Origin of the sequence: Pseudomonas sp. C1C7, assembly GCF_013359595.1 — a bacterium.
GTDB lineage: Bacteria > Pseudomonadota > Gammaproteobacteria > Pseudomonadales > Pseudomonadaceae > Aquipseudomonas.
On the sequence record NZ_JABFMP010000040.1, the window covers coordinates 1 to 49947 of the forward strand.

The 49947-nt window shown below is 61.0% G+C and carries 44 protein-coding genes and 3 pseudogenes; 25 read left to right on the top strand and 22 right to left on the bottom strand.

What is annotated here, in order from left to right; genetic code table 11:
* Positions 1-138 precede the first annotated feature (138 nt).
* The gene (locus HNO86_RS25185; RefSeq protein ID WP_175379628.1) at positions 139-1002 is read left to right on the top strand and encodes a DNA-3-methyladenine glycosylase; all 864 of its coding nucleotides are present in this window, start codon (positions 139-141) and stop codon (positions 1000-1002) included.
* 108 nt (positions 1003-1110) lie between these two features.
* Here HNO86_RS25185 and HNO86_RS25190 read toward each other — a convergent pair whose 3' ends face one another.
* The 10 genes and pseudogenes from HNO86_RS25190 to gap all read right to left on the bottom strand — a co-directional run bounded on the left by HNO86_RS25190 (position 1111) and on the right by gap (position 12169).
* Positions 1111-2460 carry a CoA transferase gene (locus HNO86_RS25190; RefSeq protein ID WP_175379629.1) on the bottom strand — a complete coding sequence of 450 codons (1350 nt, stop codon included), beginning with the start codon at positions 2458-2460 and terminating at the stop codon, positions 1111-1113.
* A 155-nt stretch (positions 2461-2615) separates the two neighbouring features.
* Positions 2616-3371 carry a methyl-accepting chemotaxis protein gene (locus HNO86_RS30715; protein WP_372242559.1) on the bottom strand — a complete coding sequence of 252 codons (756 nt, stop codon included), beginning with the start codon at positions 3369-3371 and terminating at the stop codon, positions 2616-2618.
* A 150-nt stretch (positions 3372-3521) separates the two neighbouring features.
* Positions 3522-4820 (bottom strand): annotated as a pseudogene (locus tag HNO86_RS30720) (chemotaxis protein); the annotation flags it as partial.
* A 134-nt stretch (positions 4821-4954) separates the two neighbouring features.
* Positions 4955-5344, bottom strand: coding sequence for a YbaN family protein (locus HNO86_RS25200; RefSeq protein WP_175379631.1), 390 nt, complete (start codon positions 5342-5344; stop codon positions 4955-4957).
* Between the two features lie 116 nt (positions 5345-5460).
* Positions 5461-6063, bottom strand: coding sequence for a biliverdin-producing heme oxygenase (locus tag HNO86_RS25205; RefSeq protein ID WP_175379632.1), 603 nt, complete (start codon positions 6061-6063; stop codon positions 5461-5463).
* 114 nt (positions 6064-6177) lie between these two features.
* Complete coding sequence (locus tag HNO86_RS25210; protein WP_175379633.1) at positions 6178-8766, bottom strand: TonB-dependent receptor; 2589 nt, start codon at positions 8764-8766, stop codon at positions 6178-6180.
* A gap of 122 nt (positions 8767-8888) precedes the next feature.
* Entirely contained in the window at positions 8889-9854 is a 966-nt protein-coding gene (locus HNO86_RS25215; RefSeq protein WP_175379634.1) for a FecR domain-containing protein, read from the bottom strand.
* 102 nt (positions 9855-9956) lie between these two features.
* Positions 9957-10475, bottom strand: coding sequence for a sigma-70 family RNA polymerase sigma factor (locus tag HNO86_RS25220; RefSeq protein ID WP_175379635.1), 519 nt, complete (start codon positions 10473-10475; stop codon positions 9957-9959).
* A 90-nt stretch (positions 10476-10565) separates the two neighbouring features.
* Positions 10566-11030 (bottom strand): methylglyoxal synthase, encoded by a 465-nt coding sequence (locus HNO86_RS25225; protein ID WP_175379636.1) that lies wholly within the window; start codon positions 11028-11030, stop codon positions 10566-10568.
* A 137-nt stretch (positions 11031-11167) separates the two neighbouring features.
* The gene (gap, locus tag HNO86_RS25230; protein ID WP_175379637.1) at positions 11168-12169 is read right to left on the bottom strand and encodes a type I glyceraldehyde-3-phosphate dehydrogenase; all 1002 of its coding nucleotides are present in this window, start codon (positions 12167-12169) and stop codon (positions 11168-11170) included.
* Positions 12170-12390: 221 nt separating this feature from the next.
* Between gap and edd the strand changes: the two genes are divergently transcribed.
* The 11 genes from edd to HNO86_RS25285 all read left to right on the top strand — a co-directional run bounded on the left by edd (position 12391) and on the right by HNO86_RS25285 (position 26107).
* Positions 12391-14217, top strand: a complete 1827-nt coding sequence (edd, locus tag HNO86_RS25235; protein WP_175379638.1) for a phosphogluconate dehydratase — start codon at positions 12391-12393, stop codon at positions 14215-14217.
* A complete protein-coding gene (locus tag HNO86_RS25240; protein ID WP_175379639.1) occupies positions 14214-15170 on the top strand; it encodes a glucokinase in 957 nt (318 codons plus the stop codon). Before edd ends, HNO86_RS25240 begins: the two co-directional genes overlap by 4 nt.
* A gap of 97 nt (positions 15171-15267) precedes the next feature.
* Positions 15268-15999, top strand: a complete 732-nt coding sequence (locus HNO86_RS25245) for a response regulator (protein ID WP_175379640.1) — start codon at positions 15268-15270, stop codon at positions 15997-15999.
* Positions 15989-17458, top strand: a complete 1470-nt coding sequence (locus HNO86_RS25250) for an ATP-binding protein (RefSeq protein ID WP_175379641.1) — start codon at positions 15989-15991, stop codon at positions 17456-17458. The genes HNO86_RS25245 and HNO86_RS25250 overlap by 11 nt, the downstream gene beginning before the upstream one ends.
* Positions 17459-17639: 181 nt before the next feature.
* Entirely contained in the window at positions 17640-18899 is a 1260-nt protein-coding gene (locus HNO86_RS25255) for an AGE family epimerase/isomerase (protein ID WP_175379642.1), read from the top strand.
* A 142-nt stretch (positions 18900-19041) separates the two neighbouring features.
* Positions 19042-20349: an ABC transporter substrate-binding protein gene (locus HNO86_RS25260; RefSeq protein WP_175379643.1), complete on the top strand. Its 1308-nt coding sequence runs from the start codon at positions 19042-19044 to the stop codon at positions 20347-20349.
* Between the two features lie 185 nt (positions 20350-20534).
* Complete coding sequence (locus HNO86_RS25265; RefSeq protein WP_175379644.1) at positions 20535-21443, top strand: carbohydrate ABC transporter permease; 909 nt, start codon at positions 20535-20537, stop codon at positions 21441-21443.
* The gene (locus HNO86_RS25270; protein WP_175379645.1) at positions 21436-22281 is read left to right on the top strand and encodes a carbohydrate ABC transporter permease; all 846 of its coding nucleotides are present in this window, start codon (positions 21436-21438) and stop codon (positions 22279-22281) included. The genes HNO86_RS25265 and HNO86_RS25270 overlap by 8 nt, the downstream gene beginning before the upstream one ends.
* 4 nt (positions 22282-22285) lie before the next feature.
* On the top strand, positions 22286-23446 hold the full coding sequence (locus HNO86_RS25275) for an ABC transporter ATP-binding protein (protein ID WP_175379646.1): 1161 nt from the start codon (positions 22286-22288) through the stop codon (positions 23444-23446).
* 223 nt (positions 23447-23669) lie between these two features.
* The gene (locus HNO86_RS25280; RefSeq protein WP_175379647.1) at positions 23670-25016 is read left to right on the top strand and encodes a carbohydrate porin; all 1347 of its coding nucleotides are present in this window, start codon (positions 23670-23672) and stop codon (positions 25014-25016) included.
* A gap of 236 nt (positions 25017-25252) precedes the next feature.
* Entirely contained in the window at positions 25253-26107 is an 855-nt protein-coding gene (locus tag HNO86_RS25285) for a D-hexose-6-phosphate mutarotase (protein ID WP_175379648.1), read from the top strand.
* A 143-nt stretch (positions 26108-26250) separates the two neighbouring features.
* Here the strand turns inward: HNO86_RS25285 and HNO86_RS25290 are convergent, their stop codons facing one another.
* Positions 26251-27111 carry a MurR/RpiR family transcriptional regulator gene (locus HNO86_RS25290; protein WP_175379671.1) on the bottom strand — a complete coding sequence of 287 codons (861 nt, stop codon included), beginning with the start codon at positions 27109-27111 and terminating at the stop codon, positions 26251-26253.
* Between the two features lie 226 nt (positions 27112-27337).
* Here HNO86_RS25290 and zwf point away from each other — a divergent pair, with 226 nt between their 5' ends.
* Genes zwf through HNO86_RS25305 form a run of 3 tightly spaced genes read left to right on the top strand, consistent with a single transcriptional unit; the run spans position 27338 to position 30190 of the window.
* Complete coding sequence (gene zwf, locus HNO86_RS25295; RefSeq protein WP_175379649.1) at positions 27338-28807, top strand: glucose-6-phosphate dehydrogenase; 1470 nt, start codon at positions 27338-27340, stop codon at positions 28805-28807.
* Entirely contained in the window at positions 28794-29507 is a 714-nt protein-coding gene (gene pgl, locus HNO86_RS25300; RefSeq protein ID WP_175379650.1) for a 6-phosphogluconolactonase, read from the top strand. The genes zwf and pgl overlap by 14 nt, the downstream gene beginning before the upstream one ends.
* Positions 29508-29524: 17 nt before the next feature.
* Entirely contained in the window at positions 29525-30190 is a 666-nt protein-coding gene (locus HNO86_RS25305; RefSeq protein WP_175379651.1) for a bifunctional 4-hydroxy-2-oxoglutarate aldolase/2-dehydro-3-deoxy-phosphogluconate aldolase, read from the top strand.
* 231 nt (positions 30191-30421) lie between these two features.
* On the opposite strand, the gene HNO86_RS25310 is transcribed toward HNO86_RS25305, so the two are convergent.
* Both HNO86_RS25310 and HNO86_RS25315 read right to left on the bottom strand, forming a co-directional pair.
* Entirely contained in the window at positions 30422-31603 is a 1182-nt protein-coding gene (locus HNO86_RS25310; protein ID WP_175379652.1) for an aminotransferase class V-fold PLP-dependent enzyme, read from the bottom strand.
* A gap of 38 nt (positions 31604-31641) precedes the next feature.
* On the bottom strand, positions 31642-31878 hold the full coding sequence (locus tag HNO86_RS25315; RefSeq protein WP_110964572.1) for a DUF3820 family protein: 237 nt from the start codon (positions 31876-31878) through the stop codon (positions 31642-31644).
* 203 nt (positions 31879-32081) lie between these two features.
* On the opposite strand from HNO86_RS25315, the gene HNO86_RS25320 reads away from it, so the two are divergent.
* Positions 32082-32549 carry a PA2169 family four-helix-bundle protein gene (locus tag HNO86_RS25320; protein ID WP_175379653.1) on the top strand — a complete coding sequence of 156 codons (468 nt, stop codon included), beginning with the start codon at positions 32082-32084 and terminating at the stop codon, positions 32547-32549.
* An 85-nt stretch (positions 32550-32634) separates the two neighbouring features.
* Here HNO86_RS25320 and HNO86_RS25325 read toward each other — a convergent pair whose 3' ends face one another.
* On the bottom strand, positions 32635-33105 hold the full coding sequence (locus HNO86_RS25325) for a MaoC family dehydratase (RefSeq protein WP_175379654.1): 471 nt from the start codon (positions 33103-33105) through the stop codon (positions 32635-32637).
* 40 nt (positions 33106-33145) lie between these two features.
* Positions 33146-34090 (bottom strand): alpha/beta hydrolase, encoded by a 945-nt coding sequence (locus HNO86_RS25330; protein ID WP_175379655.1) that lies wholly within the window; start codon positions 34088-34090, stop codon positions 33146-33148.
* 253 nt (positions 34091-34343) lie between these two features.
* Here HNO86_RS25330 and fadD2 point away from each other — a divergent pair, with 253 nt between their 5' ends.
* Together fadD2 and fadD1 are read left to right on the top strand one after the other, a co-directional pair.
* The gene (fadD2, locus tag HNO86_RS25335) at positions 34344-36032 is read left to right on the top strand and encodes a long-chain-fatty-acid--CoA ligase FadD2 (protein ID WP_175379656.1); all 1689 of its coding nucleotides are present in this window, start codon (positions 34344-34346) and stop codon (positions 36030-36032) included.
* 342 nt (positions 36033-36374) lie between these two features.
* Positions 36375-38075 (top strand): long-chain-fatty-acid--CoA ligase FadD1, encoded by a 1701-nt coding sequence (fadD1, locus tag HNO86_RS25340; RefSeq protein WP_175379657.1) that lies wholly within the window; start codon positions 36375-36377, stop codon positions 38073-38075.
* Between the two features lie 85 nt (positions 38076-38160).
* On the opposite strand, the gene HNO86_RS25345 is transcribed toward fadD1, so the two are convergent.
* Complete coding sequence (locus HNO86_RS25345; protein WP_175379658.1) at positions 38161-38538, bottom strand: hypothetical protein; 378 nt, start codon at positions 38536-38538, stop codon at positions 38161-38163.
* 202 nt (positions 38539-38740) lie between these two features.
* Here HNO86_RS25345 and HNO86_RS25350 point away from each other — a divergent pair, with 202 nt between their 5' ends.
* The 3 genes from HNO86_RS25350 to def all read left to right on the top strand — a co-directional run bounded on the left by HNO86_RS25350 (position 38741) and on the right by def (position 40604).
* Entirely contained in the window at positions 38741-38932 is a 192-nt protein-coding gene (locus tag HNO86_RS25350; protein WP_175379659.1) for a CsbD family protein, read from the top strand.
* Between the two features lie 173 nt (positions 38933-39105).
* A complete protein-coding gene (locus tag HNO86_RS25355; RefSeq protein WP_175379660.1) occupies positions 39106-40068 on the top strand; it encodes a YihY/virulence factor BrkB family protein in 963 nt (320 codons plus the stop codon).
* The gene (gene def / locus HNO86_RS25360; RefSeq protein ID WP_175379661.1) at positions 40065-40604 is read left to right on the top strand and encodes a peptide deformylase; all 540 of its coding nucleotides are present in this window, start codon (positions 40065-40067) and stop codon (positions 40602-40604) included. Before HNO86_RS25355 ends, def begins: the two co-directional genes overlap by 4 nt.
* Before the next feature lie 60 nt (positions 40605-40664).
* Here the strand turns inward: def and HNO86_RS25365 are convergent, their stop codons facing one another.
* On the bottom strand, positions 40665-41483 hold the full coding sequence (locus tag HNO86_RS25365) for a class I SAM-dependent methyltransferase (RefSeq protein WP_175379662.1): 819 nt from the start codon (positions 41481-41483) through the stop codon (positions 40665-40667).
* A 61-nt stretch (positions 41484-41544) separates the two neighbouring features.
* Positions 41545-41982: a GNAT family N-acetyltransferase gene (locus HNO86_RS25370; protein WP_175379663.1), complete on the bottom strand. Its 438-nt coding sequence runs from the start codon at positions 41980-41982 to the stop codon at positions 41545-41547.
* A 796-nt stretch (positions 41983-42778) separates the two neighbouring features.
* Here HNO86_RS25370 and HNO86_RS30725 point away from each other — a divergent pair.
* Positions 42779-43540 (top strand): annotated as a pseudogene (locus HNO86_RS30725) (PAS domain-containing protein); the annotation flags it as partial.
* Positions 43541-43672: 132 nt separating this feature from the next.
* A pseudogene (locus HNO86_RS30730) lies at positions 43673-44089 on the top strand (methyl-accepting chemotaxis protein); the annotation flags it as partial.
* Positions 44090-44205: 116 nt separating this feature from the next.
* On the opposite strand, the gene HNO86_RS25380 reads toward HNO86_RS30730, so the two are convergent.
* From HNO86_RS25380 to HNO86_RS25390, 3 genes are all read right to left on the bottom strand, one after another.
* Positions 44206-44766 carry a hypothetical protein gene (locus HNO86_RS25380; protein ID WP_175379665.1) on the bottom strand — a complete coding sequence of 187 codons (561 nt, stop codon included), beginning with the start codon at positions 44764-44766 and terminating at the stop codon, positions 44206-44208.
* A 158-nt stretch (positions 44767-44924) separates the two neighbouring features.
* On the bottom strand, positions 44925-45563 hold the full coding sequence (locus HNO86_RS25385) for a glutathione S-transferase family protein (RefSeq protein WP_175379666.1): 639 nt from the start codon (positions 45561-45563) through the stop codon (positions 44925-44927).
* Positions 45564-45695: 132 nt separating this feature from the next.
* A complete protein-coding gene (locus HNO86_RS25390; protein WP_175379667.1) occupies positions 45696-46727 on the bottom strand; it encodes a LacI family DNA-binding transcriptional regulator in 1032 nt (343 codons plus the stop codon).
* A 215-nt stretch (positions 46728-46942) separates the two neighbouring features.
* Between HNO86_RS25390 and HNO86_RS25395 the strand changes: the two genes are divergently transcribed.
* Positions 46943-47476, top strand: coding sequence for a gluconokinase (locus HNO86_RS25395; RefSeq protein ID WP_175379668.1), 534 nt, complete (start codon positions 46943-46945; stop codon positions 47474-47476).
* Between the two features lie 82 nt (positions 47477-47558).
* On the top strand, positions 47559-48911 hold the full coding sequence (locus HNO86_RS25400; RefSeq protein WP_175379669.1) for a GntP family permease: 1353 nt from the start codon (positions 47559-47561) through the stop codon (positions 48909-48911).
* 76 nt (positions 48912-48987) lie between these two features.
* Here the strand turns inward: HNO86_RS25400 and HNO86_RS25405 are convergent, their stop codons facing one another.
* Positions 48988-49794, bottom strand: a complete 807-nt coding sequence (locus HNO86_RS25405) for an RHS repeat-associated core domain-containing protein (RefSeq protein ID WP_175379670.1) — start codon at positions 49792-49794, stop codon at positions 48988-48990.
* Positions 49795-49947 lie beyond the last annotated feature (153 nt).

Genomic DNA, 49947 nt, shown 5'->3' on the forward strand with positions numbered 1-49947 from the left:
GGCTTGCTCGCGAATGCGTCGTGTCAGGCAACATGATGTTGTCTGATCCACCGCTTTCGCGAGCAAGCCCGCTCCCACAGGGTTCAGTGGTTTTGGGTTACCTTGCGCAACACACCGCCACTGCAAGGCTGCTGCGCCATGAAGCTATCGCTCAAATTTCAACCACCCTACGATTGGCCCGCCATGCTCGGCTTCCTGTCGGCGCGGGCGATAGTCGGGATGGAAGAGGTGGTGGACGGTGTCTACTCGCGCAGCATTGGCTTGAATGGCGTTCACGGGACGCTGTCGATCCGGCCTGAGTCGGAGGACTCACTGGAGCTGTCGCTGGATTTCCCCGACCCGAGCGCAGTACCCGAGATCGTTACCCGGGTGCGGCGAATGTTCGATCTGGATGCGGATCTGGTCACGATTCATCGGCAGTTGGCGGGGGATCCGCTGCTGGCGCGGTTGATCGCCGAGCGCCCGGGGCTGCGGGTGCCGGGGGCGTGGGATGGGTTGGAGTTGGCGATTCGTGCGGTGTTGGGCCAGCAGATCACGGTGGTGGCGGCGATCAAGCTGGCGGGGAAACTGGTGGCGAACTATGGGGTGCCGCTGGTTTCGCCGCGAGGTGGTTTGAGTCATGTGTTTCCCGAAGCTGCGGTGTTGGCGGCGGCGGATCTGGCGATGCTGGGCATGCCGAAGAGCCGTGGGCGGACCTTGTCCGGTGTGGCCCAGGCGTTGCTCGATGACCCGTTGCTGTTCGAGCCGGGCCGGGCCGGAGGTGTGGCGCGGTTGCTGGCGTTGTACGGCATCGGCGACTGGACGGCGCAGTACGTGGCCCTGCGGCAGTTGCGCGAGCTGGATGGTTTTCCGTCGGGGGATGTGGGGTTGATCAATGCCCTGGCGGCGCTTGAGGGGGAGGCGGTGACGGCGCGTCAGCTGCAGGTGCGGGCCGAAGCGTGGCGGCCGTATCGGGGGTATGCGGCGCAGTTGCTTTGGACTTCGTTGAGTCGGGTGGATTAAGTCGGTCTGCTGCTCTTTTGTAGGAGCTGCCGAAGGCTGCGATCTTTTGATTTTGATGTTTACAAGCAAGATCAAATGATCGCAGCCTTCGGCAGCTCCTACAGGGGGTTACCACCACTGTGGGCGGTGGGAGCCGAGTTCGGAGGCGGGGATGGTCCACTGCAAAGGTGTGCCGGTGATTTTCAGTGGCACATGCAGCCGATGCGCCGGCCCCCATGGCGTCTGTTCGACCAGCAATCCCTGATCCGCTGCATCCTCGGCCCGCAATGGGTCATCGCTACCGGGGCCCTTCTCGATCAGCAACTTCGCCGTGCGCGCCAACGACAATCGCGCCGAGCCACTGCGCCCGCTGCTCAGGCGCTCGGCCAACAACTTGATCGCACTGGCCGCCATCAGATACCCGGTGGCGTGATCCAGAGCTTGCACGGGCAAGGGCGTCGGCTTGTCCGCGTGTTTCCATTGCATGCCCGCTTCGGCAATGCCGCTGCTCATCTGCACCAGGCTGTCGAAGCCGCGACGGTTCTGCCATGGGCCGCTCCAACCGTAGGCGTTGAGGCTGACGTCGATCAGGCCGGGGGTGAGTTTCTGTCGTTCACTGATCCCGTAGCCCAAGCGTTCCAGCGCGTCGGCGCGGTAGCCGTGAAGGACAATGTCGGCTTCCTTGAGCAAGGCTTCGAACACGCTGCGATCGGTTTTGTCCTGCAGGTCCAGACGTGCGCAGCGTTTACCCAGGGTCATTTCCGGGATCACGCCCGGCTCGTTCCAGGACGGTGGATCGATGCGCAGAACCTCGGCGCCGAGGCCGGCGAGAAAACGGCTGGCGACGGGACCGGCGAGCACGCGGGTCAGGTCCAGCACCTTGATTCCGGCCAGGGGTTGCGCCACCGAGCCCTGCCAGGGTTTGGCGCTTTGGCTGTTGTGAGCGGCGAATTGAACCAGTGGTTCGGCGTTCACGGCCTGGCCTTGAGGGTGGGTCTGCCACTGGGCCCAGGCGCGCATTTCGGCGGCGCAGCCACCGGCCTCGACCACGGCTTGCTCCAGATCGCTTTTAAGCCATTGCGCGACTTTGCCCGACATCGCGGTGCGGTCGGCGCAGGCGCCCAACACCGATTCGGCAGCGGCGCGGTGATGAGGGGCGTTGGTGTGCAGGCGGATCCAGCCGTCCTTGGCGGCGTAGTCGCCAGCGATCGGGTCCCACAACGGTGGCACGCTCCAGCCCAGAGGGCGGATCGAACTCGAGAACCAGAATGAAGCCAGGCGCCGGTCGACTTCGAGGCCGGGCAGGCGTCCGGTTTGTTGCTGCAGCAGTTCGCTGATGGCTTGGCCCGCCGCCGCGATGCTGGCGCAGGCGAGATCAGTGACGGCGAACGCCGAGGGCAGGGCGCCGCTGGCGGTGAGCGGGATGGGGGTGGCTGGCAAGCCGAGTGCGGCTTGAATGGACGTGAGCAGATCAGTCATCGAAGGCCCTCCGGAACGAGAGCCTCATGATAGATCGTTCCCACGCGGAGCGTGGGATCAAAGCCGCCGCGGATCCTGTAGCCGCAGGCTTCGCCAGCGGCTACATGGATCGCGGTTTGCCTTGGCTGACTGGCATACAGGGATTGTGTTGTCTGCTAAACGCGGAACTGATCCATCAATTTCATCTGCTGGGTCGTCAGCTGGTTGAGCTGGCTGCTGATCTGCGCCGACTCCGTGGCCTGGCCGGTGAGGGTTTCGGTGACGGTGCGGATCGCCGAGACGTTGCGGTTGACCTCTTCGGCCACGGCGCTCTGCTGTTCGGCGGCGCTGGCGATTTGCAGGTTCATGTCGCTGATTACCGTGACCGCGTCGCTGATCTTGCTCAAGGCCTGCACCGCCTGCTGGATCTGCCCGGCGTTGCTGTGGGCCTGGGTCTGGCTCGAGTGCATGGTGGCGACCACGCCGCGGGTGCCGCTCTGGATGCGTTCGATTACCAGGCGGATTTCCTCCACCGAGTCCTGGGTGCGTTTGGCCAGGTTGCGCACTTCATCGGCCACCACCGCGAAACCGCGACCGCTTTCACCGGCACGGGCCGCCTCGATGGCCGCGTTGAGTGCCAGCAGGTTGGTCTGTTCGGCGATGCTGCGGATCACTTCCAGCACCGAGCCGATCTGCTCGCTGTTCTCGGCCAGCGCTTCCACTTCGCTCACGGCTTTGCTGACTTCTTCAGCCAGTTCGTTGATGTCGCGGGTGCTGCGCTCGATGATCTGCATGCCGTCGCGGGCCGACTGATCGGCGCCCTTGGCGGCACTGGCGGCGTTCGACGCACTGTTGGCGACATCGTGGGCGGTGGCGCTCATTTCGTTCGACGCGGTGGCGACCTGGTCGATTTCACGGAACTGCAGCTGCATGCCTTCGCTGGTCTGGCGGGCGATTTCCGAAGACTGGTCGGCGGTGCCGCGGGCGTCGGTGATGCTCTGCTTGATCTGCGCGATGGTCGGCTGCAGCTTGTCGAGGAAGCGGTTGAACCAGCTGACCAGTTCGCCCAGTTCATCTTTCTTGCTGTAGCGCAGGCGCTGGGTCAGGTCACCGTCGCCGCTGGCGATCGCCTTGAGCATCTCGGCCACGCTGTTGATCGGCCGGGTGACGCCCGAAGCGGTGAGCCAGATCAGCAGCAAGCCGATCAGGCCGGCCACGATCGCCACCACCACCGCCTTGATCGTGCCGCTCTGCCGAGCGTCTTCGAGCACCGTTTGCAGTTTCACCGAGTCGGCCAGCATCACCTGCTTGGGCAGGTCGATCACCACGCCCCAGGGCTTGGCGTCGGCAATCGGGCTGACCGGGTAGACCGCGCGGATCAGGTCGCCCTGGTCGAGAATCTTCGGTGCGCCCGCGCCGAGCATTTGCACGATGTTCTTGCCGTCTTCACCGAGGGTGTCACCGATTTTTTTGCCGACCTTGCCGGCGTCGACACTGTAGGCCGCCAGCACGCCGGTGCCGGAGACGATCAGCATGTGCCCGGCGCTGTCGAACAGTTCGCTCTGGGACGCGACAGAGGCGGCTTGCAGGGTATCGAGGGCGATGTCGATGCCGACCACACCGATGGACTTGCCCTCCACCAGCAGCGGCACGGAAATGGTGGTCATCAACATTTCCTTGCCGCCGACGGTATCGGCATAAGGGTCGAGCAGGCAGGTGCGTTTGGTGTCGCGCGGGCAGGTATACCAGACGTTGTAGGGCGTGCCGCTGAGGTTGAGATCGGTCTTGGTCATGTCTTCCTCGACCATGATCGTGTTCAGCGCGGTGCCGCCGGCACGGCTCCAGTAGGTGGCGAAACGACCGATTTCGTTGGACTGGCGCGCCGCATCGTTGACGAATTCGCTGTCCTTGCCGTCCAGGCCATTGGGCTCGAACGCCAGCCAGATGCCCAGCACCTTGCTGTTGCGCTCGAAGGCTGTTTTCAGGCTCTGGTTCAACTCCTCGCGCACAACGCCAGGCTCAATCGAACGCTTGGCGGCCATGGTTCGCATGTCCTTGATCTGGTCGGCCAGGGCGGTGACCACCAGCAGGCTTTCGCCGAAGGTCTTCTGCACCCGCACTGCCTGTTCGGCGGCCTTGGCCTGCAGCAGGTCCTGCACACTGTCGGTGAGCATCTTGCTGCTGGAAGTGCTGACCAGTTCGTCGTTCTGGTGGGACTGGTAGAAGTTCATGCCCATGATCAGGGCGACCACGCCAAGCAGGCACAGGGCAGACAGCAGGACAGTTTTCAGGCGGATGGACAGTGAGTCGAACATGGGGCGAACTCGCAAATGGATGAGAGGTTGGCTGCGAGCCCTTGCGGCTCGGCGCGCCAAATCCATTCAGCGCCGTTCAATCCCCATCGGCGTAAACGTAAGGCACATGAATCGCAACCCGACGAACGGTCATGGTTGACCGTTTGCGCGGAAAAATGTGCCGAAAACAGGCTGAAAAACAGGGAAAGTCGCCGGATGAATCAGAAGGTTTTCGGCAGGGATTCCGGCCTCGACCAGATCCACAGGTTGCCCAGCGTCATGCCGGCAATCGCCAGGTAGATCGGCCAGCCATGGTCGAGCATCACCAGCATCAGGGTGGCGCACAGCAGCATGCTGACAGTGGCGCTGACCTTTGCCCGGCGCGCGACGATCTTGCCGTTGCGCCAGTTGCTCAGGATCGGCCCGAACAGCCGATGGTTTTCCAGCCAGGCGCTCAGGCGCGGGGAGCTGCGGGTGGCGGCCCAGGCGGCGAGGAGGATGAATTCAGTGGTCGGCAGGCCGGGGATGACGATGGCGATCAGGCCGATGGCGAGGCTGGTGTAGGCCAGCAGGCCGAAGAGGAGGCGGGCGAGTTTGGAGGTTGTACGCATAGTGTCTACGAATGACCTGTAGGATCGAGGCTTGCCCGCGAAGAATCCACCGCGATATTTCTGATGGACCGTGTCATCGTTCTTCGCGGGCAAGCCTCGCTCCTACGCAACACAAATCAGGCTATTTCCGGGGTGTAGGCCTGTTCGAGCAATACGGTGAAGCGGTTGAACGCGTCGATGGCGCCCTTGTCCAGTTGCGCTTCTTCCTCGGCGCTGAACTCCAGTTCATCGAGGGTTTTGACGAAGTTCTTCCAGCCCTGCGCACGACCGCCGGCCGGTTCGCCCAGGTGACGGGCACCGAAGGTTTCGCTCAGGCCCAGGCCCACCGCACGCTTGATCAGGAACGCCGCGCCCAGCTTCGAACCTTCGGAGACGAACAGCCAGCCCAACGCTTCAGCCTTGGTCGGGTTGTTCACCGCACCGGCAACGGGTGCGGGCACGTCGGTGTCCAGGTCTGCAAGGTCGGCCTTGGCCGCCTCGGCGCGGCAGCGGGCCGGGAGGTCAGGGACGATGGCGGTCAGTTCGGCATCGTTGTACAGCGCCACCAGCTCCGACTGGAACAGGTACTGCGCCACCACGAAACGGGCGAAGCTGGCCTGGGTCTCGAACGGTGCGTGGGCTTTGACCAGCGCATCGAGTTTGCTGTGGGGTTCGTGGGTGATCTGGTTCAGGCGTTGCGAGCGCAAGGCCGGGCGTGCAGCCGTGTCCTGAGTGGTCATGGGAAATCCTTGAGAAAGAGAAGTGCCTGGTAACGAGACGAATGAGCAGGTGCCGGACAGTAAAAAATCCTCGCTGCGCAACTGTCATCCAGTCGCGCAGCGAGGTGGCCGGGGTCAGATATCCCAGATCAGATTGACCGCGAAGTTGCGACCCGGCTGGGTCAGGCGATCGAGGTTGGCCGGTTGCGTCACCGAGGCTTCGCCGACGCTGTCATAGCCGCGCACGTCATCCCACAGCCAGTACTTCTTGTCGGTCAGGTTGTAGATGCCACCGCTGACGGTCACGTCGTCGGTCACCTTGTAATAAGCACTCATGTCCAGCACGCCGAAGCCCGGGGTCTTGAACTGGCTGCTGACGCCGTCCGGCGACTTGAAGTTGCTGTCGTCGACACGGTCCTTGCGCTTGACCAGGGTCCAACTGAGCAAGCCGCCGAATTTCTCCTGGTCGTAGCCGAGGCCGAATACGCCGGTCAGCGGGTTGACGCTGTTGAGCGGCTCGCCGTTGTCGTTGTTGCGACCGTAGGCGTAGGCCACGGAACCCTGGGTGTACAGGCCTTGCGGTGCGCCGAAGGCGTCGAGATTCAGACGGCCCTTGATCTCGGCACCCTTGATGGTGGCGTGCTTGATATTGGCGCTCTGGAAGGTCGGTTCGTCATAGCCTGGGGTCACGGCGTCTTCGTTAATGAAGTCGCGGTATTTGTTGTAGAACACCGCCACATCGAAGGAACCCTGCTCGAAGTTGCCGCGCAGGCCGGTCTCGTAGCCCTGGCTCTTTTCCGGTTCCAGGTCCGGGTTCGGTTCTACGCGATAGCCGGCCGCGGTGTTGTCGAAGCGGCCGTACAACGCCTTGGCGGTCGGGGTGCGGAAGCCTTCGGCGTACTGGCCGTACCAGGTGTAGTTGTCGTTGAAGGCGTAGGTCAGGCCGAACTTGGGCGAGACTTTGTGCCAGGTCTTGTTCTCGTCGCTGACGGTGCCGCGACCGTCGGCGGACACGGTGTTGAGGAATTCCTGGGTGATGTCAGGCTTCAATTCTGTGTAGTCGTAACGCAGGCCCGGCAGGAAGGTCCAGTTGTTCCAGCTGATCTGGTCCTGGGCGAACACGCTGTAGGTGTTGATGGTCGGATCCGGGAAGTCGCTGGATTTTTTCAGCACGTCGGCGGTGCTGATGGCGCCGATGGCGGTGCAGCCGCGACCGACCGCCAGGCAGGTGCCGTTACCGCTACGCGAGCCGGTGACTTTCTGCTGCTTGATGGTGGTGCCGTAGGTCAGCAGATGCTCGGTGTCGCCGATGCTGAAACCCTTGTCCAGCTGGGCGTCGAATACCCACTGCTTTTCTTCGTAGATCGTGTCGCGGGTGCGCAGTACCTGACGGGTGATCGGGAAGTAGAACTCGTCGGTGCTCTGGTCGGTCTTGGCGATCTGGTGATTGAGGCTCCACTTGACGTTGTCCGCCAGCAGGCTGTCGAGGCCGAAGCTGTGCTCGATGCCGAAACGTTCGCGGGTGATGGTGTCGTTGCCGGTGCGCCACTGGTACATGCCGCCGGGCAACACACTGGCCGGGATGGTCGGTGCGCCACCAAAGAACGGGCCGCCATAGGCGCTTTTCTGATCGGTGTCGCGGTCGTCCTTGTACTTCTCGTACACCAGGCCCAGTCGAGCGTCGTCCTTGTAGTTCCAGCCGATCTTGGCCAGCACGTTGGTGGCGCGCACGTCTTCGGGGTTCGCGGCGGTGCGGCTCAGACCGGTGCCGTTGTTGCTGCCATAGGATTCGGTTTCGTGACCGTCGCGCTGGCTGTAGTGCAGCAGGCCGTCGAACTGGTCGGCGCGACCGGCGACGGTGGCGGATTTCAGCCAGCTCTCGTCAGCCGAGCTGTAGCCAGTCTTGAGGCGCGCGCCGACGTCCTGGCCGGGCTTGATGATGTCATCGGGATCGAGGGTGAAGTAGCTGACCGCGCCGCCGATGGCGTTGCTGCCGTAAAGCACCGAAGCCGGACCGCGCAGGATTTCCACGCGCTTGATGATTTCCGGGTCGACATAGTTGCGCTGGGTCTTGGCGTAGGGGCCGTTGAAGAAACCGTTGGGGACTTCGACGCCGTCGATCTGGGTCAGCACGCGGTTACCGTCGATGCCGCGGATGTTGTAGCCGCTGATACCGCCACGGGTGCCGGCACCGCCCACGGAGACGCCCGGTTCATAGCGCACCAGGTCCTTGATGGTGTTGACGTTGTTGCGGTCCAGCTCATCGCGGGTGTGAACGGTGACGGTGCTCGGCACGCTGTTCACGTCCTGTTCGTTACGGGTGGCGCTGATGGTCACCTGTTGCAGGTTCAGGGTGCCGGCGGTGGTGCGGCGCTCCAGCACGATGTTGTTATTGCCCAGTTTGCGATAGCTCAGGTTGGTCCCCACCAACAGGCGATCCAGGGCTTTTTCCGGTGGCAGCGACCCGCGCACGCCCGGCGATGCCACACCTTCGGCCAGTTCCGCCGGCAAGCCCACCTGCCAGCCGGTCACCGCGGTGAAATCATTGAGTGCCGAAACCAGCGGCTGAGGCGCGATGGCGAACGAGTAGTCGCCCATGTTGCGGCTCGGCTGTTCGGCACTGGCGGCCATGACCGGCGCGGTGCCGGCCATCAGGATGGCAGCGGTCAGCAGCGACAGCACGCGGGAAGGGAAAGAGGACTGGCGGGTAAGGCGAGAGGACATCGATAGCGCTCCGTGTCGCACGAATCTTTATAGGTGCTGATCGGCATCCGAAGATGCGAATCAATTGCATTGGCTATAACGAGACGTACGAGGGTTCACTATCGAGTAAAAATAATTCTCATTCAGTTCAGGATGACCAGCGCCGGGTATTCCTTGAGCTTGGCCGAGGTGATGTGAGCCAGGGAGCGCACCACGTCCAGCGGCTGATCGAGACGGTAGTTTCCGGTGACCGCCACATCCGCCAACTGCTCGTTGGTGTTGATGATGAAGCCCGGGTAGTAGCGACGCAGTTCCGCCAGCACCTGGCTCAGCGGACAGTTTTCGAACACCAGGCGACCCTGGACCCAGGCCAGGTCGGTGGCGGCATCGAGCTTGGCCGGGCGGTCGAAACCGTTGGGGCCGATGCGAATGCTTTCCCCGGCGCTCAGGCGTACCCGCGCATCATCGCGGGTGGCGCGCAGGTCGACATCGCCACGCTGCACGCGAACCTGGGCCACGCCATCCAGATAACGCACGGCGAAGGCGGTGTCGCGAACGCTGGCGGTGACCGGACCTGCGTCGATTTCCAGCGGCTCGCCGCGAGGGGATTGCACCTCGAAATACGCCTCGCCCTGATACAGCCGAGCGACCCGTTGCTGATCGTTGATGGTGCTGGAAAACGCCGAGTTGGTATTGAGCAATACCTTCGAGCCATCCTCCAGTTGCAGGCGCTGGCGCTCGCCGACCACAGTCAGGTGATCGGCCTGCAGGCGCATCGGCAGGTTGCTGAAACTGAACAGACCGAGGATCAGCACGGCGGCGGTGGCCAGGGGTTTCCAGTGCGGACGCAGGCGCGACAGCACGCTGATTTTGGCCGGGCGAGAGGCGAGATTCTGCGCGCACTGCGTGACCTGCGGGCCGTTCCAGATCGCCTGGGCCTTGGCAAATGCGTCGGCATGGGCCGGGTCGGCGGCGAGCCAATCGTGGAACTGGCGAGACTGTTCTTCGCTCGGGCTGTCCAGCACGATCAGCCAGTCCATAGCCTGGTCCATCGCGTCTGCAGGGTCCTGCGCCGATGAAGGCGAAGGGGAGCGGTGGGTGTCCGTCACGGTGTGTCCTCGGGCTTTTGCAAAGCAGTTTCGAGCTTCAAGCTGCAAGCTGCAAGTTTGGTCAGGCGATTGGTTTGCCGTTTTTTACTTGCGGCTTGCAGCTTAAAGCTTGGAGCTGCGTCCTGCGACGCCGATACAGATGCTCATGATCAGTTTCAGTTCCTTCTGCACCGTGCTCAACGAGACGTCGAGCTTTTGCGCGATCTCGAGGTAGCTGTGACCGTGCAGGCGGCTGAGGATGAAGATCTGTTGCTGGCGGGGGCTGAGTTGACTGAGGCGCACGTTCAAACGCTCGAGCAGTTGTTCGGCATGGGCGGCATCTTCGGCGCTGCTGGCGGGGGCGGCGACGCTTTCCACGACCTCCAGCGGCACGTCATCGACCATGGTCCGTGAATGGATGCGCCGCGCACGCAAATGGTCCAGCGCCAGGTTGCGGGCGGTCTGGAAAACGAAAGGTTCCAGATGATCGATGGCCCGCTCGCTGAGCGCGCGGGCCACCCGCAGGTAAGTCTCCTGCAGGAGATCCTCGGCGGTGCTGTGGTTATTGACCATCCGCTCCAGCGTGCGCAGCAGAGAGACTCGCTGGGTGATGAAGACGTCGTTGAAGCGCGATTGACTCACGGGAGGACCTGATCCATTTCGAGCGAATGATAATGCTTATCATCTACTCGAGTGGTCAAGCACTGATTTGTGAAGTTTGCACTTTTGACGTTAGACGCGACCCTGCAAATAGGTCGCGTAGTCCGGGATGCGGTGCGGGTGCGCCTGCTCCATCAACGGGCTGCTGAGCAGGTAGTCGGCGCTGCATTCATTGCAGGCCACCGGAATGTTCCAGACCGCCGCCACCCGCAGCAACGCCTTGATATCCGGGTCGTGGGGTTGCGGTTCGAACGGGTCCCAGAAGAACACCAGCATGTCGACCCGTTGCTCGGCAATTTGCGCGCCGAGCTGTTGATCGCCACCCAGCGGACCGCTGATCATGCTTTCTACGGGCAGGTCGAGACGTTGTTGCAATAACAAACCCGTGGTGCCGGTGGCGACCAGCTGATGCTGGGCGAGGCGATGTTTCTGGCGCTCGGCCCAGTCCAGCAAAAACACTTTGCAATGGTCATGGGCGACCAGGGCGATACGCTTGCGCGCCGCCATGGTTTTTTCGGTGAAGGTGATGCCGATCATCAGACGTGCTGCTCCATAAAGATTCACACACACGCTTTTGTAGGAGCTGCCGAAGGCTGCGATCTTTTCGGCGCAAGTGCCGGCGCTAAGGTCAAAAGATCGCAGCCTTCGGCAGCTCCTACACCAGCGAGCAGCGATTACTCGGCGTTGCAGAGCGCCAGGCAGTTATCGAGCATGCGGTTGGAGAAGCCCCACTCGTTGTCATACCAGGCCAGAACCTTGAGCAGCTTGCCGCTGGACTTGGTGTGATTGGCGTCGAAGATCGACGACAGCGGGTTGTGGTTGAAGTCGCTGGAAACCAGCGGCAGGGCGTTGTAGCCGAGAATCTTCGAATGCTGGCTGGCCTGCTTGAGCAGCGCGTTGACATCCTCGGCGCTGGCTTCTTTCTTCAGCTGCACGGTCAGGTCCACCAGCGACACGTTGATCACCGGCACGCGTACCGCCATGCCCGTCAGCTTGCCCGCCAGTTCCGGCAGCACCAGGCCCACGGCTTCGGCGGCGCCGGTCTTGCTCGGGATCATGTTCTGGGTGGCGGAACGGGCGCGGTACGGGTCGGAGTGGTAAACGTCGGTCAGGTTCTGGTCGTTGGTGTAGGCATGGATGGTGGTCATCAGGCCACTTTCGATGCCCAGTTCGCGGTGCAGCACCTGGGCCACCGGGGCCAGGCAGTTAGTGGTGCACGACGCGTTGGAAATGATCTGGTGCGACTGGCGCAGAATGTCGTGGTTGACCCCATAGACCACAGTGGCGTCGGCGCCTTTGGCCGGCGCGGAGATAATCACTTTGCGGGCGCCGGCGGTGATATGCGCGGCGGCTTTTGCACGGTCGGTGAACAGACCGGTGCATTCGAACACCACGTCAATCTTCTCCGCGGCCCAAGGCAGGTCGGCGGGATTGCGAATGGCGCTGACCGCAATACGGTCACCATTGACGGTCAGGCTTTCCTGATCGTGCTGGACATCGGCCTCGAACGTGCCGTGAACCGTGTCGTACTTGAGCAAATGAGCGTTGATCGCGCTGTCGCCCAAGTCGTTGATGGCGACAATCTGCAGATCCTGACGGTAGCCCTGGGTATAGAGTGCGCGCAGGACGTTACGGCCGATCCGGCCAAAACCATTGATTGCGATTCGAAGAGTCATAGATCAGCGCTACCGTCGTTTTGTTGTTGGAATTACAAGATTATTCGCAAAAAAATAGAAAACAAGCCTTTTTGATGGCAATATTTTATTCAATCTACAACGAGTGACCTGAACCAACTGGTCCAACCGATCGAGAAAACCGTCTGTCATCCCATCGACAACGGCGTTTGATCAGCATAGACAATCAGGTCCGCCACATCCGTTAGCCTGGAGTTCTACACATGCATCCCCGCGTCCTTGAGGTCACCGAACGCCTTATCGCCCGCAGTCGCGCCACGCGTGAGGCTTACCTTGCATTGATCCGTGGCGCAGCCAGCGACGGGCCGATGCGCGGCAAACTGCAGTGCGCCAACTTCGCCCACGGCGTGGCCGGTTGCGGCAGCGATGACAAGCACAGCCTGCGAATGATGAATTCCGCCAACATCGCAATTGTTTCGTCATATAACGACATGCTCTCGGCGCACCAGCCGTACGAAGTCTTTCCCGAACTGATCAAGAAGGCCCTGCGCGAGATCGGCTCGGTCGGCCAGTTCGCCGGTGGCACCCCGGCGATGTGCGATGGCGTGACCCAGGGCGAGCCGGGCATGGAACTGAGCCTGCCCAGCCGCGAAGTGATTGCGCTGTCCACCGCCGTGGCCCTGTCCCACAACATGTTCGACGGCGCGCTGATGCTCGGCATCTGCGACAAGATCGTCCCGGGGCTGATGATGGGCGCGCTGCGTTTCGGTCATCTGCCGATGATCTTCGTGCCTGGCGGGCCGATGGTCTCGGGCATTTCCAACAAGCAGAAAGCCGATGTGCGCCAGCGCTACGCCGAAGGCAAGGCCACCCGTGAAGAGCTGCTGGAATCGGAAATGAATTCCTACCACAGCCCTGGCACCTGCACCTTCTACGGCACCGCCAACACCAACCAGTTGCTGATGGAAGTCATGGGCCTGCACTTGCCGGGCGCATCCTTCGTCAACCCGAACACCCCATTGCGCGATGCCCTGACCCGCGAGGCGGCGCATCAGGTGACGCGCCTGACCAAACAGAACGGCAGCTTCCTGCCGATCGGCGAGATCGTCGACGAGCGTTCGATCGTCAACTCCATCGTTGCCCTCAACGCCACCGGCGGCTCGACCAACCACACCCTGCACATGCCGGCCATCGCCATGGCGGCGGGCATCCAGCTGACCTGGCAGGACATGGCCGACCTTTCCGAGGTGGTGCCAACCCTGAGCCACGTCTATCCGAACGGCAAAGCCGACATCAACCACTTCCAGGCCGCGGGCGGCATGTCGTTCCTGATCCGCGAACTGCTGGAAGCCGGGCTGCTCCACGACAACGTCAACACCGTGATGGGCCACGGCCTGAGCCGCTACACCCAGGAACCGTTCCTCGACAACGGCGAGCTGGTATGGCGTGAAGGCGTGACCGAGAGCCTCGACGAAAGCATCCTGCGTCCGGTAGCCCGTGCGTTCTCGCCAGAGGGCGGCCTGCGGGTGATGGAAGGCAACCTCGGCCGTGGCGTGATGAAGGTTTCGGCGGTAGCGCTGGAAAACCAGATCGTCGAAGCCCCGGCCATGGTGTTCCAGGATCAGCAGGACCTGGCCGATGCGTTCAAGGCCGGTTTGCTGGAGAAGGATTTCGTCGCGGTGATGCGCTTCCAGGGCCCGCGTTCCAACGGCATGCCGGAACTGCACAAGATGACCCCGTTCCTCGGCGTGCTGCAGGATCGCGGCTTCAAGGTGGCGCTGGTCACCGACGGGCGCATGTCCGGCGCGTCGGGGAAAATCCCGGCGGCGATTCACGTCAGTCCCGAAGCTTATGTGGGCGGCGCTTTGGCGCGGGTGCAAGAGGGCGATATCATCCGCGTCGATGGCGTCAAAGGCACCCTGGAGATCAAGGTGGACGCCGAGGAATTCGCAGCGCGCACGCCGGCCAAGGGCCTGTTGGGCAACAACATCGGCACCGGTCGCGAGCTGTTCGGTTTCATGCGCATGGCCTTCAGCTCGGCGGAGCAGGGCGCCAGCGCCTTCACTTCTGCCCTGGAGACGCTTAATTGAAACTGGCTTTGGTCGGTGACATCGGTGGGACCAACGCACGCTTCGCGTTGTGGAAAAACCAGCAGCTGGAATCGGTCCAGGTGCTGGCAACGGCCGACCATGCCAGCCCGGAAGAGGCGATCAGCCTGTACCTGAGCGGGCTGGGCCTGAAACCGGGCTCGATCGGTTCGGTGTGCCTGTCGGTGGCCGGCCCCGTGAGCGGCGATGAATTCAAGTTCACCAATAATCACTGGCGCCTGAGTCGCAAGGGCTTCTGCCAGACCTTGCAGGTGGAGCGCTTGCTGCTGGTCAACGACTTCTCGGCCATGGCGTTGGGCATGACCCGTTTGCAGCCGGGCGAATATCGCGTGGTCTGCGAAGGCTCGCCCGATCCGTCGCGTCCGGCGGTGGTGATCGGCCCGGGCACCGGCCTGGGCGTCGGCACCTTGCTCAATCTCGGCGAAGGGCGATTCTTCGCGCTGCCGGGGGAGGGCGGTCATGTCGACCTGCCGCTCAGCAGCCCGCGGGAAACTCAGCTGTGGCAGCACCTGTTCAACGAGATCGGCCATGTCAGCGCCGAAACCGCGTTGAGCGGCGGCGGCTTGCCTCGGGTGTATCGGGCGATCTGTGCGGTGGACGGGCATGAACCGGTGCTCGACACGCCGGAAGCGATCACCGCCGCCGGCCTTGCGGGCGACCCGATTGCCCTGGAAGTGTTGGAGCAGTTCTGCTGCTGGCTCGGCCGTGTGGCCGGCAACAACGTGTTGACCACCGGTGGGCGCGGCGGGGTGTACATCGTAGGCGGCGTGATTCCGCGCTTTGCCGACTTCTTCCTCGAAAGCGGTTTTGCCCGGTGCTTTGCCGACAAGGGTTGCATGAGCGACTACTTCAAGGGGATACCGGTGTGGCTGGTGACGGCGCCGTATTCCGGGTTGATGGGGGCTGGGGTAGCCCTGGAACAATCCCTGATTTGAAATGCGATCAAAATGTGGGGGCGGCGGTGATGTGATGTTTGCAGGTTCAGCGCTTAAGGCATAATCCGCCCAATTCAAACAACAAGGACGCCGCCCCGTGAGCTCAGTCAACAAGTCGATTTTGTTGGTCGATGACGATCAAGAGATACGCGAGTTGCTGGACACCTACCTGACCCGCGCCGGTTTCCAGGTCCGTACCACGCCCGATGGCGCCGGTTTTCGCCAGGCCCTCAATGACGAGCCCAGCGACCTGGTGATTCTCGACGTGATGCTGCCGGACGAAGACGGCTTCAGTCTGTGTCGCTGGATTCGCCAGCATCCGCGCCGGGCGCAAGTGCCGATCATCATGCTCACCGCCAGTTCCGACGAGGCCGATCGGGTCATCGGTCTGGAGCTGGGCGCCGACGATTATCTCGGTAAACCTTTCAGCCCCCGTGAATTGCAGGCTCGCATCAAGGCCCTGTTGCGCCGTGCCCAGTTCGGTCAGGAGCGCTCCGGCGGTGAAGTGCTGGCCTTCGATGACTGGCGCCTGGACATGGTCAGCCACCGCCTGTTTCACATCGATGGCGAAGAGGTGATTCTCTCCGGCGCCGATTTCGCCCTGCTGAAACTGTTCCTCGATCACCCTCAGCAAATCCTCGACCGCGACACCATCGGCAACGCCACTCGGGGGCGCGAACTGATGCCGCTCGATCGCATCGTCGACATGGCGGTCAGTCGTCTGCGTCAGCGCCTGCGCGACACGGAAAAACCGCCGCGGTTGATTCGCACCGTACGCGGCAGCGGCTACCAACTGGCCGCCAATGTGGTCGCCAGCAATGGTCACTGAGTCCTTGCGCAAACTGATCGACCGAATCCCGGTACCGCGCTCGCTGCTCGGGCGCATGTTGCTGCTGACCTTGCTGGCGGTGTTGTTCGCCCAGGCGCTGTCGAGCGTGATCTGGGTCTCGCAATTGCGCGCCACGCAGCTTGAAGGCCTGGTCACCAGCGCCCGCAGCCTCGCCCATTCGATGAACGCCAGCGTCAGTTACCTGCGCTCGTTGCCGGTGGCCTATCGGCCGCTGGTGCTCGATCAGTTGCGCAGCATGGGCGGCACGCGATTCGTCGTGACACTGAATGACAAACCCTTGGGCATGGACGTGTTGCCGACTACACCGCGCAAGCTGGCGGTGATGAAAGCGGTGGACGAAGTGCTGCGTCAGTCCCTGGGCCAGGACACCGACATTTCGGTGTCTTTCGTCAGCCCCGAGGATCTGCGGATCTTCAATGGCGGCCTGAAGCTCGACGAGTTGCCTCGCTCCTGGGCGCACTACGCGCTGACCCTGGAGCCGGTGAACCCACCCGTGCTGGTGACGCAGATCCAGATGGCGCCCGGCGAATGGCTGTACATCGCCTCACTGCTGCCCGAGCCCTACACCAGTCTGGAAGAACAGGGCCTGCCGGCGCAGCAGGTGTGGTTCATCATTCTCACCAGCGGCTTTCTGCTGTTGTTCATCGGCCTGCTGGTGCACTGGCAGAGCCGGCCGCTCAAGCGCCTGGCGCGGGCAGCGCGGGAGCTGTCGCTGGGCGCCGATGTGGAGCCGGTCGCCGAAGGCGGTGGCAGTGAGGTGGTCGAAGTGGGCCGCGCGTTCAATACCATGCGCGAGCGCATCAGCCGCTACCTGACCGAACGCAGCCAGTTGTTCAGCGCGATTTCCCACGACCTGCGCACGCCGATTACCCGGCTGCGCCTGCGGGTCGAACTGCTGGAAGACGAAAAGCTGCAAGCCAAGTTCGGTCGCGATCTGGATGAGCTGGAGCTGCTGGTCAAGGGCGCGCTGCAGTGCGTGAAGGACACCGACATCCACGAGAACATCGAGCCGGTGGATCTCAACCATGTGCTCGAATGTCTGGTGGAGCCGTACGTGGCACCCAATGGCAATGGTCGCGTGACCCAGCAGGGGCGGGCGCTCGCGGCTTATCCGGGCAAGCCTCTGGCGCTCAAGCGTTGCATTGGCAACCTGATCGATAACGCCCTCAAGTACGGGCAGAACGCGCATCTGTATATTGATGACGACGAAAGCGCGTTTGTGTTGCACGTCGATGACGAAGGCCCGGGGGTTCCCGAGCAGCGGCTGGAGCAGGTATTCGAGCCGCACTTCCGCCTGGCGGGGCAGCAGCAGGGGTATGGCTTGGGGCTGGGCATCGCCCGCAACATCGCCCACAGCCATGGCGGGGAAGTGAGCCTGCAGAACCTGCGCGAGGGTGGGTTGCGGGTGACCCTTCAACTGCCGCGCTCCGTTGATTGAAGATCAAAAGATCGCAGCCTTCGGCAGCTCCTGCAGAGATCGGCGTAGGAGCTGCCGAAGGCTGCGATCTTTTGATGTTGATTGTCACAAAGTGGTGACATAACTCGCCCCCTTCGTTACAAGCCCGCCATCCCCCGTTGTTTAGACTGCCCCTCAGTCATAACAACAAAAAAGGTCCCCCATGCACACCTTCCAACCTGCCTTCAGCAGTTGGCTGAACGCACCTGCCCATCAGCAATGGCTCGCCGCCGAAGGCTTGCGCCTGCTGGCGTTTGCCAAGGCTTCGAAGCTGCCTGAAGGCTTCGGCAATCTCGATGAACGCGGCCATCTGCCGGCCGATGCCCAAGCCGAAACCATGAACACCGCGCGCATGACCCATAGCTTCGCCATGGCCCACATCCAGGGCTTGCCGGGGTTTGCCGAACTGGTGGATCACGGCATCCAGGCACTGCGCGGGCCGTTGCGCGATGCGCTGCATGGCGGCTGGTTCGCGGTGGCCGAACAGCGTGACGGCAATACCGGCAAGAATGCCTACCTGCATGCCTTCGTGGCGCTGGCCGCCAGCTCCGCGGTGGTCGCGCAACGGCCGGGGGCGCAGGCCTTGCTCGATGATGCGATCGACATCATCGACACGTATTTCTGGAGCGAGGAGGAGGGCGCCATGCGCGAATCCTTCAATCGCGACTGGAGCGAGGAAGAGGCCTATCGCGGTGCCAACAGCAATATGCACGCCACCGAAGCCTTCCTCGCCCTGGCCGATGTCACCGACGACAACCGCTGGCTGTGCCGCGCCCAGCGCATCGTCGAACGGGTGATTCACGGTCACGCCGCCGCCAATGGTTATCTGGTGGTCGAGCATTTCGACCGCGACTGGCAGCCGCTGCGCGAGTACAACCACGACAATCCAGCCGACGGTTTCCGCCCGTACGGCACCACCCCCGGTCACGGTTTCGAATGGGCGCGGCTGTTGCTGCATCTGGAAGCGGCGCGGGTGCAGGCCGGCATGCTCACACCGGGCTGGCTGGCCACCGATGCGGAAAAACTCTTCGAACACAACTGCCGCCATGGATGGGACGTCGATGGCGCACCGGGCATCGTCTACACCCTGGACTGGGACAATCGCGCGGTGGTCCGCCATCGCCTGCACTGGACCCACTGTGAAGCCAGCGCCGCCGCCAGCGCCATGCTCAAACGCACGGGCGATGCGCAATACGAGCACTGGTACAGGCTGTTCTGGGAATTTTGTGACAAGCATTTCATCGACCGTTGCGATGGCAGCTGGCACCACGAACTCGACCCGTTGAACCGCCCCAGCGCCGACATCTGGGCCGGCAAACCCGACCTCTATCACGCCTGGCAGGCCCTGCTGATTCCGCGCCTGCCCCTGGCGCCGAGCATGGCTTCTGCGCTGGGACAGTTGTCCCAGAGCGTTGCTATGTAACCAGCTATGTAACCAGCTGTGTAACCATGTCGTGACATTCGCGCATCCCTTCGTTACCTGCGAAGGGATGTGCGCTGGTTAAAATCCTGTGCAGCGCAAGCACCAGACTTGCAATGCATAACAACAAGAAAGGTACTTCTAGATGAATGCGATTTCTCGCCTCGCTACTGTCATTTCTCTCGCCTCACTGGTTCCTCTTTCCGCGTTCCCGCTCGCAAGCTTTGCCGATGATTCCAAAGGTTCGGTGGAAGTCGTGCACTGGTGGACGTCCGGTGGCGAAAAGGCAGCGGTCGATGTCCTCAAGGCCCAGGTCGAAAAAGACGGCTACACCTGGAAGGACGGCGCGGTCGCCGGTGGTGGTGGCTCCACGGCCATGACCGTTCTCAAGAGCCGCGCCGTGGCCGGTAACCCGCCGGGTGTTGCGCAGATCAAGGGCCCGGACATCCAGGAATGGGGCAGCACCGGACTGCTCAGCACCGACACCCTGAAGGACGTCGCCAAGTCTGAAAACTGGGACGGCCTGCTGTCGAAGAAAGTCTCCGACACCGTCAAATACGAAGGCGATTACGTGGCCGTGCCGGTGAACATTCACCGCGTGAACTGGCTGTGGATCAACCCTGAAGTGTTCAAGAAAGCCGGGATCGACAAGGCCCCGACCACCCTCGAAGAATTCTATGCCGCCGGTGACAAACTGAAGGCCGCCGGCTTCATCGCGCTCGCCCACGGTGGCCAGCCTTGGCAGGACAGCACCGTGTTCGAAGACGTGGTGCTCTCGGTCATGGGCGCAGACGGCTACAAGAAGGCGCTGGTGGACCTCGACCAGAAAACCCTGTCGGGCCCGGAGATGACCAAGACCTTCGCCGAGCTTAAAAAACTCACCACCTACATGGACCCGAACCGCGCCGGTCGTGACTGGAACATCGCTGCCGCCGACGTGATCAACGGCAAGGCCGGCATGCAGATGATGGGCGACTGGGCCAAGAGCGAATGGACCGCCGCCAAGAAAGTCGCCGGCAAGGACTACCAGTGCGTAGCGTTCCCGGGCACCGACAAGGCCTTCACCTACAACATCGACTCGATGGCGGTGTTCAAGCTCAAGGCTGATCGCAAGGGCGACATCGCCGCGCAGCAGGACCTGGCCAAGGTCGCGCTGGGCACCGACTTCCAGAAAGTCTTCAGCATCAACAAGGGGTCGATCCCGGTCCGCACCGACATGCTGAACGAGATGGACAAGCTGGGCTTCGACTCCTGCGCCCAGACCGCCGCCAAGGACTTCCTGGCGGACGACAAGACCGGCGGCCTGCAACCGAGCATGGCGCACAACATGGCCACTTCCCTGGCCGTGCAAGGCGCGATTTTCGACGTGGTCACCAACTTCATGAACGACAAGGACGCCGACCCGGCCAAGGCCAGTGCGCAGCTGGCTTCGGCGGTCAAAGCGGCACAGTAACTCCTGACACAGCCTGTTCCCGGTTGGAATGGGATTGTGTGGGAGCTGGCTTGCCAGCGATGCGGGCGACACGGTTCGACTTTGAACCCGGTTGATTCAATCGCTGGCAAGCCAGCTCCCACAGGATCCTGCTCCGACAGGGGATCGGCTTGCCGGTTTCTTTTCTCTTTACCTGGATTATCCCGATGAGCTCTGTCGCGGTTTTCAGCAAAGCCTCACCCTTCGATGCGCTGCAACGCTGGCTACCCAAGTTGGTACTCGCGCCGAGCATGCTGATCGTGCTGGTGGGCTTCTACGGTTACATCATCTGGACGTTCATTCTGTCCTTCACCAACTCCAGCTTCATGCCGAGCTACAAGTGGGTCGGCCTGCAGCAATACATGCGCCTGATGGACAACGACCGCTGGTGGGTCGCGAGCAAGAACCTTGCGCTGTTCGGCGGCCTGTTTATCGGCATCAGCCTGGTGCTGGGCGTGCTCTTCGCGGTGCTGCTGGACCAGCGCATCCGCAAGGAAGGCTTCATCCGCACCATCTACCTGTACCCGATGGCGCTGTCGATGATCGTCACCGGTACCGCGTGGAAATGGCTGCTCAACCCCGGCCTGGGCCTGGACAAGATGCTGCGTGACTGGGGCTGGGAAGGCTTTCGCCTGGACTGGCTGGTGGATCAGGATCGCGTGGTGTACTGCCTGGTGATCGCCGCCGTGTGGCAAGCCTCCGGGTTCGTCATGGCGATGTTCCTGGCCGGACTGCGCGGGGTCGATCAGTCGATCATCCGTGCCGCGCAAGTCGACGGTGCGAGCCTGCCGACCATCTACCTGAAGATCGTCCTGCCGAGCCTGCGCCCGGTGTTCTTCAGTGCCTTCATGATCCTGGCGCACATCGCGATCAAGAGCTTCGACCTGGTGGCGGCGATGACCGCCGGCGGCCCTGGCTACTCGTCCGACCTGCCGGCGATGTTCATGTACTCCTTCACCTTCAGCCGTGGCCAGATGGGCATCGGTTCGGCCAGCGCCATGCTGATGCTCGGCGCCGTGCTGACCATCCTCGTGCCGTACCTGTACTCCGAGCTGCGAGGCAAACGCCATGACTGATCAACTCGCAAAACCGACCCTGAGCTTCAGCCGCATCGCCATCTACGCGACCCTGCTGCTGGCCGCCGCGGTGTACCTGATCCCGCTGGTGGTGATGCTGCTGACCAGCTTCAAGACCCCCGAAGACATTCGCACCGGCAACCTGCTGAGCTGGCCGGCGGTGATCGACGGCATCGGCTGGATCAAGGCCTGGGACGTGGTCGGCGGCTACTTCTGGAACTCGGTGAAGATCACCGTGCCGGCGGTGCTGATCTCGACCTTCATCGGCGCCATGAACGGTTATGTGCTGTCGATGTGGCGCTTCCGTGGTTCGCAGCTGTTCTTCGGCCTGCTGCTGTTCGGCTGCTTCCTGCCGTTCCAGACCGTGCTACTGCCGGCCTCGTTCACCCTCGGCAAGTTTGGCCTGGCTAACACCACCACGGGCCTGGTGCTGGTGCACGTGGTCTACGGCCTGGCGTTCACCACGCTGTTCTTCCGCAACTACTACGTGAGCATTCCGGATGCGCTGGTCAAGGCCGCGCGCCTCGATGGCGCGGGCTTCTTCATGATCTTCTGGAAGATCCTGCTGCCGATGTCGATCCCGATCGTGATGGTCTGCCTGATCTGGCAGTTCACCCAGATCTGGAACGACTTCCTGTTCGGCGTGGTGTTCGCCAGCGGCGACGCCCAGCCAATTACCGTGGCCCTCAACAACCTGGTCAACACCAGCACCGGGGCCAAGGAATACAACGTTGATATGGCCGCCGCGATGATCGCCGGGCTGCCGACACTGCTGGTCTACATATTCGCTGGCAAGTATTTCCTGCGTGGGCTGACGTCCGGCGCGGTCAAGGGGTAGAAACATGGCAACTCTCGAATTACGCAACGTCAACAAGACCTATGGCGCCGGTTTGCCGGACACCCTGAAAAACATCGAGCTGAAGATCAAGGACGGTGAGTTCCTGATCCTGGTTGGTCCGTCGGGTTGCGGTAAATCCACCCTGATGAACTGCATCGCGGGCCTGGAAACCATCAGCGGCGGCGCGATCCTGGTGGACGACGCCGATATCAGCGGCATGAGCCCCAAGGATCGCGACATCGCCATGGTGTTCCAGTCCTACGCGCTGTACCCGACCATGAGCGTGCGCGACAACATCGCCTTCGGCCTGAAGATTCGCAAAATGCCGACCGCCGATATCGACGAAGAAGTCGCCCGCGTCGCCAAGCTGTTGCAGATCGAACACCTGCTCAGCCGCAAACCCGGCCAGCTCTCCGGCGGCCAGCAACAGCGGGTGGCGATGGGCCGTGCACTGGCGCGGCGGCCGAAGATTTATCTGTTCGACGAACCGCTGTCCAACCTCGACGCCAAGCTGCGGGTCGAGATGCGCACCGAAATGAAACTGATGCACCAACGCCTGAAAACCACCACGGTCTACGTGACCCACGACCAGATCGAAGCGATGACTCTGGGCGACAAAGTGGCGGTGATGAAAGACGGCATCATCCAGCAGTTCGGCACCCCGAAAGACATCTACAACGACCCGGCCAACCTGTTCGTGGCGAGCTTCATCGGCTCGCCGCCGATGAACTTCATCCCCCTGCGTCTGCAACGCAAGGACGGTCGTCTGGTGGCGCTGCTCGACAGCGGCCAGGCGCGCTGCGAATTGCCGCTGGGCATGCAGGACGCCGGGCTCGAAGATCGCGAAGTGATTCTCGGCATGCGCCCTGAGCAGATCTCGCTGGCCGGTGCCGAGGCCAATGGTTTGCCAACCATTCGCGCCGAAGTCCAGGTCACCGAACCGACCGGGCCGGACACCCTGGTCTTCGTCAACCTCAACGACACCAAAGTCTGCTGCCGCCTCTCGCCGGACGTTGCACCGCAAGTGGGCGAGACCCTGACCCTGCAATTTGATCCGGCGAAAGTGCTGCTGTTCGATGCCAAGTCCGGGGAACGGTTGGGGGCGGCGGGTTTTCCACAAACTGAAAAACACGCTGCCAACGTCACTCAATTCAAGGGCAGATAAAGATCAAGTGTGGGAATGCGGTTATGTGGGAGCTGGCTTGCCAGCGATGCAGGCGACTCGGTTTGACGCCGGACCGAGGTGATGCCATCGCTGGCAAGCCAGCTCCCACAGAAATCCGCTCCCACAGGGGGGAATCCGTGGTGCGCGGCCTGTCGCGCGTCACAACCGATGTAACCGCGTTAGTGAAGAAAAAACTTAATAAAAATAAGACGAGGAAGTAGGGATGAAGAAGAACAACAACGCTCAGCTTATCTGCCGGTTATCTGCCATTGCGGCGATGATGCTGGCCGGCAGCGTAAACGCAGCTGAAGCGTTCAGCGCCGATTCCGAATGGATGACCGGCGATTGGGGTGGCGAACGGACTCGACTGATCGAGCAGGGCATCGACATCAAAATGGACTATGTCGGTGAAGTGGGTGGCAACCTGCACGGCGGTTTCAACGACGACAAGACTGCACGTTACGCCGACCAGTTCGGCCTGGGCGCGGCACTGGATCTGCAAAAACTGTTCGGCTGGGACAACACCCAGGCCAAGATCCAGCTGACCAACCGTAACGGCGAAAACATCTCCAACGACCGCATCGGCGATCCGCGCGCGGGCACCCTGAGCTCGTCCCAGGAAGTCTACGGCCGTGGCCACATGGTTCGTCTGACCCAACTGTGGATCAAGCACCAGTTCTTCGACAACAAGCTGGACGTCAAGGCCGGTTACTTCGGTGAAGGCGAAGATTTCAACAGCTTCCCGTGCGAATTCCAGAACCTGGCGTTCTGCGGCTCGCAAGTGGGTAACTGGGCCACCAACATCTGGTACAACTGGCCGATCAGCCAGGCGGCGATCCGCATCAAGTACAACATCTCGCCCGAGTGGTATGCGCAGATCGGCGCGTACAACCAGAACCCGACTCAGCTCGAGCACGGCAACGGCTTCAAGCTCAGCGGCAGCGGCACCGAAGGTACCGTGCTGCCGGTGGAACTGGTCTGGCTGCCCAACCCTGGCAACCTGCCGGGCGAGTACCGTATCGGTTACTACAAGAGCACGGCCAAGGCCGACGATGTTCGCGAAGACGACAACGGCAACGACGCCGCCACCACCGGCAATGCCTACCGCAGCCACAGCAGCAAGCATGGCTACTGGTTCGTCGCGCAGCAGCAACTCACCAGCCACAACGGTGACTCTTCCCGCGGTCTGAACATCGCCGCCAACGCCACTTTCCACGACAAGGACACCAACGTCGTCGACAACTATCAGTCGCTGATGTTCGTGTACAAGGGCCCGTTTGATGCACGTCCGAAAGATGACGTCGGCATCGGTTTCGCCCGTATCCATGTCAACGATGACGTGAAGAAAAACGCCGAGCTGACCAACACCGCCAACGGTGTCAGCAACTACGAAGACCCGTTGTTCTCGCCACTGCGCGAGACCGAGTACAACTACGAGCTGAACTACGGTTTCCACGTCACCAACTGGCTGACCGTGCGCCCGAACCTGCAGTACATCACCCATCCAGGCGGTGTGGATGAAGTGGACAACGCGCTGGTCGCCGGCCTGAAAATTCAGTCGGTGTTCTGACGCTGTTGCGATAAGCTCCTCTCTATGTGCGCATTTTGCGGACAGCCCAGGCTGTCCGCTTTTTTTTGGGGCGTTTCTTATGCCGGTCAGTCAAGCCGCCGCAGGACCTGTAGCAGCAGGCTTCGCCAGCGGCTACAGGGATTGCGTTTGTCTTGATTGATGAGTACTGGGGCAAGCCCCCTCGCCACAGAAGCACAGACAGTTGAGTACACCCATGATTTTCAGGACCGTTGCACATGCATGAGCATCCGCTACAACGCTTCTTCAAATCCTTGCGCGAACGCCCGGTGTTTGCGTGGGAGCGCTATCAGAAGCGCGATGTGTTGGTGATCGATCACCCGCTGTGCCAGGCGGTGTTCAGTCGCCAGGGCGCGCAGCTGTTGCACTTTCAACCCCGTGGTCAGAAACCCTGGCTGTGGTGTGCGGCGCGCTGGCCTCATGTCGGCGCCATTCGTGGTGGTGTGCCGGTCTGCTGGCCGTGGTATGGCCGTCATCCGAGCGAGAATGCCTGGCCGTCCCATGGTTGGGCGCGGTTGCTGGACTGGAAGTTGATCGACAGCAGCAGCGACGACGATGGCGTGCGCCTGCACTGGCGGCTGGAGCTGTGCGACTGGCAGGCGGACCTGCATGCGCATCTGGGCGAAAGCATGGATCTGCGCCTGAGCACCGAGCATAACGACAGCCTCCCTTGCCAATTGAGCCAGGCTTTGCACGCCTACTGGCGTATTGGCGACGTCGGTGAGGTAGCGCTGTCTGGACTAGACGGGGCGCAGGGTTATGACCATCTGAACCGTGAATTTTGCCAGCAGGAAGGCGAGTTGCGGGTCGATGGTGGCTGCCAGCGGGTGTTCCAGCATGACGGCGAATTGCAGCTCAACGACCACGCCTGGCAACGGGCGTTGCGCATCGACACCGGCGAAACGGCGGACACGGTGGTCTGGCACCCGGGCTCGCGGCCGTTGCTGGGGGTGAGTTGGAATGAGGTGTCGGAGTTTGTCTGTGTGGAGGCGGCCAGTGGTGGCACGGACAGTCTGTGCCTGAAGCCGGGGGAGCGGGCGCATTTGAGTTTGCAGGCGCGGGTGGGGGCTTGATTCTGCGGTGCTGCGGCTGATGCCATCGCGGGCAAGCCCGCTCCCACAGGTTTAGCGGCGGTCACAGGTTTTGTGTTCGGCGCGGTAACTGTGGGAGCGGGCTTGCCCGCGATGGGGGCCGATCAGGCAATGAACATGTCAGATCAGTTGAACTCGTCACCCACCGGATACCGGCTCGCATTCAGGCTCTCTTTGATCTTGCGCAGGTGCGGCTGGAAATCCACGCCCCGGCGCAGGGTCATGCCGGTGGCCAGCACGTCCAGCACGGTCAGCTGGATGATCCGCGACGTCATCGGCATGTAGATGTCGGTGTCTTCCGGCAGCGGGATGTTCAGGCTCAGGGTACTGGCCTTGGCCAGCGGTGAGTTCTCGGCGGTCAGGCCCAGCACCGAAGCGCCGTTTTCCCGGGCGATGCGCGCCACTTCCACCAGCTCGCGGGTGCGGCCGGTGTAGGAAATGATCACGAACAATTCGCCGGTGTGTGCCACGGAGGCAATCATGCGCTGCATCAGCACATCGGCATGGGCGGTCACGGCCAGGTTGAAGCGGAAGAACTTGTGCTGCGCATCCAGCGCCACCGGAGCCGAGGCGCCCAGGCCGAAGAAGTGGATCTGCCGGGCCTGGATCAACAGGTCGACGGCGCGGCTGATCAGGTTCGGGTCCAGCGCCTGGCACGCGCTGTCCAGCGAGGCGATGGCGCTGCCGAAGATCTTCTGGGTATAGGCCTGCGGATTGTCGTCGGCTTCCACCGCACGGCTGACATAGGCCGCGCCGCTGGCCAGGCTCTGGGCCAGTTGCAGCTTGAGTTCGGGGTAGCCGCTGACGCCGAAGGAACGGCAGAAACGGTTGACCGTCGGTTCACTGACCGAAGCGGCCTGGGCGAGGGCGGCGATGCTGAAGCGAGTGGCCTGCTGCGGGTTGAGCAGGATCACTTCGGCGACTTTGCGTTCGGCCTTGTTCAGCTCTTCAAGGCGATTCTGGATCTGCTCCAGTAAATTTCGCACGCGGTCCATATAAGTATCCTTAACACCGGCGCCGATCAGCGCGCGGCTCATGCAAAAAGGGCCTTTGGTGAGGCCCGTAACGGTGGCCTATCCTACTGTTGGCTCCGACTGACCACCATACGGAATCTGTATTTTGCGAAAATGTTGTGGTTATTACTACATTTTCCCTTGAGTGATGCCTTGAAAAAAGGTATTTGTAGCTTAACTTGATAAAAGAACAAACATCATGCTTTCGATTACGGTTGAACCGTGCACCTTTGCCTTGTTCGGCGCTTTGGGCGATCTGGCCCTGCGCAAGCTGTTTCCGGCCCTGTATCAACTCGATGGCGCGGGCCTTCTGCACGAGGACACGCGGATCATCGCGCTGGCCCGTGAGCCCGGCAGCGAGCAGGAGCACCTGACGTTCATCGCGTCCGAGCTGCGTCGCTACGTCGGTGCCAAGGAACTGGACGAAACCGTGGTCGAGCGCTTCCTCGCTCGCCTGAGCTACCTGCATGTCGACTTCCTCAAGTCCGAAGACTACGTGGCCCTGGCCGAACGAGCCGGAACTGCACAGCGGGTGATTGCCTATTTCGCCACGCCGGCCGCCGTTTACGGCGCGATCTGCGAGAACCTGGCGAAAGTCGGCCTGGCGGACAACACTCGCGTGGTGCTGGAAAAGCCTATCGGTTCGGACCTCGAATCCTCGCGCAAGGTCAACGACGCCGTGGCGCAGTTCTTCCCGGAGAATCGCACCTATCGCATCGACCACTACCTGGGCAAAGAGACCGTCCAGAACCTGATCGCCCTGCGTTTCGCCAACAGCCTGTTCGAAACCCAGTGGAACCAGAACTACATCTCCCACGTGGAAATCACCGTGGCCGAGAAGGTCGGCATCGAAGGCCGCTGGGGTTACTTCGACAAGGCCGGCCAGCTGCGGGACATGATCCAGAATCACCTGCTGCAACTGCTCTGCCTGATCGCCATGGACCCGCCGGCCGACCTGTCCGCCGACAGCATCCGCGACGAGAAGGTCAAGGTCCTCAAGGCCCTGGCGCCGATCAGTCCGGAAGGCCTGACCACCCAGGTGGTGCGCGGCCAGTACATCGCCGGCTACAGCGAAGGCAAGCCTGTACCGGGTTACCTGGAAGAGCCCAATTCCAACACCCAGAGCGACACCGAAACCTTCGTCGCCCTGCGTGCCGACATCCGCAACTGGCGCTGGGCCGGCGTGCCGTTCTACCTGCGCACCGGCAAGCGCATGCCGCAGAAGCTGTCGCAGATCGTCATCCACTTCAAGGAACCGTCGCACTACATCTTCGCCCCCGAGCAGCGCCTGCAAATCAGCAACAAGCTGATTATCCGCCTGCAACCGGACGAAGGCATTTCCCTGCGCGTGATGACCAAGGACCAGGGCCTGGACAAGGGCATGCAACTGCGCAGCGGTCCGCTGCAACTGAATTTCTCCGACACCTGGCGCAGCGCACGGATTCCCGATGCCTACGAGCGGTTGTTGCTGGAAGTGATGCGCGGCAATCAGAACCTGTTTGTCCGTAAAGATGAAATCGAAGCCGCGTGGAAGTGGTGTGACCAGTTGATCGCCGGGTGGAAGAAATCCGGCGATGCGCCCAAGCCGTACGCGGCCGGGTCCTGGGGGCCGATGAGCTCCATTGCACTGATCACGCGGGACGGGAGGTCGTGGTATGGCGATATCTGATTTGAAACTGCCTGAAGGCGTCAGCGCCCGTGGCTTCAAGAGCCCGGCGATGCTGGCCGAGGGTTTGGCGCTGAACGTGGCCAAGCAACTGAGCGATGCGATCAACGCCCAGGGCACCGCGACCCTGGTGGTGTCCGGTGGCCGCAGCCCGGTGGCGTTTTTCCAGCATCTGGCCAAGCAGACACTGGACTGGTCGAACGTGGTGGTGAGCCTGGCCGACGAGCGTTGGGTGCCGGTGGAACACGCCGACAGCAACGCCGGCCTGATCAAGAAATACCTGCTGCAAGGCCCGGCGGCCAAGGCGCAGTTCCTGAGCCTGTACAACGCCAGCGCCAACCTGGAACTGGCGGCCGAGCACGCCGATCGTCTGCTGTCCGAGTTGCCGGCGATCGACGTGCTGGTGCTGGGCATGGGCGATGACGGCCACACCGCGTCGCTGTTCCCGGGCAGCCCGAACCTGGCCGAGGCCCTGAAGGCCGACGGCGTCCGTCGCTGCTTCCCGATGCTGGCGCCGACCGTGCCGCGTCAGCGCCTGACCATGAGTCGCGCGCTGCTGGCCTCGGCCAAGCACAAGATTCTGTCGATTTCCGGTCAGTCCAAACTGACCACCCTGAATACCGCACTGGCCGGTGACGATGTCGCCGAACTGCCGATTCGCGCGTTTCTGCAACCCACGTTAGAGATTTACTGGTGCCCATGAGCCAAGGAACAGCCGCTATGACAAATCCATCCCCGACCGTATCCATGGCGGATAAAGTTGCCCTGATCGACAACCTCGCCGCCAAGGCGCGGATCCTGCCGGTGATCACCATCGCCCGTGAGCAGGACGTCCTGCCGCTGGCCGATGCCCTGGCCGCCGGTGGCCTGACCGCCCTGGAAGTGACCCTGCGTTCGCAGTTCGGCCTCAAGGCCATCCAGATCCTGCGCGAGCAGCGCCCGGAGCTGATGACCGGCGCCGGTACCGTGCTCGATCGCCACATGCTGGCGGCCGCTGAAGCTGCCGGTTCGCAGTTCATCGTCACCCCGGGCATCACTCGCGACCTGCTGGAAGCCAGCGTTGCCAGCCCGATTCCACTGCTGCCGGGCATCAGCAATGCCTCGGGCATCATGGAAGGCTATGGCCTGGGTTATCGCCGCTTCAAGCTGTTCCCGGCGGAAGTCAGCGGCGGCGTCGCGGCCATCAAGGCCCTGGGCGGCCCGTTCGGCGAAGTGAAATTCTGCCCGACCGGCGGCGTCGGTCCGGCCAACATCAAGAGCTACATGGCGCTGAAAAACGTCATGTGCGTGGGCGGTAGCTGGATGCTTGATCCTGAGTGGGTCAAGAACGGCGACTGGGCCCGCATCCAGGAATGCACCGCCGAGGCGTTGGCGCTGCTGGACTGATCCGCTTCACCCTGACACTTCGTTGTGTGCTTTACGGCTTTAACGGTGCGCTTGGTCGGTGCGCCGTTTTTTTTTGCCTGCAATAAAACGTATCTCGGCCCAACCGGGAACCTGTGGGGGCGGGCTTGCCCGCGAAGGCGGTGTCTCAGGCGACATCGATATTGGATGTGCCGACGTCTTCGCGGGCAAGCCACGCTCCCACAGGGAATCGTGTTGTTCACAAATGATTCGTCAGCGCAGTGCCTTCAGGGCGGTCACCAGCTGCTTCATATGCTCGCCGGTGGTGGTCAGGCCGGGGGTGATTCGGATGCAGGGGCCGCAAGCCGCGCCGGTGCGGACCACGGTGAACAGGTTGTAGTCCTTGAGCAATCGCTCGACCATCGCCTGCTGATCGGCCTGTTCGGTAAAGCGCATCGAGGTAATCCCGCAATACAGCCTCGGATCGTCCGGCGTCAGCACTTCGATGCCAGGCAGTTCCCGCACCTCGCGCACCCACATATTGCGCAGGTAGTTCAGTCGCGATCCCTTGGCCGCCGCGCCGCCCATGGCTTCGTGCTCTTCAAGCACCAGCGGTAAGGTCAGCAGGGCAGGGATGTTCGGGGTGCTGTAGGGCGTGCGGCCGCGAATGTCCGTCAGCGGAAAATGCATCTCGCCCATGTCCGGATCGATATCCGCCAGGCGCTCGGGCGCGATGTAGAGAAAGCCTAGGGTCAACGGCGCACCGATCCACTTGTGCAGGTTGTAGGCGGCGAATTCGATGCCCAGTTCACTGAGGTTGAACTCCAGCTGACCCAATGCATGGGCACCGTCGAGAATCACATCCACACCCTGTTCCTTCGCCGCAGCAACGATAGCCTGCACCGGCATCACCAGCCCTGTGCGATGGGTGACATGAGTCAGCGCCATCAGCTTCAGGCGCGGATAACGGGCGAAGGTTTCCCGATAGGTCGTCACCAGGCTGTCGAAGCTGGCCGGGTGCTGGTGTTCGATCTCGATCACCTCGACACCGCGATGTTTCGCCAGCCAGCGCATGGCGCCCTTGACCGTGTCGTATTCCAGATCGCAGATCAGCACCTGATCGCCCGGTTGCAGGCGGTTGTAGTTGCGGATCAGCGACTGCAAGCCATCGGTCGCATTGCGCGTGAGGACAACCGCCTCGTCGGGCACGCCGATCAGAGCGGCGACTTGCGCATTGATCTTCGCGTTCTCGCCCTGCTCGAAACGCTGGCGCACCTGCACCGAATTGCCGCGGTTGATCAGCTCGATGTTGCGCTGATACTCCTCGACCACCGTGCGCGACATGCGCCCGAAGTAACCGTTTTCCAGGTTGATGGGCCCGGGTTGCAGATCGTAGCGATCGGCGAAGGTCTGCCAGAAGGCTTCATCACGGGCGCGGCGGGTATTGTCGGGCATGGGCTAACTCGGGCAGCGGATCTTCAGATAGAGAGCATTCAGTGGCGAGGCGCAGGCTTGCCATGTTTGGCACGCAACGGCTCGAGCAGTTCCGATAAACCGTTGTGATCGATTTCATGCATCAGCGCCAGCAGGCCGCCCAGCTCGCCATGGGGAAAGCCTTCACGGGCAAACCAGTTCAGGTACGGCCCTGGCAGGTCGGCAATGATCCGCCCCTTGTACTTGCCGAAGGGCATTTGGCGGGTAATCAGAAGCTCGAGTTTTTCAGGGTTCATCACTCAATCGTCCTGATTCATTGAGTCGGGAAAATACAGGCATTCTGCATGCAGGCCAATTGACAGATCATGCAAAAAAAACGGATACAGATTCATGGTGTAAATATAAATAATTGAAAAATAACGAATTATTCGTCGATTCCGAGCTGGCATGCAGGCTGCACTGGTCATTGCACCTTTCATCAACCGCAAGGAATTGAAAAATGACCGACATGAATAAAGAAGCGATTTCTGTACTCAACGACCTGATTGAAACCAGCAAGGACGGTCAGGAAGGGTTCAAGACTTGCGCTGAAGACATCAAACACCCTGAACTCAAAACCCTGTTCGTGCAACGCTCGGCCGATTGCGCGACCGCTGCTGCCGAACTGCAGAGTGCCGTGCGTTCGATGGGAGGCGATCCGGAAACGTCCACCAGCGTCAGTGGCGATCTGCACCGTCGTTGGGTCGACGTGAAGTCGATGTTCACCGGCAAGGATGAAGAGGCCGTACTGAACGAAGCCGAGCGTGGTGAAGACCATGCGATGAAGGCTTATCGCGAAGCCATGGAGAAAATCAACAAGCACAACCTGGTAGGTATTCGTGACCTGGTTGAACGCCAGTACCACGGCGTGCAGCGCAACCACGATCAGGTGAAAGCCTTGCGTAATCAGGCGCGTGCGCGGTCGTAAGCGTTCCTGAAAAGCAAGATCAAAAAATCGCAGCCTGCGGCAGCTCCTACAGGGGGAGTGGCGCGGGCTGCGATCTTTGCGTGAATCAGCCGATGCTGATGGCCGGCAGTTCAGTCAGGGTCACCGACTGCTGCTTGCGCGGCGCCAGGATTTCAGCCTCGCCAGCCACCACCAATTCATCACGCTGGTTGTAGACATTGGTGGCGATGCGCACGCGGAATTTCGGCAGCTTTTCCAGAATCTCCAGGCGCACGGTCAGGGTGTCGCCGATCTTCACCGGCTTCTGGAAGCTCATCTGCTGGCCGATGTAGATGGTGCCCGGCCCAGGCAATTGGCAGGCGACCGCGGCGCTGATCAGCGCACCGCTGAACATGCCGTGGGCGATACGCTCCTTGAACATGGTGCCGGCGGCGTATTCGGCGTCCAGGTGCACCGGGTTGTGGTCACCCGACATCGCGGCGAACAGCTGGATATCGCGCTCTTCGACAGTCTTGCTGAAGCTGGCGGTCTGGCCGACTTCAAGGGCTTCGTAGGGGGTGTTGGTAACCTGGGTCATTTGTCTGAATTCCTGTGACGAATAAAAGAATGCGCAAAAACTATTCGGTTCGGTGTGGCCGGGGCGTGTTCAGGGTCTGGTCGATCCAGTCCAGCACATCGGCGGTCACTTCATCGCGGTTGGTCTCGTTGAACAGTTCGTGCCGGGCCTGCGGATAAACGGTCAGGTGCAGGTGCTGGCTGCCAGCCTCGCGCAATGCGCCGGCCAGATCTTTCAGACGCTTGCCTTCGCTCACCGGATCACATTCGCCACCAATCACTAATAGCGGCAGGCCCGGGTCGATCTGGGCGAGATTGGACGTTTTACTGATTTGCTGCAACCCGCCGAGCAGGTCGATCCACAGCTGATTGGTGCAGCGAAAGCCGCAGAGCGGGTCGTTGGCGTACAGGTCGACTTCCGTCGGGTCGCGGCTAAGCCAGTCGAAGGGCGTGCGCGCCGGCTTGAATTGCTTGTTGAACGAACCGAACGAGAGCCATTCGATCAGCGCGCTGCGCCCCTTGGGGCCCTGGCGCAGGCGTTCGAATCGGGCGATCTGGCGCGCCGCGCGATAAAGCGCCACGGGCTGGAAGTTCGAGCCGCTGAGCACCGCGCCGTGCAGGCTGGCGCTGTGATGCAGCAGATAGGCCTGGGCGATGTAGCTGCCCATGCTGTGCCCGAGCAACACGATCGGCACGCCGGGATGCTGCTGGCCGATGTGCTGGTTGAGGCAGGCCAGGTCGCCGACCACCTTGGACCAGCCGTCCTGATCGGCAAAATGGCCGAGGGTCCCGTTTTCGGCAGTTTTGCCATGTCCGCGCAGATCCGGGGCGTACACGCCGTAGCCTTCGTCGCAGAATTCCTGCGCCAGACGCCCATAACGACCGCTGTGTTCCGCCATGCCGTGGGCCACCAGAATCACGGCCCTCGGGTTGCCCGCGGGCAGCCACTGATTGACGAAAAGGCGGTTGCGGTCACTGGTGGTCAGCCAGAACGTGTCGTGGATCATCGCGGTTCCTTTGCTTAGGTTCACATCCCCCTGTAGGAGGGTGGAGTCGTTATAGACCATCCTCCACCAAAGTGTCTGATCAGGCCACGCCGGGGCGGCAAGATTCACGCGATCTATGACACCCGTGCGCATATTTGCCTGATTCGCCATTACTGCTAGTGTCCGTGAAGCTCCGTTTTTCTGCGTTTCAAGAATGAAAGAGAAATGACAGAGAAGCGGCCCCAGATCGGCTCAGGTAAAGAGGACAAGAACAATGCAACCTGATTTCTGGAATGATAAACGCCCGGCCGGCGTGCCACTGGACATTGATGTCGCTGAGTACAAGTCGGTCATCGAGGTGTTCGAGCGTTCCTGCAAGAAGTTTGCTGATCGCCCGGCGTTCAGCAACATGGGTGTGACCCTGACCTACGCCCAGCTGGAGCGCTACAGCGCGGCCTTCGCCGGTTACCTGCAAGCGCGCACCGATCTGAAACCGGGGGATCGCATTGCCGTGCAGATGCCCAACGTCCTGCAATACCCGGTTGCCGTGTTCGGCGCCCTGCGCGCCGGGCTGATCGTGGTCAACACCAACCCGCTGTACACCGCGCGGGAAATGCGTCACCAGTTCAAGGATTCCGGCGCCCGGGCGTTGGTGTACCTGAACATGTTCGGGCAAAAAGTCCAGGAAGTGCTGGGCGATACCGACGTCAAGTACCTGATCGAAGCCCGGATGGGCGACCTGATGCCGAGCGCCAAGGGCTGGCTGGTCAACACCCTGGTGAGCAAGGTCAAGAAAATGGTCCCGGCCTACAGCCTGCCCCAGGCCATCTCCTTCAAGAGCGCGTTGAATTCGGGCAAGGGCCAGCCGATCAAACCGCTCAATGCCGGCCTCAGCGACATCGCGGTGCTGCAATACACCGGCGGCACCACCGGCCTTGCCAAGGGCGCGATGCTGACCCACGGCAATCTGGTGGCGAACATGCAGCAGGCGCGGGCCTGCCTCAGCCAGTCCGCCAGCGACGGTCAGCCGCTGCTGCGCGAAGGCCAGGAGATCATGATCGCGCCGCTGCCGCTGTATCACATCTATGCCTTCACCGCGAATTGCATGTGCATGATGGTGACCGGCAACCACAACGTGCTGATCACCAATCCACGGGACATCGGCGGCTTCATCAAGGAGCTGAAGAAGTGGCGGTTCTCGTCGCTGCTGGGGCTGAACACGCTGTTCGTCGCGCTGATGGATCACCCGGAATTCAAGACTCTGGATTTCTCCGGCCTCAAGCTCACCAACTCAGGCGGCACCGCGCTGGTCAAGGCCACCGCCGAGCGCTGGGAGCAGATCACCGGCTGCCGCATCACCGAAGGCTACGGCCTGACCGAAACCTCGCCGGTGGCCTGCACCAATCCGTATGGCGACCAGTCGCGCATCGGCACGGTCGGCCTGCCGGTGCCGGGCACCACGCTCAAGGTGATCAACGATGACGGCGTCGAGCAGCCCCTGGGCGAGCGCGGCGAGCTGTGCATCAAGGGCCCGCAGATCATGAAGGGCTACTGGCAGAAACCCGAGGCGACCAACGAAGTGCTGGATGCCGAGGGCTGGTTCAAGTCCGGCGACATTGCGGTGATCGATCCGGACGGCTTCGTGCGCATCGTCGACCGCAAGAAGGACATGATCATCGTCTCGGGTTTCAACGTGTACCCCAACGAAATCGAAGACGTGGTCATGGCCCACCCGAAAGTCGCCAACTGCGCGGTCATCGGGGTGCCGGACGAGCGTTCCGGGGAGGCGGTGAAGCTGTTCGTGGTGGCGCGGGAGGCGGGGGTCAGCCTTGAAGAGCTCAAGGCCTACTGCAAGGAGAATTTCACCGCGTACAAAGTGCCCAAACACATTGTGTTGCGCGAGTCGTTGCCGATGACGCCGGTGGGCAAGATTCTGCGGCGGGAGTTGCGGGATATCGCCTGATCGGTGAACCCAAAAGATCGCAGCCTTCGGCAGCTCCTACAGGGGAACGCGTACTCTGCAGGAGCTGCCGCAGGCTGCGATCTTTTTCTTTAAGCCCCAATTTACGAGGCTTTCAGAGGATAATGGAATTTTTGCTCTAAAATGACTGTTTGTAATTCTTGAGTCACAAATGTGACCATATAGGCCGCTTTTGGCTCTGTTCGACCCTTGGCAAAGCTGCTACTCTCGGCGCGCTTTGTGACTTCTCGGCCTGGAAAAAAGCCAGACTCACGTATAAACAAACACCAATAATAATCGCATCAAATGCGGTGCTGAATTCGCGTTGCTGAGGAGTGGGCTTCCATGAACGAAGACTTTTGGAAGGATAAGTACCCAGCTGGAATTGCTAGCGATATCAATCCAGATGAGTATCCGAATATTCAGGCAGTGTTGAAGCAATCCTGCCAACGCTTCGCCAACAAACCGGCGTTCAGCAACCTGGGCAAGACAATCACCTACGGTGAGCTGTACGAATTGTCCGGTGCCTTTGCCGCTTATCTGCAACAGCATACCGATTTGCAGCCGGGTGATCGAATCGCCGTGCAGCTGCCCAACGTGTTGCAGTACCCGGTGGCCGTCTTCGGTGCGATCCGTGCCGGGCTGATCGTTGTCAACACCAACCCGCTGTACACCGCACGGGAAATGGAGCACCAGTTCAACGACTCCGGCGCCAAGGCCCTGGTGTGCCTGGCCAACATGGCGCACCTGGCGGAAACCGTCGTGCCCAAGACCGGCGTCAAGCACGTGATCGTCACCGAAGTGGCGGACCTGCTGCCACCGCTCAAGCGCCTGCTGATCAACAGCGTGATCAAGTACGTGAAGAAGATGGTGCCGGCTTATCACCTGCCCAAGGCCGTCAAGTTCAACGACGTGCTGAGCAAGGGCCAGGGTCAGCCGGTGACCGAGGCCAGCCCGGCCAGCAGCGATGTCGCCGTGCTGCAATACACCGGCGGCACCACGGGCGTAGCCAAGGGCGCGATGTTGACCCACCGCAACCTGGTGGCCAACATGCTGCAGTGCAAGGCGCTGATGGGCTCCAACCTCAACGAAGGCTGCGAGATCCTGATCACGCCGCTGCCGCTGTACCACATCTACGCCTTCACCTTTCACTGCATGGCGATGATGCTGATCGGCAACCACAACATCCTGATCAGCAACCCGCGCGACCTGCCGGCGATGGTCAAGGAACTGTCGAAGTGGAAGTTCAGCGGCTTCGTCGGCCTCAACACCCTGTTCGTGGCCCTGTGCAACAACGAAGGTTTCCGCAAGCTGGACTTCTCGGCGCTCAAAGTCACGCTGTCCGGCGGCATGGCCCTGCAACTGGCCGCTGCCGAGCGCTGGAAAGCCGTGACCGGCTGTGGCATCTGCGAAGGCTACGGCATGACCGAAACCAGCCCCGTGGCCACCGTGAACCCCATCCAGATGACCCAGATCGGCACCATCGGCATTCCGGTACCTTCGACGTTGTGCAAAGTCATCAACGATGCCGGCGTCGAGCAGCCATTGGGCGAAATCGGCGAGCTGTGCGTGAAAGGCCCGCAGGTGATGAAGGGCTACTGGCAGCGCCAGGAAGCCACCGATGAAATCCTCGACAGCGAAGGCTGGTTGAAGACCGGTGACATCGCGCTGATCCAGCCCGATGGCTACATGCGCATTGTCGATCGCAAGAAAGACATGATCCTGGTCTCCGGTTTCAACGTGTATCCCAACGAGCTGGAAGACGTGCTGGCGACCCTGCCCGGCGTGCTGCAATGCGCGGCCATCGGCGTGCCGGACGAGAAGTCGGGCGAGGCGATCAAGATTTTCATCGTCGCCAAGCCGGGCGTGACCCTGACCAAGGAACAGGTGATGGAGCATATGCGCGCCAACGTCACCGCGTACAAGGTTCCACGGGCCGTGGAGTTCCGCGACGCGCTGCCGACTACCAACGTCGGCAAGATCCTGCGACGTGAATTGCGTGATGAAGAGCTGAAGAAGATCAACGCGAAGAAAGCCACCGCGTAAAAGCAGAAAGCCCCGCAGATGCGGGGCTTTTTGTTGGGACAAGCTTTGTGGCGAGGGGGCAAGCCCCCTCGCCACAGGGATCAGGTTACTGGCGGAATTTAGCGAAATTGACGTTGGTCCCCGCCGGGCGCATGTCCTGCAGGAACGAGTCCTTGTCGGCACTCAGCTCCAGGCTCAAGGCCGCCTTGCGCTTGCCCTGGTTGCGCACCACCAGGCCTTCCATCTGCTCGCGCAGGAACACCGTCGGCACTTTCAGGTGCAGCAACTCGTCGGTCGCCGGGGTGTGCATCAGCAGGTGAATCCACTCGTACTGACCAATGGCCAGGCGCGATACCGGGATGTCGAACCAGAAGATGTTGCGGTTGCGGTTCAATTCGGTGAAATGGCAGTTGTTGACGCCCAGCACGGCACCGCCAAGTTCCTGGTTTCTGCGGGCAATGGCCTGCTTTTTATCGAGTTTCATAACATTCCTGCGGGGGTTGGATCTTCAGCGTCAAGGCGCCGATACGTGGCGCATTCTCGGGGGTTGCCGGGCAAACATAAAGCCCAACCTGCTTCGGGCGATGAAATGACGCACTGAAAATAAATGAAACTCCCCGCAAAAGCCCCCGGTCAACCTTGTGTAACGACTTTCCTCCCACTGAGAGCTACGCAGGAGAATCATCATGGGCAGCACCAGCGATAAAGTGAAAGGCATGGCCAATGAAGCCGTCGGCAACGTCAAGCAAGGCGTCGGCAAGGCCACCGACAATGACAAAATGCGCGCCGAAGGCGTGATGCAGGAAAAGAAAGGCGAAGCCCAGCAAGCCGTGGGCAAAGCCAAGGATGCCCTTAAAAAAGGCATCGACAAAGCGTGATTCGGGTTTTGCCGAAGTCCTGTAGCGGCCATCCACGGATGGCCGTTTTTGTGCGCGCCTGAACTTGCGCCATTAATTTGTTTCAAAGCCGCCAGTTAAGCTACTTTGATGAAAGAAAACGGCCCCTGAGTCGCCATGACTTCAACCCCTTTTTTCGGCGAACGGAGACGCTAATGATTTTCCCGGACATGCGAGGTCTGCCCCTGCACCGCGTGATGGTGCGCACCATCACCGAGTTCGTCGACGACGAGATGTCGACCTATGCCTCGGCGCTGGCCTATCAAATGCTGTTTTCGCTGTTTCCCTTCATCCTCTTCCTGATCGCCCTGATCGGTTTCCTGCACCTGCCGGACTTCTTCTCCTGGCTGCGCCTGCAAACGGAACTGGTGCTGCCGCCCCAGGCGCTGGAGCAGGTCAACCCGGTGATCGACCAGCTCCAGCAGTCCAAGGGTGGACTGTTGTCGGTCGGTATCGTGATTGCCCTGTGGACGGCCTCGGCCGGCGTGCGGCTGATGATGAGCGCGATGAACGCCGCCTACGATGTGGTCGAGGGCCGGCCGGCGTGGAAGCGCTTTCCGCTGTCGATCATCTACACCGTCGGCATCGCCGGGATGCTGCTGATCGCCGCGGCGCTGATGGTGCTCGGGCCTCAGGTGATGACCTGGATTGCCGAGCAGGTGGGTCTCGAATACTTCATCGTCACCTTGTGGTCGATTGCCCGCTGGCCGGTGATCGTGATCCTGCTGATGGTGGCCGTGGCGCTGATCTATTACGTGATGCCCGACGTCAAACAGGAGTTTCGCTTCATCACGCCGGGTTCGGTGCTGGCGGTGGTGGTGTGGATCATCGCGTCCCTGGGCTTCGGGCTGTACGTCAAGGAGTTCGCCAACTACAACGCCATGTATGGCAGTATCGGCGCGATCATCGTGCTGTTGCTGTACTTCTACATTTCATCCGCGGTGCTGCTGCTTGGCGCCGAGATGAACGCGGTGATCGAGCACATGTCGCGCGAGGGCAAGGACCCTGGCGAGAAGGTCGCTGGTGAAAACGGACCCGGGCACGAAGAGAAACATCATGTTTCGGGACTCGGCCGCGATCACTCGGTGAAACCACCCACTGACGAAGTCATCAAATGATCCGTGAAATCCTGAAAATGGGCGATGATCGCCTGCTGCGCATTGCCCCGCCGGTCCCGGCCGAGATGTTCGACAGCCCCGAACTGTGGCAACTGATCGACGACATGTTCCAGACCATGGAAAGCGTCGGTGGCGTTGGCCTGGCCGCGCCGCAGATCGGTGTCGACCTGCAACTGGTGATCTTCGGGTTCGAGCACAGCGAACGCTACCCGGACGCCGAAGCCGTGCCGCAGACGATCCTGATCAACCCGCTGATCACGCCGCTGAGCCCGCTGATGGAAGAGGGCTTCGAAGGTTGCCTGTCGGTGCCTGGCCTGCGCGGTGCGGTGAATCGCTATCAGCAGATCCGCTACGAAGGCGTCGATCCCAAGGGCGAGCCCATTGTGCGGGTTGCCTCGGGGTTTCATGCGCGGGTGGTGCAGCACGAATGCGATCACCTGATCGGCCGGTTGTACCCGTCGCGCATTACCGACTTCAGCAAGTTCGGGTTTACCGAGGTGATGTTTCCGGATCTTGATCCGAATGCTGACGACTAAGGGCACCACAAAAACCAATGAGGGAGCGAGCAAGCCCGCTCCCACATTTGAACCGCGTCGTTATTTGGATGGTTTGACGAACCGCAACGTCATCCGGTCCGACTCGCCAATCGCCAGATACTTTTCCCGATCCTTGTCCCCCAACGTCAGCGCCGGTGGCAACGTCCATACGCCTTCGGGATAGTCCTTGGTGTCCTTCGGATTGGCGTTTATTTCGCTCTGCGCCTCAAGCTTGAAGCCCGCATCAGTCGCCAGTTTCACCACGTAATCGGTGGTCAGGTAACCGCTGTGCTTGATGTCCTCCAATGAGGCCCCGTCCTTGGCCCGATGATCCACCACGCCGAGCACGCCACCGGGTTTGAGCACCTTGAAAAAGGCCTGGAACATCAACGGCGCGGTATCGGCCAGCACCCAGTTGTGCACGTTGCGAAAGGTCAGCACGGTGTCCACCGAGGCCGGTTGGCCGAAGCTTGGAGCTTTGGGGTCGAACTCCAGCACCTGTGCCTTGGCGTATTGAGCGGGCGAGGCGGCGAATTTGCTCTTGAGCTTCTCTTCGTTCTTGCGCGCGTAATCGCTGACCGTCGGCGCCTGCACTGCGGCAATGTACTGCCCGTGATCCTTGAGCAGCGGCGCCAGCAATTCGCTGTACCAGCCGTTGCCCGGGGTGATTTCGATCACCGTCTGACCTGATCCCAGACCAAAGAACCCAAGGCTCTGTTGCGGATGACGAAAGCCGTCGCGGGCGACGTTTTCAGGCGCGCGCCAATCGCCGGCCAATACCTTCGCGTATTGCTCGGCGGACACTGGCGGTGTGGCCGCCTGGGCAAAAAATGGGGAGAGCAGGGTGGTCAGCGTCAAAGCCAGAAAAGCAGGTTTCATGGGGCATCCTGAGCGAAGTCGAAGTCGACCGCGAGGCTAGCACGCAGCGCTCGGGGGCCGATCACACATTATCGATGGATGACCTAACCAACGGTTCTAAGCCCATGGCGATCATCGGTTTGCTGCGCGCATAACGGCTCAAGCGTTCGACCATGGCGTAAGGCATCGGCGGATCGAAGCTGAAGCCGCGACGCTCGTAGAAGCCGCGCAGGTCTGGATGGCAGAACAGCCACACCGGAAGCTCGACATCCTTGACCGCTTCTGCGATCAACGCGGCGGCCACACCCTGTTCGCGACAGGCGGGATCGACGAACAATCCGGTCAGCCAATGCCCGCCCGATACCGGGCGCAGGCACAGCGCGGCGATGATCTCTTCACGCCGGGCGACCCACAGCTGTGCTTCGCGCACGGCTTTCATCGATGACTGGTGGGCGCGATAAAACTTGTTCATCAACGGCCATAACGGCTCATCGAGTCGGGAGTAATGGGTGTCGGGCATGAGACTAAACTGTTGGAGGGCAAGCGCGCGATTATAAAAGAACGCGCACGTCGGGAAAGGTATATACCTGATCTCACATCCCTCACGAGTGGAGTACGCATCATGTCCAAAGGTATGGAAGCAAAAAAAGAGTTGAAGAAAAAACCGGCGAAAACCGCCATTGAAAAGCGCGCTGACAAGAAGGCAAAAAAACTCAACGTGTTTGGCCATTGATCCCGCGCTGACCGATCGCTCCCATGCAGAGTCTGGGAGCGATCACCACAAAATAATCTGCAAGAAATCCCGGCGTCGTTGAACAGAAGGGGGCTGCTTCCCTTTCCATGCAGCACCGTCTTCATTCCCATTCTCAAACACCCGTCCCAGAGCGGTTTTGGATCCAACCGCTGAACCGATTTTGTCCTCAATACTGGCCGACTAGTGGCCTTGCTTCGCCTCTATGGCTGTCTATGCTCATTCGTAACTAACTATGTCGACCGCGATCGAATGACGTAGCGTGTGATCCCCCAGAGTGCGCACCCCAAGGCACCTCACTCAGAACAATATGGAGCGGTACGGGATATGGAGTCCATTTATGAGCACGTTAGGGCTCGCCCGGTTTCGGGCTATCAAGAGAAGGATGTCTTGATGACGACGTCGTTAAAAGGACCCTCCGATTCAACATCAGTAAATTCCCTGACAAGTCCTTCCTTTGGAGGGGCGCGCGTACCTGTTCCGAGGAACGTAGTGGTGGATGTGAAAGACCTTTTACTTTCATTGATCAAAAGACCGCGCTTAGGGTGATCCGACCATGTTCAACATGCATAACAAAGCTGACTTGCTGGAAATCGAACGCTCCGGCTGTGCGCTGGCCGAAGCCAATGCCAAGTTGGCGGCTATCGGTCGTTCGATGGCCATGATCGAGTTCACCCCTGATGGCATCGTCATCGATGCCAATGAAAATTTTTGCAGGGCCATGGGCTACAGCGCCGACGAAGTGCGTGGCAAGCATCACCGGATTTTCTGCGAGGAAGCGTTTTACCGCAGCGAGGAGTACACCAAATTGTGGCGTGATCTGGCGCGGGGCGAAGCGCTCTGCGGCACCTTTTCGCGCCTCAACAAGAGCGGCAAGGAGATCTGGCTCGAAGCCAGTTACATGCCGGTGTTTGGCCCTGATCGACAAGTACGCAGCGTGATCAAGGTTGCCACGGACATCACCGACCGGATCAACAAAGAGCACGAAAACGAAGCCCGGCTCGCGGCCATCGGCCGCTCCATGGCGGTGATCGAATTCACCCTGGAGGGCAAGGTCATCACGGCTAACGAAAACTTCCTCAAGACCATGCACTATTCGCTCAATGAGGTGGTCGGGCAGCACCACAGCCTGTTCTGTCACCGGGCCGAAGCCGAGTCGACTCACTACAAGGCATTCTGGGCCTCACTCAACCGCGGCGAATATCACTCACATCGGTTCGAGCGCAAAGACAAGTTCGGTCATACGGTCTTTCTGGAAGCGTCCTACAACCCGTTGTTCGACGCCAAGGGCCGGCTGTACAAGGTGGTGAAGTTCGCCAGTGACATCACGCGCCAGATGACCACCCTGCAAACCGCCGCGGAATCGGCCCACAGCACCTCGGTGCAGAACGACGTTTGCGCGCGCAAAGGCTCGGAGGTGGTGCAGCAGACGGTACAGATCATCCAGGACATTTCCAAAGACCTGAACGAAGCGGCGTTGAGCATCGATGCGGTGAGCAAGCAGTCCGACATCATCGGCACCATTGTGCAGACCATTCGCGGCATCGCCGATCAGACCAACCTGCTGGCGCTCAACGCCGCCATCGAAGCGGCCCGGGCCGGGGAGCACGGGCGGGGCTTTGCGGTGGTGGCCGATGAAGTGCGCAGCCTTGCCGCGCGCACGAGCCAGGCGACGGTGGAAATCGTCGATGTGGTGCGCAAGAACCACGATTTGTCGGTGAGTGCGGTGACGAGCATGCAGTCGAGCCTCAGCCGAACCGGGCTCGGGGTGGAGCTGGCGAACGAGGCGGGGGAGGTGATTCTGGAGATTCAGCAGGGTTCACGGCATGTGGTGGATGCGATCAGCCAGTTCAATTCCACGTTGCAGCTGAACTGACACAACACCGTCCCTGTAGGAGCTGCCTCAGGCTGCGATTTTTTGATCTTGTTTTTTAAAAATCAAAATCAAAAGATCGCAGCCTGAGGCAGCTCCTACATTGGACTTGCGCGTTGTTAAAGCGAAGCCAGGAATTTATCCACCACCTGAGCCTTGTCCTGACTGCCATCCTTTTGCTGTTTCTCAGCCTCTGCCATCTCCTGCTTGTCCTGCATGCGCTGGGCGATTTCCTCACCGATCGCCTGTTGCTTCTCCGGCGGCATGGCGTCGACTTCTTCCTGAGTCAGTCCCATTTCCTCAAGGATCGCATCGCGCATGCGCTGTTCCGGGGTCTTGCTCATGTATTCCTTGAATTCGGAAGTGGCCGAGCCGTCCTTGATCCGATCCTTGACGCCGTCCGGCAGTGGCGCGTTGACGGCTTGCAGATTCACGCGGGTCTTGGCGAACGCCTCATCGACGTTATCGCTGATGCGCGTGGCTTCGCTGACCTGCTGCGTCGCCTGCCCGGTGGCGGACTCCTGAACCTGCGCTGCGGCCTGGGTGTTTTGCGCCTGCACGTTGTTTTGCAGGGCCTGGGTCATGACGCTTTGCAGGCCGGCGGCGGCCTCGGCGGTGGCATCTTCGCCGGGACGTTTGGGAAGCGGAGTAACCAGGTTAGTTTTTGCACTGACCAACATGATGAAAGCCCTTGTAGGTGATTGCGGTGCAGGGCTTGCAGCAAAGATTGTGCCTGGAATGAAAAATCTATAAGAATCAGCAGGTTAATGTTGACGCGGTGAGGTTTCGAGGCAGAGAAGGGCAAACGTTTGCCGACGGACGGCAAACGTTGAGGCATTCAAGGCAGGCCGTTGCAGCAATGCTTGAGAAAGCCGGGTTGTGGTGCCAGGCGTTTGAAGTACTCATCAATGGCCGGATAGTCAGAGCGCTCCATCGGCGTCATCAGCCAGCGATTGACCGACAGCCCGATGACAATGTCGGCCAGGGTAAATCTGGCCCCGGCGACATAGGCCTTGGTGGTCGCCAACTGGTGTTCGAGGATGCCCATTTTCTGATTCCAGCCACGCACGCCCACGTCAATGCGATGCGGGTCCTGGAATTCCGGGTCCTTGCGCACCAGCGCCATGAAGGCGTAACTCCAGGAGGCATTGAGGTCGGTGGCTTGCCAGTCCATCCACTGTTCCACCCGGGCACGGGCAGCCGGTTCGCTGGGCAGTAGTTCGTTGTGGTGATGGTGGTGTTTGCCGGCCAGATAGCGGCAGATGGTGTTGGACTCCCACAACACGCCGTGCTCATCGATAAGTACCGGCACCTGGGCGTTGGGGTTGAAGCGCAGGAATTCCGGGCTGTGGGTCGAGGCAAAACCACTGCCCCAGTCCTCGCGCTCGTAGGTGATGCCCAGCGCCTCGCAAGTCCACAAGACCTTGCGGACATTGATCGACGAGGCTTTGCCGAGGATTTTCAGTGCATGTTCCATGACGCGACTCCATTGGCACACATGCTTCTAATTGTAGGAGCTGCCGAAGGCTGCGATCTTTTGATCTTGCTCTTCAAAAAGCCAGGATCAAAAGATCGCAGCCTTCGACAGCTCCTGCACGGATTCGTGGCGTCAGGTGCTTTCGCGCACCTTCAACTCAAACCCCATATCCTGCACCGGCCTGGCCACCGTATTCCCGGCCATCAACGTCAACATCTGCTCCGCCGCACGCCGCCCAATCGCTTCACGGGGCGTACTGATGCTGCTCAACCGCGGAACCATGTGCGCCGAAGCGGGCAAATCGTTGAAGCCGAGAATCGCCACCTGCTCCGGAATCCTGATCCCGCAGCGCAGCGCTTCGAGCAGGGCACCCTGGGCCAGGTCGTCGTTGCCGAAGAAGATCGCATCGACATCCGGATGATTGGCGATCATCTGCAAAAACAACTCGCCACCCAGACCGACCGACGACGGACGTGGGGTCAGCACTTCCAGGGCCGGGTCATACAGACCGGCCTTCTGCAGCGCGCGACGATAACCTTCACCGCGCAGCAGCGTGCGCTGATCCAGTTGCGCGCCGATGTAGGCCAGGCGCTTGCGACCACGGGACAGCAGGTGCCCGGCGGCCGTCTCACCGGCGGCCAGCTGCGAAAAACCCACGCAATTGAGCCCGGCGGCACTGTCCAGCTCCATCATGTACACGCAGGGAATGTTGCTCCCTTCGATCATCCGCCGCGAGCTTTCAGTTCGGTCAAAGCCTGTGAGCAGCAAGCCCCGAGGCTGATACGCCATGTAGTTGCGCAGCAGGTTTTCTTCTTCGTCGCGCGAGTAGTGGAAGTTGCCGATCAGCACTTCGAAACCCTTGGGGCGCAGAACCTGATGAATGGCTTCCAGGGTGTCGATGAACAACAGGTTGGACAGCGAGGGCACCAACACCACCACCGAATGGCTCTGGGCCGAGGCGAGGGCGCGGGCGGCGGAGTTGACCACGTAATTGAGTTCACGGGCCGCGTCCTGGACTTTTTCCACCAGTTCCGTGGCCACTGTGCTCACGCCTCGCAAGGCGCGGGACGCGGTAATCGGGCTGACGCCGGCCAGGCGCGCGACTTCGTTGAGGGTAGGGCGGCCAGTGGTGCGCGTATTTTTATCGTTCTTGGTTGAGGTCATCGACGGCTTGCCAAACAAAATTCAAGGCACTAAGGTAGCGCTGTCTCGATGCAGCTGCAAATGCGTAAGTGGGGGTTCGCCTGACCTCCGCTTTTTGGCATTGGGAGTAAACATGCTGCAACCCACAAAAATGACAAGAAGGCGTCGGCAACTTCTGCTTTTGGTCTAGTGTCATAACTGGCAAAGGTAGCGCTGTCTGCGCGCTGAGGTGTTACATGAATCATCCCATCACCGCCCTGGTCATCATGGGCGTTGCCGGTTGCGGCAAGACGTGCGTCAGCGAGGCCCTGTGCCAGCTCAGCGGCGCCACTGCCATTGAAGGCGACTCTTTCCACCCTGCCGCCAATATCGAAAAGATGAGCGCGGGTATCCCCCTGAACGATGAAGACCGTGCCGGCTGGCTCGACAGCCTGTGCGATGAACTGCGCCGCGTCGACGCGTTGGGCCAGCGCCCGGTGCTGACCTGCTCGGCGCTCAAGCACATTTACCGCGAACGTCTGCGCAGCGCCTTGCCGGGCCTGGGCTTCGTTTTCCTGGAACTGACCCCGGAAGTGGCCGCCGACCGCGTGTCCCATCGCCCGGGCCATTTCATGCCTTCGACCCTGATCGACAGCCAGTTCGCCACCCTCGAATCCCCGGTCGGCGAGCCCTTGACCCTGGCGCTCGATGCCTCGACCCACAGCGTCGATCAGCTGGCAGTTCAAGCTCACCACTGGTGGCTCGAGAACGGCCTGAAACGCGCCGGTTAATTTTTGCCTCACGAGATAGCGCTGTCCTTATGGCTTTCGCATTACCCGCTTTAATAACAACAACAACCAGGAGACACCCCTAATGTTTGGCATGTCCCACGAGACGTTCCTGCTGCTCGATGCAGTGGTCACGGTGATCGGGCTTATCGTCCTGATCACCAAGTTCAAGTTTCACCCCTTCATCGCCCTGATCATCGCCGCAGCCTTCCTCGGGCTGACCTCCGGCATGCCGATCGGCACCATCATCAAGGCCTTCCAGGACGGCTTCGGCGGCGTGCTCGGTTTTGTCGGCATCATCCTCGCGCTGGGCACCATGCTCGGCAAAATGATGGCCGAGTCGGGCGGGGCGGATCAGATCGCCCAGACCCTGATCCGTGCCTTCGGCAAGGAAAAGGTCCAGTGGGCCATGATGTTCGCCGCGTTCCTGGTGGGCATTCCGCTGTTCTTCGAAATCGGCTTCGTGCTGCTGATCCCGCTGGTGTTCATCGTTGCCCGGCGCACCGGCGTGTCGATCATCAAGATCGGCATCCCGCTGCTGGCCGGCCTGTCCGCGGTACACGGCCTGGTGCCGCCGCACCCGGGGCCGCTGCTGGCGATCGGCGTGTTCGGCGCGGATATCGGCAAGACCATCCTGTACGGCCTGATCGTGGCACTGCCAACGGCGATTATTGCCGGTCCCATCTTCGGTACCTTCATTGCCAAGCACATCCCCGGCCATCCGAACCAGGAGCTGGTGGATCAACTGGCCCGTGAATCGGATTCGGCCGACCTGCCGAGCTTCGGCATCACCCTGGTCACCGTGCTGTCGCCGGTGTTCCTGATGCTGCTCAAGACCTTCGCCGACGTGGTGCTGCCGGACGGCAACTTCTTCCGCACCTTCATGGACCTGATCGGCCACCCGATCTCGGCCTTGCTGCTGGCCTTGCTGCTGTCGCTGTACACCTTCGGCTACAAGCAGGGCATCGGTTCGCAACAGATCCTCAAGTGGCTGGACGCGAGCCTGGCGCCAACCGCCGCGATCATTCTGATCATCGGTGCGGGCGGTGGCTTCAAGCAGATGCTGGTGACCAGCGGTGTGGGCGACGTGATCGGCCACATGGCCGTGGCGGCGCAGATTTCGCCGATCCTGCTGGCGTGGCTGGTGGCGGCGGTGATCCGTATCGCCACAGGTTCCGCGACCGTGGCGACCATCACCGGCGCGGGCATCGTGGTGCCGGTAGTGGGGATGATTCCAGGGGTCAACCGCGAACTGCTGGTGCTGGCCACCGGCGCCGGTTCCCTGATCCTGTCCCACGTGAACGACGCCGGTTTCTGGCTGGTCAAGCAGTACTTCAACATGACCGTGGCGGAAACCTTCAAGACCTGGACCGCGATGGAAACCATCCTGTCGGTGGTGGGGTTGGGCTTTATTCTGTTGTTGTCGTTGTTCGTTTAAGCGATTCGGCAGGCACAAAAAAACCGCAGCGATGCGGTTTTTTTGTGGGCGCAATCAATCGATCAACATCAACGCCTTATCCGCCGCGTATGTCGGATACCGCGGATGCTCTGATGCCTCGGGAGCTTGAAGGGAACTGACGGGTACCCGAATCGGTGCCGCTAATACGGAGTCCGTCTCGTGTTCTGACCGTGGTGTACTCGTTTTGTGGGCGCACACCATAGTTGCCCTCAAGAACAAATTTTGTGTGTTTGTATTTAATCGGAGTCGCGCCGGCGCCTGTCTGGGTAGCAGAGCTTGTGGTGGTGGATGGCGTTGATCCTTTTGGCAAGCCCATTTGCGGCTTCGACCTTCCCAAGGTTGTTTTGCTATTTTTCAGGAAAGGTGTTTTTTGGTTTTCTGCCACTCCGGTCACGATACTCGCGATGGCCCCTCTCTTGGCCTGTGAGGGTACTTTAGTAGTCCGTCCTACGCTGCCGCCTGTACCGGCCGGAGAAATCACCTCCCAAAAATATGCAAATAGTTTAAACCAACCCTCTCCCGTCGGATCCGCACGCACCATCGGCTCACAACCACAATACGCAAACCCGTTTAAGCCACCTTTCTCGAACGGACTGAATTTGTCGTAGCTTTGAAACCGCATCAATCGAGAGTTATAGACGCGATAACCATTCCCCAAAAAATACCAATCAGTCTGTGCCTCGCGCAGTTCGCCATTAAACCCCAGACGTGTCCTGACCTCCTGCCGCGAGGACTGCTGACCATAGGGGGAATACGCGAAGCGGTGAGTGCTGCCAGCCATCTCGGCGAGCACGGTGTTTTTGCTGTCGCCGGCTAACAACAAAACGCGGGATGAGTGATTGGCAGGTTTTGATGTGGGCATGGCAGGGCCTTTGTGTGACGAGACGTCAATGAAGGCCTCCAGCATTTCATGTTGTCCCGGCGCCGGGAACTGACAGAACTACCAGGTTCCCTGTAGGAGCTGCCGCAGGCTGCGATCTTTTGATTTTGATTTAAAAAAACAAGATCAAAAGAT

Coding starts and splice junctions, on each gene's coding strand:
- HNO86_RS25305 (WP_175379651.1), top strand. CDS start 29,525: ATGACAAATCCATCCCCGACCGTATCCATGGCGGATAAAGTTGCCCTG.
- fadD1 (WP_175379657.1), top strand. CDS start 36,375: ATGAACGAAGACTTTTGGAAGGATAAGTACCCAGCTGGAATTGCTAGC.
- zwf (WP_175379649.1), top strand. CDS start 27,338: ATGCTTTCGATTACGGTTGAACCGTGCACCTTTGCCTTGTTCGGCGCT.
- HNO86_RS25370 (WP_175379663.1), bottom strand. CDS start 41,982: ATGCCCGACACCCATTACTCCCGACTCGATGAGCCGTTATGGCCGTTG.
- HNO86_RS25380 (WP_175379665.1), bottom strand. CDS start 44,766: ATGTTGGTCAGTGCAAAAACTAACCTGGTTACTCCGCTTCCCAAACGT.
- HNO86_RS25390 (WP_175379667.1), bottom strand. CDS start 46,727: ATGACCTCAACCAAGAACGATAAAAATACGCGCACCACTGGCCGCCCT.
- HNO86_RS25400 (WP_175379669.1), top strand. CDS start 47,559: ATGTTTGGCATGTCCCACGAGACGTTCCTGCTGCTCGATGCAGTGGTC.
- HNO86_RS25285 (WP_175379648.1), top strand. CDS start 25,253: ATGCATGAGCATCCGCTACAACGCTTCTTCAAATCCTTGCGCGAACGC.
- HNO86_RS25255 (WP_175379642.1), top strand. CDS start 17,640: ATGCACACCTTCCAACCTGCCTTCAGCAGTTGGCTGAACGCACCTGCC.
- HNO86_RS25270 (WP_175379645.1), top strand. CDS start 21,436: ATGACTGATCAACTCGCAAAACCGACCCTGAGCTTCAGCCGCATCGCC.
- HNO86_RS25345 (WP_175379658.1), bottom strand. CDS start 38,538: ATGAAACTCGATAAAAAGCAGGCCATTGCCCGCAGAAACCAGGAACTT.
- HNO86_RS25250 (WP_175379641.1), top strand. CDS start 15,989: ATGGTCACTGAGTCCTTGCGCAAACTGATCGACCGAATCCCGGTACCG.
- HNO86_RS25280 (WP_175379647.1), top strand. CDS start 23,670: ATGAAGAAGAACAACAACGCTCAGCTTATCTGCCGGTTATCTGCCATT.
- HNO86_RS25265 (WP_175379644.1), top strand. CDS start 20,535: ATGAGCTCTGTCGCGGTTTTCAGCAAAGCCTCACCCTTCGATGCGCTG.
- HNO86_RS25325 (WP_175379654.1), bottom strand. CDS start 33,105: ATGACCCAGGTTACCAACACCCCCTACGAAGCCCTTGAAGTCGGCCAG.
- fadD2 (WP_175379656.1), top strand. CDS start 34,344: ATGCAACCTGATTTCTGGAATGATAAACGCCCGGCCGGCGTGCCACTG.
- HNO86_RS25385 (WP_175379666.1), bottom strand. CDS start 45,563: ATGGAACATGCACTGAAAATCCTCGGCAAAGCCTCGTCGATCAATGTC.
- HNO86_RS25365 (WP_175379662.1), bottom strand. CDS start 41,483: ATGAAACCTGCTTTTCTGGCTTTGACGCTGACCACCCTGCTCTCCCCA.
- HNO86_RS25350 (WP_175379659.1), top strand. CDS start 38,741: ATGGGCAGCACCAGCGATAAAGTGAAAGGCATGGCCAATGAAGCCGTC.
- HNO86_RS25205 (WP_175379632.1), bottom strand. CDS start 6,063: ATGACCACTCAGGACACGGCTGCACGCCCGGCCTTGCGCTCGCAACGC.
- HNO86_RS30715 (WP_372242559.1), bottom strand. CDS start 3,371: ATGCAGCTGCAGTTCCGTGAAATCGACCAGGTCGCCACCGCGTCGAAC.
- pgl (WP_175379650.1), top strand. CDS start 28,794: ATGGCGATATCTGATTTGAAACTGCCTGAAGGCGTCAGCGCCCGTGGC.
- HNO86_RS25185 (WP_175379628.1), top strand. CDS start 139: ATGAAGCTATCGCTCAAATTTCAACCACCCTACGATTGGCCCGCCATG.
- HNO86_RS25310 (WP_175379652.1), bottom strand. CDS start 31,603: ATGCCCGACAATACCCGCCGCGCCCGTGATGAAGCCTTCTGGCAGACC.
- edd (WP_175379638.1), top strand. CDS start 12,391: ATGCATCCCCGCGTCCTTGAGGTCACCGAACGCCTTATCGCCCGCAGT.
- HNO86_RS25330 (WP_175379655.1), bottom strand. CDS start 34,090: ATGATCCACGACACGTTCTGGCTGACCACCAGTGACCGCAACCGCCTT.
- HNO86_RS25405 (WP_175379670.1), bottom strand. CDS start 49,794: ATGCCCACATCAAAACCTGCCAATCACTCATCCCGCGTTTTGTTGTTA.
- gap (WP_175379637.1), bottom strand. CDS start 12,169: ATGACTCTTCGAATCGCAATCAATGGTTTTGGCCGGATCGGCCGTAAC.
- HNO86_RS25275 (WP_175379646.1), top strand. CDS start 22,286: ATGGCAACTCTCGAATTACGCAACGTCAACAAGACCTATGGCGCCGGT.
- HNO86_RS25190 (WP_175379629.1), bottom strand. CDS start 2,460: ATGACTGATCTGCTCACGTCCATTCAAGCCGCACTCGGCTTGCCAGCC.
- HNO86_RS25315 (WP_110964572.1), bottom strand. CDS start 31,878: ATGAACCCTGAAAAACTCGAGCTTCTGATTACCCGCCAAATGCCCTTC.
- HNO86_RS25320 (WP_175379653.1), top strand. CDS start 32,082: ATGACCGACATGAATAAAGAAGCGATTTCTGTACTCAACGACCTGATT.
- HNO86_RS25395 (WP_175379668.1), top strand. CDS start 46,943: ATGAATCATCCCATCACCGCCCTGGTCATCATGGGCGTTGCCGGTTGC.
- HNO86_RS25200 (WP_175379631.1), bottom strand. CDS start 5,344: ATGCGTACAACCTCCAAACTCGCCCGCCTCCTCTTCGGCCTGCTGGCC.
- HNO86_RS25225 (WP_175379636.1), bottom strand. CDS start 11,030: ATGATCGGCATCACCTTCACCGAAAAAACCATGGCGGCGCGCAAGCGT.
- def (WP_175379661.1), top strand. CDS start 40,065: ATGATCCGTGAAATCCTGAAAATGGGCGATGATCGCCTGCTGCGCATT.
- HNO86_RS25355 (WP_175379660.1), top strand. CDS start 39,106: ATGATTTTCCCGGACATGCGAGGTCTGCCCCTGCACCGCGTGATGGTG.
- HNO86_RS25210 (WP_175379633.1), bottom strand. CDS start 8,766: ATGTCCTCTCGCCTTACCCGCCAGTCCTCTTTCCCTTCCCGCGTGCTG.
- HNO86_RS25260 (WP_175379643.1), top strand. CDS start 19,042: ATGAATGCGATTTCTCGCCTCGCTACTGTCATTTCTCTCGCCTCACTG.